At 28.7% G+C, this 57,671-nt stretch carries 55 protein-coding genes (1 of these 55 running past the window's edge); 12 read left to right on the forward strand and 43 right to left on the reverse strand.

From position 1 onward, the window contains the following. The 3 genes from HMPREF9709_RS10095 to HMPREF9709_RS09995 form a co-directional block, all read right to left on the reverse strand. The coding region (locus HMPREF9709_RS10095) for a fibronectin type III domain-containing protein (RefSeq protein WP_005399166.1) at nucleotides 1-617 on the reverse strand (617 nt) is incomplete at its 3' end. A 562-nt stretch (nucleotides 618-1,179) separates the two neighbouring features. After that, nucleotides 1,180-1,509, reverse strand: coding sequence for an antibiotic biosynthesis monooxygenase family protein (locus tag HMPREF9709_RS09990; protein WP_005399167.1), 330 nt, complete (start codon nucleotides 1,507-1,509; stop codon nucleotides 1,180-1,182). A gap of 12 nt (nucleotides 1,510-1,521) precedes the next feature. Beyond that, on the reverse strand, nucleotides 1,522-1,836 hold the full coding sequence (locus HMPREF9709_RS09995) for a DsrE family protein (RefSeq protein WP_005399168.1): 315 nt from the start codon (nucleotides 1,834-1,836) through the stop codon (nucleotides 1,522-1,524). 168 nt (nucleotides 1,837-2,004) lie between these two features. On the opposite strand from HMPREF9709_RS09995, the gene HMPREF9709_RS08320 reads away from it, so the two are divergent. Both HMPREF9709_RS08320 and HMPREF9709_RS08325 read left to right on the forward strand, forming a co-directional pair. After that, complete coding sequence (locus HMPREF9709_RS08320) at nucleotides 2,005-2,361, forward strand: phage holin family protein (protein ID WP_005399169.1); 357 nt, start codon at nucleotides 2,005-2,007, stop codon at nucleotides 2,359-2,361. A 178-nt stretch (nucleotides 2,362-2,539) separates the two neighbouring features. Next, nucleotides 2,540-2,860, forward strand: a complete 321-nt coding sequence (locus tag HMPREF9709_RS08325) for a hypothetical protein (protein ID WP_005399170.1) — start codon at nucleotides 2,540-2,542, stop codon at nucleotides 2,858-2,860. Nucleotides 2,861-2,926: 66 nt separating this feature from the next. Here the strand turns inward: HMPREF9709_RS08325 and HMPREF9709_RS08330 are convergent, their stop codons facing one another. From HMPREF9709_RS08330 to HMPREF9709_RS08365, 8 genes are all read right to left on the reverse strand, one after another. Continuing rightward, a complete protein-coding gene (locus HMPREF9709_RS08330; protein WP_005399171.1) occupies nucleotides 2,927-6,403 on the reverse strand; it encodes an FtsX-like permease family protein in 3,477 nt (1,158 codons plus the stop codon). A gap of 37 nt (nucleotides 6,404-6,440) precedes the next feature. Then, on the reverse strand, nucleotides 6,441-7,142 hold the full coding sequence (locus tag HMPREF9709_RS08335; protein WP_005399172.1) for an ABC transporter ATP-binding protein: 702 nt from the start codon (nucleotides 7,140-7,142) through the stop codon (nucleotides 6,441-6,443). A gap of 177 nt (nucleotides 7,143-7,319) precedes the next feature. Further along, nucleotides 7,320-9,380 carry an FAD-dependent oxidoreductase gene (locus HMPREF9709_RS08340; RefSeq protein WP_005399173.1) on the reverse strand — a complete coding sequence of 687 codons (2,061 nt, stop codon included), beginning with the start codon at nucleotides 9,378-9,380 and terminating at the stop codon, nucleotides 7,320-7,322. Nucleotides 9,381-9,503: 123 nt separating this feature from the next. After that, nucleotides 9,504-10,388 (reverse strand): ABC transporter permease, encoded by an 885-nt coding sequence (locus HMPREF9709_RS08345; RefSeq protein ID WP_005399174.1) that lies wholly within the window; start codon nucleotides 10,386-10,388, stop codon nucleotides 9,504-9,506. Continuing rightward, nucleotides 10,381-11,277 (reverse strand): ABC transporter ATP-binding protein, encoded by an 897-nt coding sequence (locus tag HMPREF9709_RS08350; protein ID WP_005399175.1) that lies wholly within the window; start codon nucleotides 11,275-11,277, stop codon nucleotides 10,381-10,383. The genes HMPREF9709_RS08345 and HMPREF9709_RS08350 overlap by 8 nt, the downstream gene beginning before the upstream one ends. Nucleotides 11,278-11,419: 142 nt before the next feature. Then, nucleotides 11,420-12,223: a GNAT family N-acetyltransferase gene (locus HMPREF9709_RS08355; protein WP_005399176.1), complete on the reverse strand. Its 804-nt coding sequence runs from the start codon at nucleotides 12,221-12,223 to the stop codon at nucleotides 11,420-11,422. A gap of 15 nt (nucleotides 12,224-12,238) precedes the next feature. Further along, entirely contained in the window at nucleotides 12,239-13,129 is an 891-nt protein-coding gene (gene ctlX / locus HMPREF9709_RS08360) for a citrulline utilization hydrolase CtlX (RefSeq protein ID WP_005399177.1), read from the reverse strand. 26 nt (nucleotides 13,130-13,155) lie between these two features. Next, nucleotides 13,156-13,455, reverse strand: a complete 300-nt coding sequence (locus tag HMPREF9709_RS08365) for a DUF4298 domain-containing protein (protein ID WP_005399178.1) — start codon at nucleotides 13,453-13,455, stop codon at nucleotides 13,156-13,158. 1,799 nt (nucleotides 13,456-15,254) lie between these two features. Between HMPREF9709_RS08365 and HMPREF9709_RS08370 the strand changes: the two genes are divergently transcribed. Genes HMPREF9709_RS08370 through HMPREF9709_RS08385 form a run of 4 tightly spaced genes read left to right on the forward strand, consistent with a single transcriptional unit; the run spans nucleotide 15,255 to nucleotide 19,844 of the window. After that, a complete protein-coding gene (locus HMPREF9709_RS08370) occupies nucleotides 15,255-15,635 on the forward strand; it encodes a hypothetical protein (protein ID WP_157573259.1) in 381 nt (126 codons plus the stop codon). 47 nt (nucleotides 15,636-15,682) lie between these two features. Beyond that, nucleotides 15,683-16,828 (forward strand): hypothetical protein, encoded by a 1,146-nt coding sequence (locus tag HMPREF9709_RS08375; RefSeq protein WP_005399181.1) that lies wholly within the window; start codon nucleotides 15,683-15,685, stop codon nucleotides 16,826-16,828. After that, nucleotides 16,812-17,717, forward strand: a complete 906-nt coding sequence (locus HMPREF9709_RS08380; protein ID WP_005399182.1) for an ATP-binding cassette domain-containing protein — start codon at nucleotides 16,812-16,814, stop codon at nucleotides 17,715-17,717. Before HMPREF9709_RS08375 ends, HMPREF9709_RS08380 begins: the two co-directional genes overlap by 17 nt. Then, a complete protein-coding gene (locus HMPREF9709_RS08385; RefSeq protein ID WP_005399183.1) occupies nucleotides 17,718-19,844 on the forward strand; it encodes a hypothetical protein in 2,127 nt (708 codons plus the stop codon). Between the two features lie 163 nt (nucleotides 19,845-20,007). On the opposite strand, the gene mglC is transcribed toward HMPREF9709_RS08385, so the two are convergent. From mglC to HMPREF9709_RS08455, 14 genes are all read right to left on the reverse strand, one after another. Further along, a complete protein-coding gene (gene mglC / locus HMPREF9709_RS08390) occupies nucleotides 20,008-21,033 on the reverse strand; it encodes a galactose/methyl galactoside ABC transporter permease MglC (RefSeq protein WP_005399184.1) in 1,026 nt (341 codons plus the stop codon). 9 nt (nucleotides 21,034-21,042) lie between these two features. Further along, the gene (locus tag HMPREF9709_RS08395) at nucleotides 21,043-22,542 is read right to left on the reverse strand and encodes a sugar ABC transporter ATP-binding protein (protein ID WP_005399185.1); all 1,500 of its coding nucleotides are present in this window, start codon (nucleotides 22,540-22,542) and stop codon (nucleotides 21,043-21,045) included. A gap of 61 nt (nucleotides 22,543-22,603) precedes the next feature. Next, complete coding sequence (locus tag HMPREF9709_RS08400; RefSeq protein ID WP_005399186.1) at nucleotides 22,604-23,638, reverse strand: galactose ABC transporter substrate-binding protein; 1,035 nt, start codon at nucleotides 23,636-23,638, stop codon at nucleotides 22,604-22,606. Nucleotides 23,639-23,897: 259 nt separating this feature from the next. After that, nucleotides 23,898-25,259, reverse strand: a complete 1,362-nt coding sequence (locus tag HMPREF9709_RS08405) for an NCS2 family permease (RefSeq protein WP_005399187.1) — start codon at nucleotides 25,257-25,259, stop codon at nucleotides 23,898-23,900. Between the two features lie 139 nt (nucleotides 25,260-25,398). Further along, nucleotides 25,399-26,220 carry a pur operon repressor gene (gene purR, locus HMPREF9709_RS08410; RefSeq protein WP_005399188.1) on the reverse strand — a complete coding sequence of 274 codons (822 nt, stop codon included), beginning with the start codon at nucleotides 26,218-26,220 and terminating at the stop codon, nucleotides 25,399-25,401. Nucleotides 26,221-26,322: 102 nt separating this feature from the next. After that, nucleotides 26,323-26,517, reverse strand: coding sequence for a DUF4177 domain-containing protein (locus tag HMPREF9709_RS08415; protein WP_005399189.1), 195 nt, complete (start codon nucleotides 26,515-26,517; stop codon nucleotides 26,323-26,325). Between the two features lie 104 nt (nucleotides 26,518-26,621). Then, complete coding sequence (locus HMPREF9709_RS08420) at nucleotides 26,622-28,313, reverse strand: class I mannose-6-phosphate isomerase (RefSeq protein ID WP_005399190.1); 1,692 nt, start codon at nucleotides 28,311-28,313, stop codon at nucleotides 26,622-26,624. Nucleotides 28,314-28,324: 11 nt separating this feature from the next. Next, on the reverse strand, nucleotides 28,325-29,287 hold the full coding sequence (locus HMPREF9709_RS08425; RefSeq protein WP_005399191.1) for a Gfo/Idh/MocA family protein: 963 nt from the start codon (nucleotides 29,285-29,287) through the stop codon (nucleotides 28,325-28,327). Further along, nucleotides 29,280-30,104 (reverse strand): Cof-type HAD-IIB family hydrolase, encoded by an 825-nt coding sequence (locus tag HMPREF9709_RS08430; RefSeq protein WP_005399192.1) that lies wholly within the window; start codon nucleotides 30,102-30,104, stop codon nucleotides 29,280-29,282. The genes HMPREF9709_RS08425 and HMPREF9709_RS08430 overlap by 8 nt, the downstream gene beginning before the upstream one ends. After that, complete coding sequence (locus tag HMPREF9709_RS08435) at nucleotides 30,105-31,019, reverse strand: class I mannose-6-phosphate isomerase (protein ID WP_005399193.1); 915 nt, start codon at nucleotides 31,017-31,019, stop codon at nucleotides 30,105-30,107. Nucleotides 31,020-31,069: 50 nt separating this feature from the next. Next, the gene (locus HMPREF9709_RS08440) at nucleotides 31,070-31,909 is read right to left on the reverse strand and encodes a PTS system mannose/fructose/sorbose family transporter subunit IID (protein WP_005399194.1); all 840 of its coding nucleotides are present in this window, start codon (nucleotides 31,907-31,909) and stop codon (nucleotides 31,070-31,072) included. Between the two features lie 15 nt (nucleotides 31,910-31,924). Continuing rightward, nucleotides 31,925-32,752, reverse strand: coding sequence for a PTS mannose/fructose/sorbose/N-acetylgalactosamine transporter subunit IIC (locus tag HMPREF9709_RS08445; RefSeq protein WP_040463938.1), 828 nt, complete (start codon nucleotides 32,750-32,752; stop codon nucleotides 31,925-31,927). A 13-nt stretch (nucleotides 32,753-32,765) separates the two neighbouring features. After that, entirely contained in the window at nucleotides 32,766-33,260 is a 495-nt protein-coding gene (locus HMPREF9709_RS08450) for a PTS sugar transporter subunit IIB (RefSeq protein WP_005399196.1), read from the reverse strand. 16 nt (nucleotides 33,261-33,276) lie between these two features. Continuing rightward, nucleotides 33,277-33,699 (reverse strand): PTS sugar transporter subunit IIA, encoded by a 423-nt coding sequence (locus tag HMPREF9709_RS08455; protein ID WP_005399197.1) that lies wholly within the window; start codon nucleotides 33,697-33,699, stop codon nucleotides 33,277-33,279. 231 nt (nucleotides 33,700-33,930) lie between these two features. On the opposite strand from HMPREF9709_RS08455, the gene deoC reads away from it, so the two are divergent. Both deoC and HMPREF9709_RS08465 read left to right on the forward strand, forming a co-directional pair. After that, nucleotides 33,931-34,644 carry a deoxyribose-phosphate aldolase gene (gene deoC, locus HMPREF9709_RS08460; RefSeq protein ID WP_005399198.1) on the forward strand — a complete coding sequence of 238 codons (714 nt, stop codon included), beginning with the start codon at nucleotides 33,931-33,933 and terminating at the stop codon, nucleotides 34,642-34,644. Nucleotides 34,645-34,658: 14 nt separating this feature from the next. After that, entirely contained in the window at nucleotides 34,659-35,375 is a 717-nt protein-coding gene (locus tag HMPREF9709_RS08465) for a GntR family transcriptional regulator (protein ID WP_005399199.1), read from the forward strand. A 142-nt stretch (nucleotides 35,376-35,517) separates the two neighbouring features. Here the strand turns inward: HMPREF9709_RS08465 and HMPREF9709_RS08470 are convergent, their stop codons facing one another. Then, nucleotides 35,518-36,369, reverse strand: coding sequence for a DegV family protein (locus HMPREF9709_RS08470; RefSeq protein ID WP_005399200.1), 852 nt, complete (start codon nucleotides 36,367-36,369; stop codon nucleotides 35,518-35,520). Then, the gene (locus HMPREF9709_RS08475; protein ID WP_005399201.1) at nucleotides 36,362-36,886 is read right to left on the reverse strand and encodes a DUF1836 domain-containing protein; all 525 of its coding nucleotides are present in this window, start codon (nucleotides 36,884-36,886) and stop codon (nucleotides 36,362-36,364) included. Before HMPREF9709_RS08475 ends, HMPREF9709_RS08470 begins: the two co-directional genes overlap by 8 nt. A 345-nt stretch (nucleotides 36,887-37,231) precedes the next feature. On the opposite strand from HMPREF9709_RS08475, the gene HMPREF9709_RS08480 reads away from it, so the two are divergent. Next, complete coding sequence (locus tag HMPREF9709_RS08480; RefSeq protein ID WP_005399202.1) at nucleotides 37,232-37,828, forward strand: general stress protein; 597 nt, start codon at nucleotides 37,232-37,234, stop codon at nucleotides 37,826-37,828. A gap of 82 nt (nucleotides 37,829-37,910) precedes the next feature. Here HMPREF9709_RS08480 and HMPREF9709_RS08485 read toward each other — a convergent pair whose 3' ends face one another. From HMPREF9709_RS08485 to dnaA, 16 genes are all read right to left on the reverse strand, one after another. Next, nucleotides 37,911-39,587: a ribonucleoside-diphosphate reductase subunit alpha gene (locus HMPREF9709_RS08485; RefSeq protein WP_005399203.1), complete on the reverse strand. Its 1,677-nt coding sequence runs from the start codon at nucleotides 39,585-39,587 to the stop codon at nucleotides 37,911-37,913. 20 nt (nucleotides 39,588-39,607) lie between these two features. Continuing rightward, the gene (locus HMPREF9709_RS08490; RefSeq protein WP_005399204.1) at nucleotides 39,608-40,858 is read right to left on the reverse strand and encodes a ribonucleotide-diphosphate reductase subunit beta; all 1,251 of its coding nucleotides are present in this window, start codon (nucleotides 40,856-40,858) and stop codon (nucleotides 39,608-39,610) included. Nucleotides 40,859-40,867: 9 nt separating this feature from the next. After that, complete coding sequence (locus HMPREF9709_RS08495; RefSeq protein WP_005399205.1) at nucleotides 40,868-41,095, reverse strand: glutaredoxin family protein; 228 nt, start codon at nucleotides 41,093-41,095, stop codon at nucleotides 40,868-40,870. A gap of 387 nt (nucleotides 41,096-41,482) precedes the next feature. Next, a complete protein-coding gene (locus HMPREF9709_RS08500; protein WP_005399206.1) occupies nucleotides 41,483-42,292 on the reverse strand; it encodes a hypothetical protein in 810 nt (269 codons plus the stop codon). 679 nt (nucleotides 42,293-42,971) lie between these two features. Further along, nucleotides 42,972-45,068, reverse strand: coding sequence for a GH92 family glycosyl hydrolase (locus HMPREF9709_RS08505; protein WP_005399207.1), 2,097 nt, complete (start codon nucleotides 45,066-45,068; stop codon nucleotides 42,972-42,974). Between the two features lie 96 nt (nucleotides 45,069-45,164). Further along, the gene (locus HMPREF9709_RS08510) at nucleotides 45,165-46,097 is read right to left on the reverse strand and encodes an LPXTG cell wall anchor domain-containing protein (protein ID WP_005399208.1); all 933 of its coding nucleotides are present in this window, start codon (nucleotides 46,095-46,097) and stop codon (nucleotides 45,165-45,167) included. Beyond that, nucleotides 46,078-46,368, reverse strand: a complete 291-nt coding sequence (locus HMPREF9709_RS08515; RefSeq protein ID WP_005399209.1) for a hypothetical protein — start codon at nucleotides 46,366-46,368, stop codon at nucleotides 46,078-46,080. The genes HMPREF9709_RS08510 and HMPREF9709_RS08515 overlap by 20 nt, the downstream gene beginning before the upstream one ends. Nucleotides 46,369-46,682: 314 nt before the next feature. Next, on the reverse strand, nucleotides 46,683-47,534 hold the full coding sequence (locus HMPREF9709_RS08520; protein ID WP_005399210.1) for a SigB/SigF/SigG family RNA polymerase sigma factor: 852 nt from the start codon (nucleotides 47,532-47,534) through the stop codon (nucleotides 46,683-46,685). A 7-nt stretch (nucleotides 47,535-47,541) separates the two neighbouring features. Further along, the gene (locus HMPREF9709_RS08525) at nucleotides 47,542-47,892 is read right to left on the reverse strand and encodes a hypothetical protein (RefSeq protein ID WP_005399211.1); all 351 of its coding nucleotides are present in this window, start codon (nucleotides 47,890-47,892) and stop codon (nucleotides 47,542-47,544) included. Further along, on the reverse strand, nucleotides 47,892-48,200 hold the full coding sequence (locus HMPREF9709_RS08530; protein WP_005399212.1) for an STAS domain-containing protein: 309 nt from the start codon (nucleotides 48,198-48,200) through the stop codon (nucleotides 47,892-47,894). Before HMPREF9709_RS08530 ends, HMPREF9709_RS08525 begins: the two co-directional genes overlap by 1 nt. A gap of 15 nt (nucleotides 48,201-48,215) precedes the next feature. Beyond that, on the reverse strand, nucleotides 48,216-50,648 hold the full coding sequence (gene gyrA / locus HMPREF9709_RS08535; protein ID WP_005399213.1) for a DNA gyrase subunit A: 2,433 nt from the start codon (nucleotides 50,646-50,648) through the stop codon (nucleotides 48,216-48,218). 17 nt (nucleotides 50,649-50,665) lie between these two features. Next, nucleotides 50,666-52,579, reverse strand: coding sequence for a DNA topoisomerase (ATP-hydrolyzing) subunit B (gyrB, locus tag HMPREF9709_RS08540; protein ID WP_005399214.1), 1,914 nt, complete (start codon nucleotides 52,577-52,579; stop codon nucleotides 50,666-50,668). Beyond that, the gene (recF, locus tag HMPREF9709_RS08545) at nucleotides 52,554-53,693 is read right to left on the reverse strand and encodes a DNA replication/repair protein RecF (RefSeq protein WP_005399215.1); all 1,140 of its coding nucleotides are present in this window, start codon (nucleotides 53,691-53,693) and stop codon (nucleotides 52,554-52,556) included. The genes gyrB and recF overlap by 26 nt, the downstream gene beginning before the upstream one ends. Continuing rightward, nucleotides 53,690-53,905, reverse strand: coding sequence for a S4 domain-containing protein YaaA (yaaA, locus tag HMPREF9709_RS08550; RefSeq protein ID WP_005399216.1), 216 nt, complete (start codon nucleotides 53,903-53,905; stop codon nucleotides 53,690-53,692). Before yaaA ends, recF begins: the two co-directional genes overlap by 4 nt. Nucleotides 53,906-53,914: 9 nt before the next feature. Beyond that, on the reverse strand, nucleotides 53,915-55,009 hold the full coding sequence (dnaN, locus tag HMPREF9709_RS08555; protein WP_005399217.1) for a DNA polymerase III subunit beta: 1,095 nt from the start codon (nucleotides 55,007-55,009) through the stop codon (nucleotides 53,915-53,917). Between the two features lie 160 nt (nucleotides 55,010-55,169). Continuing rightward, on the reverse strand, nucleotides 55,170-56,618 hold the full coding sequence (gene dnaA / locus HMPREF9709_RS08560) for a chromosomal replication initiator protein DnaA (protein WP_005399218.1): 1,449 nt from the start codon (nucleotides 56,616-56,618) through the stop codon (nucleotides 55,170-55,172). A 441-nt stretch (nucleotides 56,619-57,059) separates the two neighbouring features. Here dnaA and rpmH point away from each other — a divergent pair, with 441 nt between their 5' ends. The 3 genes in view from rpmH to yidD are tightly spaced (at most 23 nt apart) and all read left to right on the forward strand, a layout consistent with a single transcriptional unit that may run on beyond the window. After that, nucleotides 57,060-57,194, forward strand: coding sequence for a 50S ribosomal protein L34 (rpmH, locus tag HMPREF9709_RS08565; RefSeq protein WP_005399219.1), 135 nt, complete (start codon nucleotides 57,060-57,062; stop codon nucleotides 57,192-57,194). A 23-nt stretch (nucleotides 57,195-57,217) separates the two neighbouring features. Beyond that, nucleotides 57,218-57,553, forward strand: a complete 336-nt coding sequence (rnpA, locus tag HMPREF9709_RS08570; protein WP_005399220.1) for a ribonuclease P protein component — start codon at nucleotides 57,218-57,220, stop codon at nucleotides 57,551-57,553. Further along, nucleotides 57,550-57,671, forward strand: the 5' portion of a protein-coding gene (yidD, locus tag HMPREF9709_RS08575) for a membrane protein insertion efficiency factor YidD (RefSeq protein ID WP_005399221.1). The gene runs 91 nt beyond the window's last position; only the first 122 of its 213 coding nucleotides appear in the window; the start codon lies at nucleotides 57,550-57,552; its stop codon lies beyond the right edge, outside the window. Before rnpA ends, yidD begins: the two co-directional genes overlap by 4 nt.

Here is a 57,671-nt window from a genome sequence, read left to right on the forward strand (position 1 = left end):
CCTGCGATGTACAAGAAGTCAAATGGTGATTCTTTTGAGTAATCACTTAATTGCTTAAATATCGCACCTGTTGCTTCTGCTCTTGTTGCATCTGCGATTTGCGGATCTGCTAACATCGCAAATCTTACTTTTCCTTCAGTACCTTTTGGTGCTGCTGTTCTAAATTCACCTTCAACTATATTTGATAAGTTTTCAAGTGTATAAGTATATTTGCTTGATGCTTTTAATCCTTTAACTTCAGAAGTATATGTGTATACTTTTTCATTTGAAGTACCTTTTACTGTTTCTGTAAATACTTCTTTTCCATTTTCATCTTTTACAGTAACTTTTACATCTGTATTTTCAACTGTCACCCAAGATAAATTCTTTTCTGTAGCTGCATCTGCACCTACGTGTGCGTTTACTTGTTTAATGTTTTGATTTGGATCATTTGTCTTTTCTTCTGCTTTAGTACTATCTTTTTCTACTTGCTCAGTAGTTGTTTCTTTATTTTCAGAAATCGCTGTTGTTTCAACGTCTAAATTATTTGCTGAAACATTAGCAAGATTACCAAAAACCGGAAAAACTATCGAAAAAGCAAGTAATAGTGATAAAATTCTTTTTGATAAATTTTTCATCATTCCCCTCCACAAAATATTTACAGAAACATATATCTGCAATATTAATTTATCACATAGGAGACCATCAAGGTCAAGTATTTTACACACTTTTTGCATGGATTTAACATTCAGAAAAGTAAAGCGTTTTATGTAAAATATGTGTTAAATCTATGAAAAGTATTGTAAAATTTGATAATTATTTTACATATGGATTATATTTCAATAATTAAAAAATTTTAGAGCTGATTATGTGATGGTTAGAAGAAAGTGGAAATAACCTGTGAATATACATTCATAAATAACAATTAAATAACGTTAAAAATGAAACTTCCTCCTAAAAGTTGCAAAATGATGAAATATTTTTCAATTTATAGTATACTTTTCTATGAAAAATATAGAAATTTTTCATTATTCTCTTATAAATGTAAAAGGAGCTGTGCTAAGTAGCTCCTTTTAATTTATTTAAATTCAAATAAAATCGCCTAAGTATCTTATCACTCAGGCGCTTATTTTTCTTAATATTTAATTTATCAATTTTACCCTGTCAAACTTCGGCTAATTTTTAACATTTATTTATACATTATTCTCTGATGTACTCCCTATCTTTTTCAGGTATTTCGTCATCTGTGATATATCTCTCAACATGCATTCTTAAGTCATATTTTTCTCTTAGCTCTAAAATTTTTACCATCATAGGAGAATTATGGTGTTTATCAATAGCTTTTTGATTTTCCCAACTATCCACTAGAAGCACAGTATCAGATTTATCTATAGGTACAAAATAATCGTATCTGATATTTCCCTTTTGTGCTTTTATATCCTTAACCACTCCAGAGCTAATCATCTCCTTAGCAAAATTAATCGCATTATCGCCTTCGCCTCTATAATATATATTTACTGTGATAGCCATGTCTCCTCCAATTTATGGTCTAATATATGCATAACCTTCTGATTGTTTTTCAGCTAATTCAACAACACCCGCAGGTACAACTTTTATTTTTTCAATTAAATCTTCTTTTTTAATATCATTTCCCTTAAGCGCATTGCCACAAGCAACAAAATTTGCATTTAACTCTTCAATCTTTTTAATATTTTCTTCATCAAGATAACCCTTTACCGCTTCAGCATTTGCTAAAATCTCAATTGTTGCACCAGTTTTTTCATTTAAGAAATTTTTTACATTTTTCAATGTCAAATCCCATTTACTCATCTCATCAATGTGAAATATAACTTTCATATGTCCTCCCTTAAATTCTCCTTTTACATTTTCTAAAACAATGTTTCATATTTACAATACATATACCCATAATGATTAAACTTACAAAAAATGGTTATAAATGAATATATCAATAACAATGATCTAGATTAAAATTTAATAGTTATTGAACACAAAAAAGGAGATAAAATGAATAATACAAATAATAAGATTAATATTGGAGGCTTAATTGCAAGACTATTGGTATCAATGATAGTAGTTGGATTAACTAACTTTCTAGTACCAGGAATGTCAAACAAAGGTGGATTAGGAAACCTTGCATTAATCGCAATTGCAATTGCCGTAATAGAACATTTATTAGCAACCTTCCTAGGACTTTCAAAAGCAGGAAGAGGAGCTTCCGGATTTTTAGTAATGGCATTAATTTTATATCTATCCGGTCAAATTATTGGTGGTTACAAAGTAACTATTATAGGTGCTTTAATCGGTGGTATCGTGTATGGACTTGTTTCATCAATCATACCAGGAGAAAAATTAAATTCATAAAAGAAATAATAATTAAGAGTAATGCTATAGATGGGATACTGTCTATAGCATTATTTATTTTCTATTAATGATAAATAATTGACAAGATTGATGTAAAATCTTAAAATATTTATATTAGAAAATACTAATAACATTGTATTTTCCTAAATAAATTTATTGAAAATGTGAGGTATTAATTTTGTTAAAAAGATATTATTCACTTATAACATTTATTCTATCTTTTATTTGCTTGTATTTAGCAAATTTTTACGATGTATTTGTTCTAAATGCTATATTTATCCTTGTATTCATTTTTGCTCAAAGATACATTGGTGAACAAAAATATGAAATGGATTTTATGAAGCAATATGAAAAATTTTATCTTCCTATTGCTATCTTTTGTTTAATAGTATTTTTATTACTTAAACTAGTATTTAAGGCAGATAAGATATATACTGATCTATTTTTTAGCTTAGTATTAACTTTAGCAATATTGAAGGGAAGTATGGTAGAAAAATAAAAATAGGATTGAGAAGTATTAAGATATACTTTTCAATCCTTTTTTAATTTGCAATGGCTATAACCTCTATTCTACTGATTTCAAGGATTCAACCATGTCTATCTTATCCATATTTCGCTTGGACAATATCATAACTATAAGTGTAAATAGTATAGTTAGAAGTGTTGCGTAGACAAAGTTTAGGACCATCATTTGCGGATCGAACTGGAATGCTCCTGGAGATAGATAGTAGACAATTATGCCATGCATAATTTTTGCTACAAAGTATCCAAAGAATATTCCAATAACCGTAAGAAGTATATTTTCCTTAAAGATATAGGAAACTACTTCATTTGGCCTAAATCCTAAAACCTTGATAGTAGATATTTCTCTAATTCTTTCTGAAATATTTATATCGGTTAAATTGTATAACACGACTAATGCTAACATAGCTGATACACCAATTACTAAAACGATAACGACATTTAATGAATCACTTAAATCATTTAAAGTGTCTCGTAAATCAATGATTGGAATGAATGCACTTGAAGCATCATAATCCGAAAGTTCCTTTCTCATTTCATTTACTGATTTATCATCCGTTTCTTTTAGTTTTAGTAAATAAGCATTAGGTTCGGCTTTTTCGTCAACTATATTTTTGTATGTTTTATCTGACATATAGGCTACGTGATTGAAGTATTGTTCTGTAATTGCTGAAATTTCAATCTTGTGTTCTATACCGTCTTTATCCTTAAATACAAGGTCATCCCCCACTTTTAACTCTTGGTTTTTGGATAGTTTTTCACTGATAATAACTTTTCCATCTTCAAGTTTGCGGTCCTTTTTACTCTTTCTATTTCTTAATGTAATAAATTCTGAAATGTCTTTATCTGAAGCCATCACAGTCAATTGTTCATTAAAACCTTCAGGAGTTTTTACTGATGCTTGTTCATAAATTAGGTTTGTATATTTATTTGTTTTTTTCTTAATGTATTTGTTGAAATCATCAAAATCATCGGCTTGGTCATTGTAAATAACCTGAGCATCATAATTATAAATTTCTCCAAATTGTTTTGGAGCGACATTTTTTATAGAAGTTTGTATACCAAAGCCCATCGCCATCAGACCAAAGCTTCCTGCGACACCGATAATTGTGATTAGCATTCTTATTTTATTTCTAAAAATATTTCTTAGAGAAACTTTATTTAAGAATGATAATTTGTTCCATATGAATGGAATACGCTCAAATATCGTTCTCTTTGCTTTCTTTGGTGGTTTTGGCCTCATAAGACTAGCAGCATTTTCTCTTAAACTCTTGTGGACTGTAAAATACACAGTTAAACCAATAAGGGATAATGTCGCTATGACAATGATTATACCTTTATCTATTTCAAATACAAAAGATGAAATTTCAAGATTTGTAAATGAAGTATATGCTCTTACAATTGGAGGCATTAAGACGTATCTACCGACAAAAATACCTAATATTGAACCAATTAAAGCCGCAGTAAGTCCGTATGATAGATATTTCAGTAGAATATTGTTTTTACTATATCCTAGAGCCTTTAATGTACCAATTTGTGATCTCTCATTTTCTACCATTCTGAGTATAGTTGTCAATGTGACTAGTATGGCAACTAGGTAGAAAAGAGTTGAGAATATATATGACATATAGTTTAAACTTGTAGCTTGATCGACAAATGTGTAAAAACCAACATGTCCATATTTACCTTGAATACCATAAGCTGGCACATCGAGTGATGCCAATCTTGTTTCTGTATCCTTAATATCTTTTTCCGCATCTTTTATCTTCTTATTTGCATCTTTTGACTTAGTTTCAAACTCTTTCTTTCCATCTTCGTATTCTTTTAATCCGTCTTGATATTTAGCTCTCGCATCTTCTAGTTCTTTTAGGCCTTTTTGGTATTCTTCTTGACCTTTTTTATAGTCAGCTAAAGATTTATTATATTTTTCTTTAGAAGAATTAAATTCCTCAAGACCACTTTGATATTTATCCAATCCATCTTGATATTCCTTTAACCCCTTGTTATAGTTGGCTTCTGCAGCATCAAGCTTAGATTTTGCCTTATCTAACTCAGCTTTACCACTAGCTTCTGTCTCTTGCAATATTTTTTTAGAAGCATTTAATTCATTTTGTTTCGCCTGAATGTCTTGTTTTGCTTTATCTAACTCTTTTTTAGCCTGATCTAATTGTGGTTTAGATTCATAAATTTTTTTCTCTTCTGAAGCTAACAGTTTCAATTTATTATCTAAATCTTCTCTTGTTTGGCTAATTTTTGTAAATCCTTGGCTTATCTCTTCTAAACCTTGATTTATCTGTTGTAATCCTTGTTCTATCTCTTTTTTCTTCGCTTCTAATTCATCTAATTTATCAAAAGCTGCAATAAGCTCTTGATTTCCTAATTTTTCAGCAAATTCGCGTGTCATACCTAATGGGATTTTTGATTTTATGGTGTCTATCCCATCATTTACACTTTGTAAGTTTTGCTCAAGACTTGCTTTTTTATTACTTAATTCTGCTTTTTTGTTATTTAAATTATTTTCTTCTGTATCTAAATTTTTTAATGTAGTATCAATCGTTTCTTTGTTTTTTGTGATTTCTGCCAAACCATTTTCTAATTCAACTTTAGAATCATCTAATTCTTTTTGACCTTTTACTATTTCTTTCTTGGCATCTTCTATCTCTTTTTTCGCATCGTCTAATTCTTTTTGACCGTCAGAAATTTCCTTTTTTCCTTTATCTAACTCTTTTCTCGCATCCGCTATTTCATCGTCTGCTTCTTTTTTTATTTCTTGCTTTACTTCTTCTGGTCTTTTATCAAAGAATTTAGTAATCTCATCTACTTTCTTAGTTTCTTTAAGCTTAAACTCATCAGAAGAATAGTCATAATTATTTTTATAGTCTATATTAATCAACGCCAAATCTGGATATTTCTTATTCATAGCTTCATTAAGAACTGTACCAAAATAGTTACCTTCAGTACCGCCCGTTCTTGTATTGTTGATATATTCTATAGAATCTACATATCCCACTATTGTGAATTCTTCAACATTTAATAGCTTTCTGCCATTTTCCTCTTCATTTTCAAATGAAATTTTACTTCCAATTTTATCGCCATATTTTTCAAAATGTTGATAATCAAGTGCTATTTCATTATCTTTCTTTGGCATTCGTCCTTTTTTAACAACATTTATATCGATATTTTGTGTTTTTGAAAATAGCATAACAGAATATTCTTCTTCTTTGACATTAAAAATATTCTTTTCAACATATTCCGCATTACTATATCCCGGAATGTTTTTTATAATCTCTTTATCTTTATCGCGTATTCCAGTATATGAAGAAACCTTGATATCATGCATTTTATGATCTTTTGCTTTATCTAAGATTACCTTTTTTAAATTAGGCACGCCAGATTGTAATCCAATAAAAATGGCCGCACTAAGCCCAGTCATAGCAATAATTGCTAAAAATCGTGATAATGAATTTTTAATTGTCTTAATGCTATCCTTCCATAAAGCGGATTTAAAAAAGTTCTTCATTATTACCAGCCATTATTTCAAAAATCTGTAACGTTGACTACCATTCTATATCTTCAATAGGAATAGGGTTTGAATTTTTTTCAATATTTAACACTTTAGCATCTCTTATCTCAATAACTTTATCTGCCATTGGTGAAATAGCAGCATTGTGCGTAATTACAATAACAGTTGTTTTAGTTTTTTTACAAGTGTCATGTAGTAGTTTTAATATTTGTTTACCCGTTTTATAGTCAAGTGCACCAGTTGGCTCATCACATAATAGAATTTTAGGATTTTTTGCCAATGCTCTCGCAATTGAAACTCTTTGTTGTTCCCCACCTGATAATTGAGAAGGGAAATTATTTAATCTATCTCCTAATCCTACCATTTCTAATGTTTCTTTTGGATCAAAAGCATCCTCTACGATTTGCGTTGCCATTTCAGCATTTTCAAGTGCAGTTAAATTTGGGATAAGATTATAGAATTGAAAAACAAAACCAATATCATATCTTCTATAATTTGTTAATTGCTTTTCGTTATATGATGAAATCAAATTGCCATCAACATATATCTCACCTTTATCACAAGTATCCAATCCACCTAAAATATTTAAGGTGGTTGATTTTCCCGCACCTGAAGGTCCAACAATGACTACAAACTCGCCTTTGTCGATATCAAAACTTACACCATTATTGGCATGTATTTCATTGTCTCCCATTTTATATATTTTATGCACATCTCTAAAACTAATATAGCTCATGACTTTCCTCTCATTAAAACTAATTACTATACCTACTATTATTATAAACTGAATAGAAAGATGTATCAATCAAAACATTGAAATTTCAAAGATTTATTTTAAATGCAAAAAACCTTGAAGAAATATCTTCAAGGAATTTCGCAGTTATTCTATTGTGTCAATGTAATAACATCAAATTTATTTGCTGTCTTTCACTAATGTGTCAGCAGCTTCTTTACCAAATACAACTGTGTCAACAACAGCGTTTCCACCTAATCTGTTTGCTCCGTGGATACCGCCTGTTACTTCACCAGCTGCATAAAGACCCTTAATCACTTCTCCTGATTCATTTAACACACGTCCATTTGGATCTATTGACAATCCACCCATTGTATGGTGCAATGACGCTTGTCTAGGTGTAGCCACCCATGGGCCTTTTTCTAATTTTGTTGAATATAAAATACGTCCAAATTCATCTTTACCAGAGTCAACACTTGCATTGAACTTATCTATTGTTTCTTGTAATGTTTTAGCATCACATCCGATTTGTTTTGCTAAATCTTCAACTGTGTCCGCAACTAAGATATATCCCTTTTCTTTTAGATAGTCAAATGTAAAACCATCTGCTGATCTCCAATTTGGATCTTTAATATCAACATAACCTTTTCCATCACCTGATTCTAACATAAAGAACATTGAATCAGTTTGAGACATTACGCCTTTGGAAATTTCATCTCTTCGTCCGTCTTCTCTTACGAATCTCTTACCTTCTTTATTTATGAAAATAATTTGATCTGTACCATTTACATCACGTGGTGGATATTTAGTAAGTTGTCCATCTTTTGTATTTCCTAGATATAACAATTGGATTTGTTCCATATCTGTTAAACCAGCTTTAGCCTTTAATCCTAACTCTATACCATCACCTTGTGAACTTGTTTCTCTATTTGTTGTTGCAACTTTTGATAAATCATCCCATTTTCCAGATGTATTGTATTTTTGTATCATTTCACCATTCGCTGCAAAACCACCTGTCGCAATAATCACACCATTTTTTGCTTTAATAGTGTATTCTTTTTGGGAATGGTTATTTTGAACTTTTACTCCAACAACCTTATCTCCATCCATTACGATGTCTTTTGCTGTAGTTTGCAAAATGATTTCAATTTTATCTTTATTTTTTTCTACTTGATCTGCATATGTGGAAATAAAGCCGGTACCCATATCCATTACAGATGTATGAGTTCTTTGCCATAATGAACCAGCCCCTTGGCTCACGCCTTTATCAAATTCCATGCCTAAGTCTTGTATCCACTTAAATCCATCAAATGCTTGATATGTAAGTGTCTTAACTAAGTCTAATTGGGCAACATTATCGCCACCATTCCAAGTTTGTAATGCATACCATTCTTTAGTATCAAATAAATTTTTTCTACCTTCAGCTTTATATTGTTCCCATTGTTTTTTAACTTCATCCATTAAAGCTTTATGCTCGTCATTTACTGGTTTTTGAGATAATGCTTTTTCTAAAGTATCCTTAACAGGAGCAGTCATCTCAACTATGCTTTGAGTTTCTGGATTTGGTGTGTTATAAATAGCACCACATACTAATGTATTTCCTCCAACTGCACCATTTTTTTCAATGATTATAACTTTTTTACCTTGTTGTGCGGCTGATATAGCACCTGCTAAACCAGATCCACCTCCACCAATGATCACAACATCAGTTTCCATATCGTCAATTTTATCTTTATATGTATTTTCTTTTTTCCAATCCTCTAGATTTGCTCCAGCTTGCTCCATAGCATCGGAAACGGCTCTTTTAATAGCCTTAGAAGAAATTGTTGCACCTGTAACATCGTCAACATCTATATTTTGTGATTCAACAATTTTTTCAGGTATGTCAACTGTTGGTACAATAACGCCAGTACGTACAATTTTGTCGCTTTTATCTTTCAATTCTCCACCTATACCTGGTGTTTCGGAGTGTTTTAAAACTTTAACTGATTTAATTTCCTTATCAGTTACTTCAACTTCTACTTCTATATCATCATTCATACCAGGTGTTTTTGCTGTATATTTACCAGCTTTTAAACTACCTGACTGTTCTTTCTGAGTATCATCTTTTGTTTCTTTTGTGGTGTTTTCTTCTGTTTCTTTGATTGATTCTTTATCAGTTTCTTTATTATTAGCATTACAAGCTGTAAACACAAGTATAAACGCTAAAAATAAAGCCAATAGACTTCGATGTTTTTTCATTTCTCCCTCCGTTATAATATTATATTTAAAGAATAACGCTTAAAAAGTATATTGTCAACAGATTAACGATAAAATTTTAACATTTAAATAAAAAACAATAGGGCTGATATACAGCCCCACTATTTAGCCTATATTTATATCTTTTTTGTTTAGAACAGTTAAATTCAATAGTAAATAAACTACAAAATATACAGCTATTAAAGGTAAAAACTCTTTAATGTAATTCATCATCTCATTGTCAGCTAATTCCATTGTAAAATTGCTAGCTTTATTTATTAATGAAATATCAACTAACTTAAATGGTAATAATTTTAATCCATCAAACATATTGAAGAATGGAATTAATATTTGTTGAACAAGTAAGATTGAAACAATTGATGTAGTTGTAATATTTCCAGAAAGATTTGCTATAAGTATTATCATAGCTGATATTGTAGTTAATGATAATAAATTTATTCCTGAGAATGTAAGCAATTTTGACCAATCAATATTTAAGTTTCCTGTAAGTATTTTTGAAGTCAATGAATATATTATTATAGTCACAATCATTAACAAAATCGCATATACTATCGCAATAAATATTTTAGCAAAAGGCATCATCTTTCTATAATCTTTTATTGTTAATAAATTTTTTATGTATCCTGAAGTGTATTCTTTTGTGGCTGTAATTGAAACAAATACGGTCAACATAATCAATATCAATGAACCACCAGTTAAATGTTTAATATTTTCCTCAAAACTAAATTGCTTATTAATAGTTTCTTTTCTTAAAGCTTCTAATTTACTTGGTGTCATATCTTTTTCAGGATCTTTAGAAATTTCTCTTTGGAAATCTTCAATAGAATTTGTCTGCATTGCTCTTAAATATGAGACATCTTCTGCACTTTGTATTGTGTAATAATTTGCAAATACAGGCAATAATGTAAATAATATAAATACTAGCATTATTATATAAGTACTCTTGCTATTAAAAGCTCTTTTTAATTCATATTTAAATAGATTAAGCATTTACCATTCCTCCTGTTAGATTTAGATAATAGTTTTCTAATGATTGATGTGTTGTAAATATCTCTTCAAGGTAAATTTGGTTTTCGGCTAGATATCTATTTATTTCTTTTGTGTCCACATCTTCTGAAATATATATTGTTTTGCCATCTGTTTGTTCAATTTTTGTTATCTTAAGTTTATTTATCAGTAAATTAACCACTTCAGAGGCATTTTCCACAACAATCTTTACTTTATCTTTATCTACTTTTGCAAGTTCTTCTGATGAAATTTCTGTTATTAAAGAACCATTATCAATAATCCCAAATCTAGTTACTGTTTTAGCTAATTCATCTAGAATGTGACTTGAAATGATAATTGTCATATCCCTTTCTTTAGATAATCTTTTTATTAAATTTCTAAAATCATTCATCCCTTGTGGATCCATACCATTTGTAGGTTCATCTAAAATCAAAATTTCAGGATCATTAATTAAAGCAATAGCAAGTCCCAATCTTTGTTTCATACCAAGAGAATATTGTTTAATCTTTTTCTTTTCTCCCCCAAGTCCAACGGTATTCATTAATTCTTCGGCATATTTTTTGTTATTTATCCCTAAAGCTGTAAGTTTTAAGTTAATATTTGTTAATCCGTCAAGTTCTTGAATCAATCCCGGACTTTCAATCAATAAACCTATTTTTGGTCTATTATTATCTGTTGTATTTATTGTAACTTCTCCTGAAGTTGGCTTAATCAAATCTGATATCATTTTTAATACAGTAGTCTTACCAGCTCCATTTCTACCAATAAGTCCATAAATATCTCCGCGATTTATTGTCAAATTAACTTTATCTGCAGCAAGTTTTTTTCCATATCGCTTTGTTAGGTTATTTGTCTTAACTATGCTTTCCATTTCATCTCCTTCTCATTTTTTATTCAGTATCTCTGTACTATTTATATAGTACACCACTATTCCATATTTGTCTAGTATTAAAAAAAAAATTAGGCATTGCTTATTAACCTTGTAGTTATAACGCTTTGCCTCATTTTACATTTTACTTATTCACTTTTCTATACTCTGTTTGAGAAAATACTTTTTTAAATCCCAAACTCTGATAAACATGATTTGAAATTGGATTTTTCTGATCTACATTTAATGTCGCAATCTTTCCTTTTTCTATTATTTCATTTTTTATGGCATTTACTACTTTTTTTGCTAATTTCTGACCTCTATACTCTGATCTTGTATATACATCAGAGATATTCATAGTATCATCTGATGTTTCCTTAAATTTAGCAAAACTAACAATCTTATTATCTTTTCTAATAATTCTATATAAGCTGATATTATCTTCTATTTTTTCTCTCTTAACTTCATCAATAATACCAACATCGATTATAAATTTTTTCATACATTCAAAAATTTCATCAACATCTGTGTCTTTAGCTTTTTCAACTTCGTCACTAGAAGATTCAGTTATTTTTCTCGCTTCCATAAAATCCATTTCTAAAGCTTTATAATATTGAAAATCATAACCGTTAGTTAATACATCTTTTATAGTATTACCTAGCGTAGATTCACTTAAATAGTTATTAATATTATATCCTTTATCACTTATATATCTAATCATTTCTCTAACACATACTTCATCGCCATAAATTAGAGTATTACGAGGTACTAATCTTAAGACAAGTAGAAACTTATCATCTTGAATGCATTTCAGAGCAAAATTGTTTTCATCTGTTTTCATCAAAGTGTTTCCATTTGTAAAAAATAAATTTGCTTGGTATCTTGCATTACTTAATGTATCTAAATTATCATTGATAAATTCCTTACCATTTTTATATTCAATTATCATATAAAATTCTCTCTTTTATCTAAATATTTCCGCCATCATGCATCTAGCAGAGCCTCCGCCCAATTGTTCAATAGTGTCTATTTCAACAGTAACAATAGGTAGTTTTGTTTCTATTTTTTCAATCTGTTCTTTTGTAAATGCATCATAAGCAGATGTTGACATTGTTAAAAATTTTCCTTCTTCTCCCTTAAGTTCCAAGACATTTCCGGAAAAATTAAGTATTTGTGCACCACTCAGTGCTATCACTTCATGAGTTTTTGAAAGCTCAGAAATTATTGTTTGTCTATATTCTTCGTCAATTAAATCTTCAGCGATAAATGCAAAATCTGAAGTTATACTCATCATAACATTTGTATGATAAATCTCTTTTCCCATTTGATGAGAAACAAATGGAAATGCCTTATATCCTAATTTATCGCACACTTCTTCAAATAAATTTCTATCTGATCTTTTGGATAATGAACAATATGCTTTTTTATTTTCTCTATCAAAAACAATCGCTCCTGTACCTTCTAAAACAATATCTTCCGTTGACTTTGAAGATAAATCAATAATATTTGAAGGTTTATATATTTCTATCAACTCATCCCTGAATTTTTTTATCTCTTCACATCTATTTTCTGTCAGCATCGGGTAAATGACTAAATCTCCATTATGCGTAGAAAACCAATTATTTGGGAAAATACTATCCGGTGTATAAGGATCAATCGTGTCTTTTACAACATCAACCTTTACCCCTTTTTCCAATAGAATATTTACAAAATTATCAAACTCATTAAGAGCTAAAATCTGGATATCATCATCATTTAATTCACTTTCATTTTGATATAAATTATCTAGTGAAGTTTGTTTATTATAATTAAAACGAATTGGTTGCACCATAAGTACTTCATTTGTTGATTGCATCTTATTCTCCTATATTTAGAATACTACTAATATTCCTTAATCATCTTTGTTGCAATCTCAAGCATTCTAATAGAAGTTTGATGAGAATCTCCCAACAAATCATATGCTAAATCTTCTGAAAGAACTCCACATGCGATATCATCATATTCATCCGTTTCATTTGAAATATCCACATCATTCATATATTCTTCGCTGATATAGTATTCTTTTAATTTATTTAAATCTTCTGTCTTTGCTTCTAATTTATCTAAAACCTCATTTAATTCATTCAATAAATCGGTTAGTTCGTTTAATCTTTTTTCATTTTCAATAACGTCTTTTTTCATATTTACCTCACTTAAACTTTTCTTAATTATATATTTAATATTCTTTTATTGCAATTAGCATAATACAATTGATCGTCTTAAAGAAGTTTATAGATTTTATTATATAAAATATGAAAAAAGAGCTGTTGCAAAATTACTTTTAGTCATTCTGTAACAGCTATTTTATTAGTATTCAATATTTTAACATTTCATTGTAATGAATAATACCTACATGTTCAAAGCATTTATACAAAAGAGGATATACATAATTGTAAAAAGTAATAATTACTATTTTCTAGAATTATTCTCCTTTTGACCCTGGCGTTTTTAATTTTTCTTAATTCGCTAGGGCTAAAATTTCACTTCTGACCCTGGTGTTTTCGCTTTTTTCCAATTCGCTAGGGCTAAAATTTCACTTCTGACCCTAGTGTTTTCGCTTTTTTCCAATTCACTAGGGCTAAAATTTCATTTTTGACCCTGGCGTTTTCGTTTTTATTTAATTCGCTAGGGTTCTAAAGCCATTTTTGACCCTGGCGTTTTCTATTTTTCTTAATTCGCTAGGGTTCTAAATCAAATTTTGACCCTAGTGTTTTTGATTTTTCTTAATACAGTAGGGTTTTGAATACATATTTTTATTTTCAATATACTTTGCTATCATAAGCAAAAATTCAAAATTTAAACTTCCCAAGTTATAAAACAATCCTTATTTTTCAACATCGTCTTTTTTCTTACTTTTTTTATTGTATATAATTGTTGATAATATCGCTATATTAGCTAATGCATTAATAACAATAATTAAAATTAAAATTCTTTCTTTCATTTTTCTACCCAATATCCATTCGAATCAAAATTATACCATTTTCCATTTTATCTATCACATAATTATAGCAAATAAAGCCTATAATTAGTGTACATATAAATTTTCAATTGATTAATCTCACATTCAACCTTACGATTATTTGTGTTTTAATTATATAATATTTTTAAATAATCGTCAACATTTTCACAAATTAGATAATATTTTACGTTGTAAAACTTAGTAACCCAACTATACTCTATAGGAAATGACATAATTTCTTTATAGATTGAGCTCAGATGATTGTTTTTTTTATAAGAGAAGAGAAAAGAAATCATAAATATAGAAGATTTTCCCGAGGAGAAGCAAAAAAAATACTATTTGAAAAAATAAGAGAATACAAAAATGTTGAAAAACAGATGATTTAATAGATTTTATGATTAAATTTAACTTATATTTACTTAGATAAAATAAGAACGATTATAAAATTATGTTCTTTTTTTGAAACTGACCAAAATGACAAATACTATTTGATATAGATAGTATTTTAATCATGATAAACTTCTAAAAATAATTTTTTTATTAAACAACAGCTATTTTTACTTAGTTTTTTCTTAAATTTATTTCTATTTCATCAATTATTCATACACATTTTGTAAGTAATATCCATCATCTATGAATACCGATAAGTGATAAACAATAGTTACTCACTCATAATATACAACATAATAAACGATATCATATATTTAAATACTTCATTTAGGGAAACAATGCCGATAAAATACTTATTTTACAAATTATAGTTTTGTTTAATTCAAAATACATATTATATTTCATGTAATCATGTAAATAGCTAAACAAGTTTAAAATATAATGTATCTTCAAATCTCCTTTCAACAATATTTCTATAATTTTTTTATTTATTTTTAAAAGTAAAGAAATCGTTTACTTATATAAATAATTTTGCTATAATTAAATAAGTATTAAAGGTGCAAATGAATATAAATATATGAAAGAAATTCAAATGAAAAGTATAAAAAACAAAATTTTCTTATGTTGTATTATTAGCTGTTTATTATTAACAAACCCTTCTGCATTTGCTTCATCAAATAAGATTGCATACAGAGAATCAGGTAAAACAAAATATTATAGAGTAACTGTTACCATTAACAATTCTAAATCTACAACACATACCATTTCGGGAGAATACCAAAGCGGTCCTTCTGGTCATGGAATGGTTTATTTTACTATAAGAGGTGAAGTACAAGAATCTGTAAAAGTTAATGGAACTGGTCAATCATCATATTGGTATGCAAGTTATAAGTTAAGTGTAGGTAATATATATAAAGCACAAACATATGTCCTTACTAAAGGATTAAATGACTACGTAACTGATTATAATTAATAATAAATTGCACCTTTAATACTAATATAAAAAAAAGGACTATTAAAATGACAATAAAAACACCCAATTTAATTAACAAGATTACTCTACTACTTTTGGTTTCTACTTTTTTATTATCATCTTGCGCTAATAAAGAAATAGAAGTAAATAAAAACGAAAACTCATCATTTTACAACTATAATCACAAAATAGCTGAAACCAACAGTGGTTACTACAATTTATATAAAGGCATACTTACATTTATAGATAAAGAAACACTTAAACCATATATCTACGGCAACGAAAGACATGATTTATATACTCTCTTAAATGATGAAGACAAATTAATGAATTCAGAAGCATATTTCGAGAATGCTTCTGAAGTATTTTATGAAGATGGACAAATATATGTTTCAGCAAATACTTACGTTAAACAAATTGATGAAAAAAATAATACTATAAAAACATATGAAAATATAGGATATTCGGATAGTAGGATTCTATATAAAGGTGCTTTTTATTATATACCATTCGAGATTGAACCAAATAAAGAGCCGGAAAATATATTAGAGAAATATGATACAAGAACTGGAAAATATGAAAAATTCTTTGATTTTGCAAAAACAATCGCTGACCTAAAAATGAATGACCTAAACATCGGAAAAATGTTTATAAAAGACGATATTCTATATTTACACTTAACCCTTAGAAATAATAATTCAGAAATTTCAGCTCTAATGTCCATTAATCTTAAAAATAAAAATGTAGAAATAAATACATTTAACGACATGAAGGATTATTCTCTTAATCGATTTTATTTCCAAAACGATAATAAAATTGAATGGTTCGGTCCAATAGATCCTGATGACGAACTAGCATGGTCAAAGAAGCCGTCTTTAATTATTGAAAATGATAAAACTAAAACTAAACTAAATCCACAATGGGCAAAAATATTCTCTAATAATAGTTCCATAGAAACCTCTTTCAGTGCCCTAAACGTATACAAATCTTATAAGATTAAAGATAATGGTTTAGAAAATAATGATTTTATTATCAAACAAAACGGTAAGGAATTAAAGTTGGATGATACGGACTTTCTATATAGGAATTCTTTTAACATTAAATTATCTGATACCAAGGATATTATCCTATCATATGAGGATGGAAACTTAAAAATAATAAGAAATGGTATAAAAAATGACATATATAAATAATACATTAGAAATAACAAATTTATATAAAAAATATAATGGAGCAACTTATTTTTCTTTGGAAAATATCAATATGAATTTTACTCCTGGAATATATGGAATTCTAGGAGCAAATGGCGCTGGAAAAAGCACATTATTTAATATCTTGTCAGGCATCATAGATCAAACATCTGGTCAAGTTTTATTTAATGGTAATGACATTTCATTGAACATAGAAAATTTTAAAGGACATATTGGATATATGCCACAAAATCAAACACTTTATCCAAACTACAGTATAAAAAGATTTTTATATTATATAGCTAGCATCAAAGGTATAAATAGAAAAGAAATTGACAAAGAAATAGATAGAGTTTTGAAAGTAACTGAACTTGTCGATATTAAAGATAGAAGAATTTCATCGCTAAGTGGCGGTATGAAGCAAAGACTATTGATATCACAGGCTCTTTTAGCAGATCCTGACATATTAATTCTCGATGAGCCTACAGCAGGTCTTGATCCTAAACAAAGAATAATAATAAGAAATTTCCTTTCAAAAATATCGAAAGAAAAAATTGTTCTGATATCTACACATGTTGTCTCTGATATTGAGCATATTTCTAAGGAAATAGTAATAATAAAAAAAGGAAAATTAATTTTAAAAGATACACCAGATAAAATATTGAGCAAATTTGAAAATATTTCTTATGAATCAGAGATAGATTCTTTGGACACTCCATACTTTTTAGAAAACTATAATGTAAGTCAAATGCAAATTAGAGCAAATGGAAATAATTATATAAAAATATGTGGTGATTTTCCTAAACCAATAGAATACAAGTCTTACAAATTTAAAAAGTCAAATACTAATTTAGAGGATGTTTATCTATATCTTTTTGAAGGTGGTGATTAGATGAAGATAAATGTTTATGAAGAATTAAAAAAACTAAAATCCCAAAAGGAATTTATTTTATTAATACTTTTATTTTTAATAGCTCTTCCTATGCTTACTTTTAATGGAGTAAATGATTTTAATGACAAATTACAAAACGAAAGAGCTCAAGATGTAAGCAAATATATATCAAATTATAAAACTGATCTTAAATCATCTATAGATAATTTAAGAGATAAAACTAATAGTCCTCAAATTAGATTTAATAAATTACTGAAATCAAGTATAAATAGACAAGCAGATGAGTATGAAAAATTATCTAATTCTCAATTATCATTAGCATTAAATAACCAAAATGGAATATTATTTTTAAACGATACTTCAGCAATAGATAATTTATTACTTGTATTTATATTCTTTATTGGATTTTTAATTTTTGATTTTGACAGAAAAAATAAAACTAATTCACTTATTTCAACTATTAAAAATGGTGGAAAAAATAAGTCCATATCGAAGCTATCACTATATTTTTTGGTATGCCTTGTAATTGCAATAATAACATATAGTCTATATGTAGTTTATATAGCACAAGTAATAGGTTTTGGAGACACTAGCTTAAATATACAATCTTTTGTGGTTTTTAGAGATGCTAATCTAAATATTAGTATCAATCAATATATAATATTGTTTGTATTACAAAAAATATTAACTATTATATTTACTTTATCTATTTTTTCGTTAATATTTTCTTTTTTCAAAGATAGTAGAGTTGAATTATTAGTTGCAATACTTTTTATATTGATTTCATATTGGTCTAAAAACTACATAGCTAATAACAGCATTTTTGAATTTATAAAAGCTTCATCTATTTATACAATGTTTGATATATTCTCAATATACGGAAAATATTCTGATGTTTATTTGTTTTTTACTTTTTTAGACACAAGAACATATATATTAATATTTTCAGCGATTACTATTATATTAACAGTATTTATATCTTATAAGCTTAACAAAAACGAAATTATAGACAGAGAATACATTCCTAATTTAAATATTATTAATAAATTGAAAATTAAATCTTTATTTTTCAATGAATTTATTAGGCTTATTTTTGATTCTAAAGGACTTATAGCCTTATTTATAATAGTTTTAGTCTCTATTTCTTTATATCCTCAAAAAGAAAGAGAACAATATGATTACTTTAGATATACATATATCATGTCTCTCAATGAATTTAAGGGGAAAATTAATCAAAATAAGCTAGATAGGCTTGAAGCAAAAAAATTATATTATGATTCATTAGCTAAAGAAGCAGAAAAAATCGAAGAATCATTTGATAAAGGTGAAATAAACTACAAAGCAAGAGATCTTAGACTTTCAAAAATAGAAGAAGAAAATGCTAAATATGAAGGATTTGAGCAAGTATACAATCAAGCATATACAGCATATGAAAAATCCAACGGAAAGGATAATTTATATTTAGTTGATAAAAAAATAAGCGAGTATAATTTTGAATACAACACATACATATTTATATTTTCCGCAATATCATATTTAATATTGATATTTGTGGTTTCTGAAGTATTCTTTAAAGATTCCTTATTGAAAATGGATCAAATAATTAAATCATGTAAAAATGGTCACATAAATGTGCTGAAAAATCGAACAATTTTATCATTTTTATATGGAATGTTAATCATTTTTATAATACAGATAATTCTATATATCTACTCTAAAGCAAATAATTTAGAAGTTAATTTACATCATTTAGCTCAATCATACACAAGCTTAATAAATTTACCTTCTATAAAACTGTTTTATATATTAATATTTTATTTAATATACTCATCATTAAATATTTTCTTTTTTATTAACTTTATTATTTTTATAAACTTAAAAATAAAGAAAAGAGCCAGCACATATATAATACTATTGGCATTGAGTATATTACCACTAGTATTATCAATGATTAGCAAAAGCATTAATATATTATCACTAAATATATTTTCAAATGCCTTTACATCAATATTTACATTAACCAAATACGGTATTTATAGTCTTGTGTTTGAATCTATACTATTAATCTTGTTATCAATTATCTTGATGAATCAAAACAAAAAATATTGGATAAGAAATAGTTTATAGATTATTCAATTAATAAAAGGAGCTATTGCAAAATTACTTTTAGTAGTTGCACAGCTCCTCTTTTAGAATTAAATCTTTTATCCAATACCCACAATCAGCATTATTCTAAACACTTTTTTACCCATAAAAATGGGACTATTAAAAAACAGTCCCATGTATTGTGTTATTTCTTTTGTATATATTTTCTTGAGTCTATTGCTACTGCGGCGATGATTAATACACCTTTGATAAGTAGTATCCAATAACTGTGGATACCGATAAATACTAAACCATAGTTTATTACTTGTAATAGTATAGTACCCAAAACGATACCGGAGATTTTACCAACCCCACCACTAAAGGATACACCACCTATTACGCAGGCGGCGATGGCATCAAGATCGTAGTTTGTACCTGTTACAATGTTTGCATTACCAATTCTTGGTGCTTCTAGGAAACCTGCTATACCGTACATAATACCAGCTATTACGAATAATATCATTATATTTCTTTCTACATTGATACCTGATACTTGTGCAGCTTCTGGGTTACCACCGATAGCATACATATTTTTACCTAATACTGTTTTATTCCATATTACCCACATAATGGCGCACGCAACAAACGCATAAATAACTAAATATGGAATCTCTATAAAGCCTAAGTTTAATCTACCCACAACAAGATTTCTATATGATTCTTTAAATCCTGAAAGTGGTTGTGCTCCCCAAGGAGAAGCTGAAATGAATGCTTGAAGTAATGAGTAAACAATTAATTGTGTACCCAATGTTGCGATAAATGCATGTATTTTTAGTTTTGCTACTCCAAATCCATTTAATAAACCAAATAATCCACCAACTATAATGGCTGCTAAAAACCCAACAATAATTGGCATTTCAGGAAGATTAGGGAAATATTTTTGACTCATGCTTGCTGATTGAAGCAATGCTGTAGATACAGCTGCAGTCATACCTAATATCCTACCGGATGATAAATCTGTACCAGCTAATATAATAAGTCCACCAACACCAAGTGACATAATCAATTTTGTAGAAGCTTGACTAAGCATATTAATTATATTAACAATTGATAAAAAACTTGGTTCTTTGATAATAATATAAGCTATAAGACACAAAATAACTATAATTAAACCATTCTCAATAAAAAATTCTTTTATATCAAATTTTTTCTTTTTATTCACATTTTCCATTAATTACCTCTATAAATATTTAGTAGCTAGAGTCATTACCTTCTCTTGATCTAATGCTCCGACATCTTCAATACCTGCTACTTTTCCATTACTCATTACCATTATACGATCACATATACCAAAAAGTTCAGGCATCTCTGATGATATTACTATTACTGATTTTCCTTCTAGTGCTAGATTTATTATTAATTGATATATTTCATATTTAGCACCTACGTCAATCCCTCTAGTAGGCTCATCAAGTAAAAGCACTTCAGGATTTGTTAGTAACCATCTTCCCATAATAACTTTTTGTTGATTTCCTCCTGAAAGACTCCTTATCTGAGTTCTAATACTTGGAGTTTTTGTTCTCATCCATTTTATCGACTCTTCCGTATCATCTTTCATGAGTTTATTGCTTAAAAACGGTCCCTTTTTATATGATTTAAGATTGGATATTACAGAATTAAATAGTATTGATTCCATTGGAAATATACCTGTTTTTCTTCTCTCCTCAGTTACAAGGGCAAAACCATTTTCAATAGCTTTTTTCGGAGTAGAGTTATCTATCTTTTTACCATTTAAATAGATTTCTCCGCTTTCAACAGTTCTATATCCAAATATTAACTCTACTAGCTCTGTCCTTCTTGATCCTACCAATCCAGAAATTCCAAATATTTCACCTTTTTTCACACTAAATGAAACATCTTCTACCGTATCTCCATACTTTCCAGTTAATCCTCTAACTTCTAATAATGTTTCTCCTGGAACATTATCTTTTGGAGGATATACATTTTCTACTTTACGCCCAACCATCTTAGCAATTATATCATTGATTTGAAGATCAGCCGCATTATCAGTTGAAATGTATTGTCCATCTCTCATAATTGTAACTTCATCAGAAATCTCTAAAATTTCACTCATTTTATGTGAAATGTATATTATACCTACACCACGATTTCTTAATGTATTGATGATATCAAATAAAATCTTTACTTCCTGATTAGTTAGAGAAGATGTAGGTTCATCTAAAACCAATATTTTCGCGTTGTATGATACGGCTCTTGCAATTTCTACAAGCTGTCTTTGTGCAACTGACAGATTCCAAGTTAATGTCCTGGGATTTATATCAATATTTAAATCACTAAAGACTTCTTCACAATAATCGTACATAGCTTTATGATTTACAAATCCATGTTTTGCTGGCACTCTTCCAAGCATCATGTTTTCCGCTACATCACGCTTCATAACCTGATTTAACTCTTGGTGCACCATGCTCACACCATTTTCCATGGCATCTTTCGGATTGTTAAAATACTTCTCTTCACCTTCGATATAAATACTTCCCGCATCTTTTTTATAGATTCCAAAAAGTACTTTCATCAATGTTGATTTACCAGCACCATTTTCGCCCATTAGCGCATGAACAGTACCCTTATGTAATGTAAAATTAACATTGTCGAGAGCTTTTACACCCGGAAAATATTTACTTATATTTTTCATTTCTAATAATACATTTTGTTCGCTCATTTTTTCTCCATTAATTTAAAAAATAGGCACACAGGCTAGTGTGCCTATTCTATAATAGAAATTATTTTGTAATTTTTTCGTAGTCCATTCTTACTGAAACTTTATCTTCATAAATCTTATAATCTGTACCATCAGTCCAGTTTTTTCCAGCAAGTTTGTTCAATATTAAATCAATTACACCTTTAGCCATTGTTTCACTATTTTGTTTTACTGTACCAGCCATTTCACCAGCTTCGATATGTGTAATAGCTTGTTCTAGAGCATCTACACCATATACAGGTATTGTTTTTGCAGGATCTCCAGAGTTAAATCCGATTTCTTTTAATGCTGATACAGCACCAAACGCCATACCATCATTGTTTGCAAAAATAACATCAATATCATCTTTACTCTTAGCTAACCATGCATCAACAGCTGTTTTTGCTTCGTCTGTATTCCAGTTAGCTACTTGCATACCAACTTCTTCAACTTGTATATTGTTATCTTTTAATACTTTAATTGATTCTTCTGTTCTTGCTACTGCTTCTGCGTTATCTAAACCACCATGTAGCATAACATATTGTAATTTTCCATCACCATTTCTATCTGCTTTATCTTTATTTTTATTCCAATAATCTAAAGCCATTTCTCCTTGATAAATTCCTGCTTGAGGAGCTACTGTACCGTAGAAAATCATTTGTTTTAAATCTTCTTCTTTAAGTGATGAAGTAATATCTCTATTCCAAAATACTGCAGGAATCTTAGAGTTTTTTACTTTTGAAATTACTTCTTCTGCAGCACCAAAGTCAACGATATTGATTAATAGTGCGTCTACATTTTTACTAATAAGTGCGTCAAGTTGTTCGTTTTGTGTTGATTGGTTTAATTGTCCGTCAACAATTTCTAACTCAAAATTATTATCTTCTTTGTCAAGTTTTTCAAAAGCTTGTCTTACTGTAGCGATATAGTTATCACCACCGTTATAAATTAAAAGTCCAAATTTCTTTGTCTTTCCGTCTTTAGATCCGCCATCACCACTCTTTTGGTTACATGCAACTAATGAAAAAATCATTACTAAAGATAAAATAAATGCCAATATTTTTTTTGTTGATTTCATATCTATCAACCCTCCTAATCATTTTATATACATATTATATTCGTTTTCATAATTTAAGTCAACCGAGATATTAAAACTATATGTAAACGTTGAATTTTAGCTATAGTTAATAATATATTACACTAAAAATCGTATTCAACTTTATTGAAATTATAATATTTTGGCATAAAAACTAATTAATTTTGCAAATAAGAAATGATAAAAAAAAGATGATGTGCAGAATAGATTTAACTAATCTGCAACATCACCTTATACTAAATTATTGAGTTATAAATCTTAATAAAATAAAGTTTAAGATAAATAAGAATGATACAATCCATAGCAATGGATGAACATCTCTTGCTTCTTTTTTAACTGTTTTTACTAAGCAATAGAAAATAAATCCTGTAGCGATACCATATGAAATGCTATATGTTAAAGCCATAAATATTCCTGAGAAAAATGCTGGAATAGCTTCTGTAATATCATCCCATTGTACTTCAGCAAATGATGCGATCATTAAGAAACCAACTAATACTAGAGCTGGCGCTGTTGCCGCTGCAGGTACTGCTGAAATGTATTTTGCAAAGAATGCACTTAATAAGAAACAAATAGCTGTAACAACTGAAGTTAGCCCTGTTTTACCACCAGCACCTATTCCGGCTGCTGATTCAACAAATGTTGTTGTGTTTGAAGTACCAAAGATAGCTCCAATTGATGTTGCTGTAGCATCTGCAAATAGAGCTTTGTCCATTTTTGATGAAAATCCTGGTTGATTTTCAAGGGCTCTTTCGTCTTCTTCTGAGAAAATACCTGTTCTTCTACCTGTACCGATAAATGTACCGATTGTGTCAAATGTATCTGACATTGAAAATGCAAATATTGTAATCAACACTAAAGGCAATTTTGAAGCATCTGTGAATAATGAAGGGATACCTTCTTTTGTAAATATTACTCCAAATGTTTGAGGCAATTGTCCAATAGCTTGTGAGAATCCCATAGTATCTGCTGTTGATGTTACTCCAAAAGGAATACCGATTATTGTAGTAGCGATGATTCCTATGAAAATACCACCTTTTACTTCCAATAAATGTAAAATGATTGTAAGTACTAAACCAATTAAAAATACATAATAAACTGGTTGATTAATTACTGATAATGCTGGGATACCTTCATTGAAATTTATCAATCCAACATTGATAAATCCTAAATAAGCAATAAATACACCAATACCTCCACCAATAGCATTTTGTAATGAATTAGGAATAGCTGTGATTATTGTTTTTCTAATCTTTGTAACGGTAATAAATATATTAATAAGTCCACAAATAAATACCATTGACAAAGCTTGTTGCCATGTAAATTTCAATTGGAAACATACAGTAAATACAAAAAATGCATTTAATCCCATACCTGGAGCTTGAGCATATGGCACATTTGCAACAAGTCCCATGACTAATGTTCCAATTATTGCAGCAATAATTGTTGCAATAAATACTGCACCCCATTCCATTCCTGTTTTTGATAAAAGACCTGGATTTACAGCTATGATATAAGCCATTGCAAAGAATGTTGTAATCCCTGCCACAATTTCTTTAGAAACGGTTGTGCCGTTTTCTTTTAGTTTAAAAAACTTTTCCATTAATTATCCTCCATTTGATAACCGATTTTGTTACATCAAAAAGTATACACTAAATACGAACATTAATCAATTATTTTTTAATATCGTTCGTTCTTTAACAAAATAAAAAACGAGCAAATTTTGCTCGCAATTTTTTATATTATTTATCAAATATTGTTCCCTTTTGAATGTCTATTTTACCGGTATCAGGGTCCATCCCTGTAATCAAAACTAATGATTTTGTATTTAATTTTTGTGTCAGTCCCTTATCGTTAAACTCGCAAATTACATAAGATGCAACAACTTTTGAGTTAAATATCTCAACGATAGATGCCATACCATTTATAGTACCGCCGCCTCTAAAGAAATCATCTACTAGCAAAATATTGGAATTTTCCTTTAAGCTTTCTCTACCAATCTCCATATTTTTTACTAAATTTGGCGCTGATTGCGACTTATATTTTACAGATACTGTAGATCCTTCAGTGATTTTACTCTCTTTTCTAGCAATTACAAATGGTATACCTAATTCCTTAGCTACAGCTTGAGCTACGCTAACTCCTTTTGTTGCAACAGTCAACACATAATCAATCTTTTCACCATAATGCTGACTAGCAATTACTTTGGCAATATTTTCCAAATATTTAGGATTTGTAATTATATCTGATAGATAGAAATATCCACCAGGCAAGATTCTTTTAGGATTATCAAGATCATTGATAAGCTCTTCAACATACATTTCTTGTATCTCTGGTTTTAACTTTGGAAAATAAATTACACCACCATTTGAACCGACTATAGTTTCAATAATACCAATATTGTTATTTTCAAAAGTTTCTTTAATAATCGCTAAATCTTCACTAATAGAAGACTTTGCTGATTCATATTTAGTTGTAAAATCTTTCAACGAGAACATCTTATTTGGATTATCTAATAAAGTGGCTGTCATATCCACTATTCTTTCACTTCTTTTTAGTTTCACTATACACCTCTTTGTCTTTTGTTAATTATAACAAAAAAATCAAAATAAATATAGTGAATGTTCGTGTTTTTTATAAAAAAGGCAAATTTTTTAAAAAAATTTTTATTTTTCTTCTTTGTATTCAAAAATTAAATCTAAAATAGTGATTTTTCCATTCGGATTAATCTTTACCGGCATATATCCTACATATCGATATCCTTCGGCAGCATTTTCATCAATTATTTCTCTATACTCTTCAAAAATATTGCTATACATTGTATATTCTTTATTAAGTGTTACGTATTTGTATTTGTACATGATAACCTCCTAAGTTACAACTACTAAACTTATTATACTTAAAATATAATATTCTTAAAGAAAAAGCAGAGAATTTAAAATTTCACTCTGCCGTTTTCAATATTTTATTTTATAAACGCTTTAATAAAAATTACTCTTTCTTCGTCTTCCCCTGGTTTAAGTACATACTCTTTAATATTTTCTGGAATGATTACAGTTTCTCCATAATAAATCAAATAATCGTCGAATTCTCCATTTAAAGATGAAATTATAGCGCTATCACCCTCAACTAAATTAAGAACATTTACACTATCATATGTTACTTGTTTATATTCTTTTGCTATGGTTATCCTTCTTGTCTCGATATCTTCGAGTTTATGAAGTCCTGTTTTTTCTTCCAGCACATACTTACCATTATTAATAATCTTAAAATCATTAATCAATTCTTCTTTTGCAAAATCATAATCTACCTTTTCATTAATTACATTCTTTCCATGCTTCAAAGAAATAGGTCGTGGCTTTCCATTTAAATCCAATCTATTCCAATCCCAAAGCTTAAATGTAAATCTATTTTGTGTTGCACTTATTTCCAACACTACAGTATTCGCTCCACTAGAATGAATAGTACCAGCAGGTATCAATATATGATCGTGTTTTTTTACTTTAAACTTATTTATATATTTTTTATCGTCAAATACATTTGATTCTTTTGCTTCCTCTAAAGCTATAAACAGTTGATCTTTAGTTATTCCATTTTTCATTCCCAAATATACACTTGAATCTTCATCTGCGTGAAAAACATAATAACTCTCATTTTGAGTATATTTTAGGCCAAAACTTCTATAAGCATAATCTAATGTAGGGTGAACTTGTAAACTTAAATTCTGACCTTTAAATGTATCTAGCAAATTAAATCTAATAGGAAAATCAGCTCCATATCTTCCAAAAACTTTTTCTCCTAATAGTTCAACAGGAAACATAAATAACAAGTTATTCCCAGGAATTTCAATTTCGTGTTCTTCTTTTTTCGCCAATATACTATTTTCTTCTAAAACTCCATCGAATATCCATGCCAAATTAACCTCATTATATTGTAATTCAAATTTGTTTTTTAAATATTGACCTCCCCAAACTCCTGGAGCAAAAAAGGGAACTAATCTAAATGGTGTATTTACAAATTCTTCTAAAATTGTTTTTAAATCATTTAGACTGATCATTTTAGACTCTCTTCCTACATCATCAGATATATAATAATCAAACTTATTTAAATTATTTATTTTAATTTGATCAGCAGCTGGCCATTCAAAAAAATATGCTCTTTTTAACTTTTGGTTACTATTCATTTCCTTAGTAACTTTCCAATTGTTTAAGCCATTTATATAATTTTTTTGTATATTTTGTCTAGTTATGTCTACATAAAATTTTAAGTCTGATTTAAACAATAACCCCGCAAGTATACCTATAAATATGGTTTTTCTTTTGTATTCATAACTTTTTATTTTTTCATTATCGACAAAATCAGAAAAGGAACTTCGAGATATTCGCCCAAATTGAGGATCATCTGTTAAATCTAAATTTATAATATTATTTATTTCTTTAGTATCAATAAAAAATTCATCAGTGTTTACAATATTCCAATGTGGAAAATTTTCTTCTAATTCCTTTATCCAAATCTGTTTGTTTATTCCAGGATAAGTTTCAAAAGCAATAAACTCTAAATCATTAATTGTAGAATTTATGAATGAGAATATTTGTTTATATCCACACAAAATTTCAATATCCGATTTTATTTTTAAAAAAGGTCTTTGTCTATACATTTTGTCTCCTATTATATATCTTCGTTGTACTCAAGTCCCCAAAGTTTTCTTACATTATCCATTACATCTAAAACATCAATTGTATATTGCAAAAATTCATTTTTTTCTGACTTTTCTAATTTTTCAGATATTGTTTCCATTTCATACTTAAATCGGTAATTATGATTTCCAATTTTTAATACTTCTTTTTCACCACCTATTTTATATAATGCCGCTTCATCAGCTTGAGGATAATCATTAATCTCAATATATCCTTCTTCATAAGCAATGACCACCCTTTTAGGCATTTTAGCTCTAAAGGTTAAAGATATAGTCGCTAATTCATCTTCTTTATTTTTCAAAATTATAGCAGATGATTCGTCAACACCAGTATCATGAATATTAACTGTAGTTTTAATTTCTATAGGCTTACTTATGAAAAAATACCTCACTAAATTAAGAGCATATACTCCTATATCAAATAAAGCTCCTCCTGCTAATTCTTTTTTGAAAAAGTATCTTTCATTAAAATTTTTATAACTTCCAAAATTAGCTTGAATCATTTTTAAGGGACCTAACTTTTTCTTAGATATCCATTCTTTTATTTCCTTATATAAAGGCATATAATGTATTGTCATACCTTCAGCTAAAAATAGATTTTTTGATTTTGCTAGTTCCACACAAATTTTTAATTGTTCCGAATTTAATACAATTACTTTCTCAGCTAGAACATTTTTTCCAGATTCCAAAGCTAACTTTATATACCTATAGTGTGTATTGTGAGGGGTTGCAATATATATGATATCTATCTCTTCATCTAAAACAAATTTAGAGTAATCATCGTATACATTTTTTATAGAATGTTTTTTTGCAAATTCTTTTCCTTTTTCTAAACTTCTAGAACATACCCCATATAAATTCGCTTTTTCTCTATTAAATTGTGTACAAAACATATTTGCGACACCGCCTGTACCAACAACCGCCCAATTAATCATTACTTTTCTCCATTTCAATTAATTTTGATATTATTTTTGCCACTCCACTTTCATTATTACTCGGTCCTACATAATTAGCTTGAGCTTTTATTTTTTTTGAAGCGTCTAACATAGCATAACTTGTTCCAGCTATCTTGAACATCCCAATATCATTTTGTTGATCCCCTATTGCTACAACTTCTTCTTTGTTTAAATTCATACTTTCTACCACTCGTCTTAAGGCATGTCCTTTATCAATATTTTTATTTAATATCTCTATATAATTATCAGAACTAACAACAATACTATATTTCTGAAAATAATTTTCAGGTATGTTTGAAATAATTCTTTCAATTTCATTTTCTTCCGCGGTAATTAACGCTTTTGTTATTCTCTTATTATTAATAATCATATCTTTAGTTTGAAAATATATTTTTAAAAATGAAATATAAGCATCCTCAATAGTATATTTCCCAATAGGATTCTTATAGGTATAAATCTTGTCATCACCTACAAAATGTATATCAAATTCATCCAAAGTTTCTTCTAGATCTATAATCTCTCTAATTTGATTTTCTGTTAAAAAATCATCCACTAAAATCTGTTTAGTTATAAGATTATAAACTGTAGCTCCGTTGTTACAAATTAAATACTCTACCACTCCATTTTTAAACTTATCTATATATGGTTTTGAAGCTTCATAACTTCTTCCTGTAGCAATAACAATTTCTACTCCTCTATCAAATAACATTTCTAACGAATTTATATTATCTTCACTCAAATTTTTATTATCATCTAAAAGAGTACCATCCATATCTATTGCAATTAATTTTAACATCTACTTCTCCACAAAATATAGCTTCGGAGTCGCAATCACAACTTCTTCGGCATTTTCTTCTATATTAATCGTTTCATTAGGTAAGACCAAAATACTCATACCTCTATTAATTTCATAACCTTCTATTCTCATTGTTCCTTTTGTAACTGTTATAGCTTGAGCTATAGCTTCAGAATTTGTATATTCTTTTTTTAATTTTGTTCTTTTCAGAGAATATGGTTTTGATTCAATATTAATATCTTTATTAAATTTCTCAATTTTTACTTTATTATTCGTATTCAAAGTTTCAATCGCATCATTAAGATGTAGTTCCCTTTTTTTGCCTAATTTATCAACTCGATTATAATCAAAAAATCTATAAGTTATATCTGTAGATTGTTGTATTTCATAAACTAATGAACCTTTTGTAAGCGCATGTAAAGTACCAGATTCTATATAAACAATATCTCCTTGATTTACATCTACTTTATCCACAACCTCTTCATATTTTCCTTCTAGTATCTTTTCTTTTATAATATTTTTATCTTTTAATTTTGATTGAGCATATATCCATCCTTTTTCTGGTTTTTCAATAAAGTACCAAGATTCACTTTTTCCAATATCTTTATTTTCTTTTGCTTTTGCATATTGATCAGTTGGATGAACTTGTATACTTAAATCACTATCTCCTGCTGTAAAGGATATAATAACCGGATAGTCAACCCCTTCCGGTAACCCAAATTTTTTTGGATTCTTTTTTACCGCTGTATACAAATCATCATTTTCATCACCATAAATTATTTTAGTTTTTATTTCTTCAATCCCACTTACACTATAAACTGATCCTATAGTTTTTATATTTTTATCTCCTGAATAAGCATATAATCTGTTTGTTCCCCATATTTTATTATTAGAAGTTGTACTCAGTATAATCATGTTTCCTCCTTAAGGAAAAAAGCATCTAAAATAGATGCTTTAATTTTTTTTTAAAATATTCCTATTACTACTCCAATTGCAATTATTGCAACTAAGGCTAAAATAACTTTTGTTGCTGACATTCTCTTTTTATTAATCATCCAATATGAGAATAATACGGATGCTAATGGAAGTAATTTTGGAAATATTCCATCCATTACTTCTTGTAAAGCTTTAGTTTCCTCACCCATTGGTATTGAGATTGCAGTAGTTAAGTTAATATTAGAAGCTGCTAAGGCTCCAACAACCATAACCCCAACAACATTAAACGCTGTAGTTATTCTTTGAGCATTTTCTCCAACCAAAGTATCTATTGAATTTATTCCTAGTTTATAACCATACTCAAATGATAAATAACTTATCAATGGTCCAATTATTCCATATGCAAATATATAAAACAAAGGTCCTAAAGCGCTGCCTCCAACCGCAAGCCCCATTCCTATTGATAATAATGTTGGAACTATAATTCCTTGTATAATTGAATCTCCGATACCAGCTAAAGGCCCCATTAATGTAGTTTTAATATTTACAGGCATTTCTTCAGGTATGTCTTCTCCTAATGCTATTTGTTCTTCCAAGGACGTTACAATACCATTAACTAGTTGACCAGTTTGAGGTTCTGTATTATAAAACATTGAATGTCTTATCATCAATCTTCTTGCAGCTTCATCATCATCCTTATAATATTTTTTAGCGAAGGGAATAAATGCATGTGCCCAAGCATGAGCTTGTAATTTTTCATAACTCATTGAAGCTAAATGCGTAAATCCCCATCGTCTCCAAATTTGTTTTCTTTCTTTTTTTGTTAGTCCTGTTTTTACATTATCATTCTTATTAATTAATTCGCTCATTTTCCACCTCACATATTAAAACAGATCATCATCTTCATAATAACTAGTTTCTTCAGTTGTTCTATTAGATGTTGTAACCAATTGTCTTCCTGTTGCTAAATATACGATATATGCCACTAACATAGAAATTAATACCACTGGAATCATTGGTAATCCAGCAAATGTAGTCAATGCAAAACCAACCATAAAATAAATAAAATGAATTTTTTCCTTAATAACAATATTCATTAACATAGCAATACCAACAGCAGGTAAAACCCCTCCTAAAATTGATATTATTTTAGTAATTACTTCTGGAGTATTATTAAGTAACCAATCTACCAATGGTTGACCAAAATAAACAGCTAAAAATACTGGAACTGCTCTAAATAAAAATGTAGTTATTGAAGGTCCATAGATATGATTAAAAGTTATACCTTTATAATCTAAATTTTCTGCAGCTTTTTGAGCTCTATTATTCCAAAATGAATATGCTGCCATTCTAGTATTATAAAATATTAACCCAAAAGTTTGACCAATCAATATAGATAGAGTAACAGCAATTGCCGGATTACCTCCCGTAGCCATCGCCAAACCTATTCCGCCGTAAGAAGCATATGTAATTTCACTATTAGTAGCACCTCCTGTTGAAAGATTAGCAATAAATACACCTTGTACAGCAACTCCACATAATACCCCTGCAGTTACATCCCCAAATGCTAATCCCATTATTAAACCAGCTACTAAAGGTCTACCAAGTATATAAAAACTTCCTGTTATACCAAACGCCCAAGGAGTTTCTATCGCTCCAAGATAACAAAATATACCAGCAATTATTGCAGGTATTAATAAATTCATTTCCATAATTCCCCCTTTTTCACTTCATTGAGTCATATATTTTTTTCATGGTTGGCCAATCCCTAATAGGATCAGAAGGTAATAATTGGAATTGTATGTTAATTCCATTATTATACATGTAGTCTAAAGCTTCATAATCTTTCTCATCAATAGCTACTGTTCTACCTAAAACCTTGGTTCCTGGTCTCGTATTCATACAACCTATATTTAATACTTTTCCAAAATCCCCACCATTTTTCATTATATTTGCAAAATTTTGAGGAGAGTCTGAAATAACAAAATAACTTTTTTTAGAATCTCTTGCCTGTGTTATTTTTGAGATTCCAATCTCTTCGTCATAAATTCCAATCCTATAATTGTCAGCAGCTACTTTTAATACTCTTTTTCTTAATGTATCACCTGCTACTTTATCACTCACCACAATAAAACCAAATAAATCTCGAGCCTTAGACCATCTTGTTGTAGTTTGACCATGAATTATACGATCATCAACTCTAACTAATGTTATTGACATTTTTTCCCCCTAAAAATTATATTTCAAAATCATCATCAATATTTTCATCAGGTATATCACTTCTAAATATACCTGATTTTCCTATCTCTACCGCTTCAATAGAAAGCTTATTCAAGTTTTCTTCTGAAGATATTTGCATGCCGATTTCTAATACCATAGGCAAATTCATCCCCGCTACCAATTCTACTTTATTAGAGTGTTCTAATTGATATTTTAAAGCAACATTGAATGGAGTACCCCCTTTCATATCTGTGAATACCAACACTCTATTATCCTTTGTTAACTCATCTAATAAGCTTTCCACCTTCTCTGTGAAAATTCCTATACCTTCGTCTGTTAAACTAATAGTTAAAATATTACTATCATCTCCAGCTATCATTCTATAACTTTCTTTTATCCCTTCTCCAAAACTTCCATGGGATAACAATAAAAGTTTCATGTGCATCTCCTTTTTAACTTAAAACATAATTATTTACATTCAACTTTTATGTAAATACATTCTATATTAGATTACGATTTCATTTTATATTACATCCCGTAAATTGTCAATATATTTATATATTTTTTATTACTTAGTTAATTAATCCTTGACTATACCAACATTTAGTAGTATTATTTATTTGTGAATCATATGTTATTACATATAAAAATAAAAATAAAGGCGGATAATATGAAGAAAAGATATACAATTGATGATTTAAGTAGAATGATTGACCATACAAATTTAAAAACTGATGCAACAAAAGAAGACATGAAAAAACTTTGTGAAGAAGCAAAAACTTATCATTTTAAGATGGTTGCAATTAACCAAGTGCAAACAAAAATCTGTAATAAATATCTAAAAGATACAGATATACACGTGGGGGCGGCTATTGCCTTTCCTTTAGGCCAAACTACAATCGAATCAAAAGTTTTTGAAACTAAAGACGCCATAAACAATGGCGCTACTGAAATTGATTATGTTATTAATTTATCCGAAGTAAAAGAAAAAAATTGGGATTACATTAAAGATGAAATGCAAAAAATAGTTTCTATATGCAGAGACTCACATGTAATTTCTAAAGTTATTTTTGAAAATGCTTATTTAAATAATGACGAAATAATCAAACTTTCCGAAATCGCTAAAGAGATAAAACCAGATTATATAAAAACTTCTACAGGCATGGCAAAATCAGGTGCAAAAATAGAAGATGTAAAATTGATGAAAAAAATTGTTGGAGATAATGTTAAAGTAAAAGCCGCTGGAGGCATTAGAGATGTAGAAACATTCTTAGATATGATTAGAAATGGCGCTGAAAGAATAGGTTGTAGTCAAGGAATTCCAATAATTGAAGAACTAAAGAAAAAATTTGAAAGAGAAGAGATTGACTTTATTGAAATATAGTATATTATATAGATATGAATAATTATAAGACATTACACGAAAAAATCTCGGCAGATTTACGAAAAAAAATATTAGATAAAGTATATAAAGTTGATGAAATGATTCCAAAAGAAATTGATTTAGCTGATCAATATGGAGTTAGTAGACCAACAATAAGACAAGCTATTCAAACTTTAGTTGATGAAGGATATCTTGAAAGAATAAAGGGAACAGGGACATTTGTAAGGAAGAAAAAAATAAATCAAGATTTCATACATAATATAAAAAGTTATGAAGACCAGATGAGATCTAAAGGATTCACACCTGTCACAAAAGTAATAAATTTTTCAATTGAAAAAGCAAATGAAGAAATAGCTGACAAACTAAACTTAAATGTTGGAGATTCTATCTATTCATTAACAAGATTAAGATACGCAAACGATGAACCAGCTGTGTTTGTTATAACATATATTCCACTACATTTATATAAAGATTTAATAAATGTTGATTTTTCAAAAGTAAGTCTTTATGCTACTTTCGAAAAATACAATAGACCTATTTACGCTGTTGAACGTGAATTAAATGTAATAAAATCTAATTATATGTCTAGCGCAATGCTAAATATACCAGTTGGTGATCCTCTGTTTTATTTCAAAACCATAGGCTATTCTAAAGATAAGGAAGCTATTGAATATTCTATCTCATGGTATAGAGGAGACTATAATAGTTTTGAAGTAAGAATTAATATGTGATGAGATATAAAATAAACATTAAGATTGATAACTCTATGGATATGTTCTAGGAGGAATAATATCCATAGAGTTGTTGTTTATTAGTTTATAGTTAAACTTTTTTGATAAACTATCAATCATAATAATCTGTAAACTATATCTCTTAATCAAATTTCAACACTGAAACACCCACCGACTTAGGTCCAGCATGGACACCAAGCACTGGTGTTAACTGTGTCCTTATCACAAGTTTTGCTTTATCAAATTGCGCTTTCAACTTTTCCTCTATTTCTCTAGCTTCTTCATCATTATCGCCTGAAAACAGCGCAATCCAATAATTTTCTGAATTACCAATACATTCTTTTATACTATTTACTAGAGCCATCTGGCTGTTATTTTTACCTCTTTTTTTATCAATAACTACTATTTCTCCATCAACTGATTTTAACAATGGATGGATATTTAGAATGTTTCCCAATAAACCAGCATATTTGTTAAATCTTCCACCTTTTACTACATATTTTAACGTCCTAAATAGAGCGAAGATATCAGCATTTTTCATATCTTTTTCAATATCTTTAATTATCTCTTCAACTGATTTATCTCTATTTCTATTAATTGCAGCATGAATGGTTATAAATCCTGCACTTGATCCAATCTGAAGCGTATCGATTATATGAAAATTAATCCCTTTATAATACGACTTAATCGAATTATAAAGATTAAACATTCCTGTAAGTTTAGATGAACTAGTTATCATGATAGCATCAGTATATCCCTTATCCTTCAATCTATCCAACTGTTTGGTTACACTTTGCGGAGAAGGTACACCAGTTGTCAAAATATCATATTTTTCCATCGTCTTATAAAAAGACCTCGAGTCAATATCTACCTGATCAGTATATTCATTGTCTCCCATTTGAATCTGATAAGGAATGATTTCTATACCAAATTCTCCTCCTAATTCAAACGTTAAATCCTGTGTTGTATCACCAAATATTGCTATTTTAGCCATTATCTTTACCTCTTATATTTTCTATACCATTTTTTCTTATTATTAAATTGCCTAATAACTTCATGCTATACGCATAGGCAATTGAAGCAACGCCTACTTCTTTACTTGATATTTCTTTATTTTCAATTGTAAAATTTCCATCTTGGTCCATTGATTTATAAAGTGACTGAATATTTTCAGTTAAAATCTTTGAGAAACTATTAAAAGATTTTTCTACAGTCATTTGTTTGAATGCTAAGTTAAATCCTTTATTTATATTTTCAATAGAAATAACTTGCTTATAGATAGAAATAACAATCAATTTTGCAATATCTTCTCTATAATAAAGTCTTCCTTCACTTCTATCTAATAAACCCCATCTTCTGTAATTTTGAATCATTGTATTAGTAATAATTGGTTCCTCAATGTAAATATCTTTAAGACATGATTCTATATATTTTATTGTTCCACTACTTCTTAGCCCCTCATTAGGTAGATCTTCCCATTTTGGGCATTGGAAATTTATTAAATTTTTCAATTTTTACCTCACAATTCTTCTTAATTATCTTGTTATCATAACAAGATAATAGAAATGATATCAATAAATTCCTTTTATGTCAATATATATTTTAAATACTTTTTTATTATATTTTAAATATTTTTATACTTTTGTCACTTTTTTGAAATACGTTTTTTTACAGATTTTATCTTATTTTTTACATACATTAACTTATTTCTTATCATTTTTATGAAAATTATTATTTACACTTGTTTCATCTAAAAACTCTATGGGTAGCAATACAGTATCAACAGGCAGTTCATTAGTTGATTGAAAATAGCACATATAACTCATATAAACTCAGAATTTAGGGGGGAGTAAAAAATGAGAAACTATGAAGTATTCAATACAGAACAAGAATTGTTAGATAGAATCCAGCAATTACAAGAAACTGGATACCAATATTCAGAATTTGAGGTTTATACTTCAAATGAATTGAGCGAAGATAGCGAATATTACTATGATGTTAATAAACATGATGGTGAGGCATCTTTTGTAGATAAAGTCGCAGCATTCTTTACAGGTGAAGATCCTGAAGAAAGAGTATTTAGTAAGTATGAATGGGATGAAGATTCAAAAGAGCAAGCAAAAAGAGCCATTGACAATGGATTATACGTTTTAGTAGTTGATAGAGAAGGTTATTACGAAAATGAAGAAAACTTCAGATATTTAGATAATCCAGAAAACAGAGAAAATGATTATATAAATAATCCTGAATATACAGGTGATGGTTATGTAAACAATCCTGAATACAACAGAGATGATGTAATTGCAGATAAGGAAATAGGTAATGAAAGTCCTACAAAAAAAAATAGAAGAGAGTTAACTGACGAAGATGAATTATCTGTTGAAAATTACACATTATATAATGAAGATGATGAAGAATTAGATTATGATGAAGAAGAAGACGATTTATTATAATCTTTAATTACAAAATGTAAAAGGCTGTAAATTTTTACAGCCCTTTTATTTTGCATATTTTAAAAGTCAAATTAAATAATTCCTACGCTTCACAAGCTAAACAAACTGAAGTTTGATAGAATTTTTGTGCAGCATTTGTACTATGTTGATAATATAATGTCTTTATACCATTTTCCCAAGCGTAAAGATGTAAATCGTTTAATTCTTTAGCTGAGGTTTTTGGATTAACCATGATATTTAAGGATTGTCCTTGATCAATATATTTCTGTCTAACACTTGCTTGATTTAACACTTCATATTGATTTATTTCTGAGAATGTCTTAAATACATCTTTTTCATGTTCTGTCAAATAGTCCAAATGTTGAACTGATCCATCATGATTTCTAATATCAATCCAAGTTTCTCTTGTATCCTTACCATATTTTGCTAAAACTTCTCTTAAATATGGATTTTGAACAGTAACTTTTGCTTTAGCAACATCTTTAACATAGTTGTTTGACCACAATGGTTCAATAGATTGAGAAGTTTGTCCTAAAATGAACGCTGAAGAAGTAGTTGGTGCAACAGCCATTAATGTTGAATTTCTTCTGCCAGTACCTTTCATAAATACTGGTTCACCAAAGATTTTTGCTAATTTTTTAGTTGCTTCTTCTGCTTGTTCTCTTATAGTCTTAAAGATATTTTCATTTAAAAGACTTGCTTCAACAGATTCAAATGGAATCATCTTAGATTGTAATAATGAATGCCATCCTAAAACCCCAAGTCCTAAAGCTCTATTTTCCAATGCAAATTTGTACGCTCTTCTCATAAAGTGGAATGCATCATTGTATTCCCTATTTTCTGAATCCCTCAATTTTTCAAGCTTTTCAATAAAATCTGTCATCACGGCATCTAAGAAGAATATCATAGTTTCAACTGCATCTGTATCTTTCCATTCGTCAAAATGTAAAGCATTCATACTGGAAAGATTACATACGAATGACCATTCTTCATTGTCTGGTAATGCAATTTCTGAACACAAATTAGAATGTGTGATTGGCTTATCTTTGTACCATTCTGGCTTATTGTTATTTACTGTATCAGTAAAGAATACATATGGGTATCCCATTTCAACACGGCGTTGCAATAATTTTGCCCATGTTTTACGTTTATCTTTGTCACCGCCAATCATTCCTAATAACCATTCATCCGTAACAGTTACACCATGATTTAAGTTTTGGATTTCATTTCCTTCAACACCAATTTCTAAAAATTCATCTATATCTGGATGACCAATTGGCAAATATGGAGCAAATCTACCACGTCTAGCGGATCCTTGACTTACAGTATCTGTCATTTGTTCAAATAACTTCATGAAATGCACGGCTCCAGAAGACACCCCATTATTTGTAATGGCTGCCCCTCTTCCTCTTACATCTCCGAAGAATCCTGAAGTACCTCCGCCATATTTTGACATCATACCAACTTCACTTGATGAGTATAAAATACCTCCCATATCGTCAGAAATATATGAACCAAAACATGAAATTGGTAGGCCACGGCTATTACCAAAATTTGTCCAAACAGGTGTAGATAATGAATAATATCCCTTACCTAAATATCCATAAAATTTATCTGCAAATCCTTCAATTCCTAAGTTTTTTTCTGCAGTTTCTGCAATTTCTCTTAATCTTTCTTTTGCAGTTTGCTCTTCACCTAAATATCCACGACTAAGGAATAGTTGACTATTCTCTGTTAGCCAGTAAAAATCTTCTCTCATTATTGTCTCCCTAAATAATTTTAAAACAAATCATCAGCTGTAATGCTTCTTGATCTCTTTGTGTAGTTTACAGATCTCTTTTCGAAGAAGTCTACATGTTTTGTAGCTACTACTTCATCATCAAACCAGTCAGTTTTTTCAACTTCTTTTTCATCAACATCAAAAATTCTTTCAAGCCCAATTGCTTCTAAAGAATTATTTAATCTATTTTTAATAAACTCTTGAACTGTATATCTTGGCATAAATGTTAATTCACCATCTTCAAAAATCCAATCTAACACTTCATGTTCTGATTCGTACGCTTCATGTACCAATGCGTAAATATCTTCCGCCATTTCATCATCGAACCATTTTGGTTTTTCTTCTCTAATTGTATTAATCAAATCAACACCAAATTCTCCGTGTAATTGTTCTTCTTTTGAAGTAGCTTCAATAACATTAGAAATACCACTAAATAGATTACTATATTTATTAAATGACATAATAATTAAAAATTGACTAAATAGAGAAATGTGTTCAATAAACGCTGAGAATAACAATACTGCTATTGCAAAATCTCTATCATTTCCTGTTCTAGAATATTCATTGTGTTTTTTCAAATAATTAACACGTTTACTCAATGCAGGTATTTCATCGATCTTTTCAAATTCACTATTTAATCCCAATAATTCCAACAAATGCGCATAAGCATCACTATGTCTAACTTCTGATTCTGCGAAAGTATGTCCAACATTTGCTAACTCAGGTTTAGGTAATCTCTTATATAAATCACCCCAAAACTCTTTAACATCCACTTCAACTTGAGCAATAGCAAGCATTGAATTCTTTATAGCAGTTCTTTCATGAGGTTGTACATTTACTTTATAATCTTGAATATCAGAAGTAAAATTATATTCTGTATGCAACCAGTAAGAATGTTGAATAGCTTCTTTGTACGCTTCTAACTCTGGGTATTCATAAGGTTTTAAATTTTTTCTTGGTTTAAAAATATCTCTTCTACGTTCTTTTTTTCTCTCTTCACGATATAAAATATATTTCTTAGCAGTACGAGTATGCTTGTTTAACATCAAAACTTCTTCAACCTTATCTTGAATAGTTTCCACGTCAACACTTACTGTATTAAATGAATCCACAACTTGACTTGCAGCATCCAGAATATCTTGAGTTGTCATCTCTTCAGTTTCATGATTAGCCTTAGTAATCGCAATAATAATCTTTTCTTTATTGAAATCTACAACTTCACCATTTCTTTTTATTACAGTTTTAATCATTCCCATCTCCTAAACATACTTTAAAATATCATTATATTCTTCAAATTCTATAATTTCGCCATCAATTTCTATTTGAGGTAATTGTCTATATCCCTTTGCTAAAAGATTTTGACGAGCTTCTTCATTTTCACTAATATTTAATTCTTCATATGGAATTTGCTTCATAGCCATCCATTTTTTTAACATAGCACATTTACTACAACCAGTATTACTATATAATTTAATTTGCTTTTCCATAATTCTCTCCCCTAAAATTGTTTCGCTATGTATTATATTACACTAAAAACATACCCTACTTCAAAAATTTTCTTGGATAAAAATATTAATACTCCACTCATCCTCTCAAACGTTGAAATTTCACCATCTAAACTATATATCGCGTTTTATTTTTCTAAATACACTATATATAGTCTTATATTTATACTTTTAATAAATTTCATTAAAGCTTTACTTTCCTCAATTCTACAAATCTTTAAACAATATTTTTATCTTTGCTAATCAACTCATTAAATATCTATACACCAAAATATTTTAAAAAAATAAAAACTCTAAACCTATATTTTACAAATTTGTTATAGTTTAAAGTTTCACACAAATATTTACAATAAATCATCTCTAAAAGAACTAAATAAGGAACTTTTTTATAATCCTCTCCACATTTTTTATATCGAATGTCATATTTGAACTTTCAAAACTAAAAAATAAATTTTCACCATAATAAATTCCATTCCTAGCATAAAGCTCAATCTTTTTAATGAAATTATTTACATACTCAGGTTTATCCATCATACCAAAATGTTCCCAATAAACTACCTTATCAGAATTCTTAGGCATAATAGTAAAATCAACATATATTACCTCACCATTCTCCAAATATAGAGGCTTCTCATATATATACTCCACCCCATAATCCGTAAAAATATCTCCTAATATTTTCTCCGACTTCGATCTTACCCTCTCTCCCTTTTTAGTATAAATCTCTATACTTTCAAAAGGAAATTTAGAAACCTGATATTCCTCATTCCTCCACTTTTCAAACCTCTGATCCCAAGTCGGAACAATCATATTTATCAATTCCCTTCTCTCTGGAATCAAACTATAATAAAAATCTTCTATATTTTTGTTTTCATAACTATCAATCAAACCATTAAGTAAACTTAATCGTTCCTCAATAATCTTACTTACTTTATTATAAAAAGATTTATTAGCAAGCTCCTGCGCAATAGAAAGATCTTTTTTAGGAATATAGACTCTCTCAAGTTCTTTAGTTTGGGGATTAATCAAGCATTTGTAGTATTGGGTGTATTTGTTGTTATTCTTAACAGCTAAATATTCGTTATCTTTTATGTTAATGTTTTTCATTAAGTTCTTTATTTTTTTATCTAAATCGGAATATTTTTTAACTTCTTTTTTCAATGTTTCTAATAATTTCATTTTATACCTCGTAATATTATATTTATAATACTATTATGATATATTTTTGTAATTTATTGAATGTCATTATTATTAACTACTTGTAACATTTTAAATTTTCCTGATTATTTTGTGTTTTTTATTTTTATCAGGAAAGTTTTTCTTCCATTTTTCCTGATTATTTCTGATTTTCCATTTTAATCAGGAACACTTTTTTTAGTTTTCCTGATTATTTTCAATTTTCCGTTTTAGTCAGGAAAAATTTTTGTCCATTTTTCCTGATTATTTTTAATTTTCCGTTTTAGTCAGGAAAAATTTTTCTCTGTTTTTCCTGATTATTTTTAGTTTTTCGATTTAATCAGGAAATTTATCCTTTTTCTTTTCCTGATTATTTTGAGTTTCTTGATTTAGTCAGGAAATTGAAGCTCCATCTTTTCCTGATTATTTTGAGTTTCTTGATTTAGTCAGGAAATTTATCCATTTTCCTTTCCTGATTATTTTCAGTTTCTTGATTTAATCAGGAAATTTACCCATTTTCTTTTCCTGTTTTTTTTCAATTTTCTATTTTAATCAGGAAACTCTAGAATTATCCATTTTACACATGTAAACCCCAAAATTCCCTCTACTATCCATTCCCGCTACATAAAAAAAACATCAATATCCGTCGGAGATTGTCCTAACAGATATTGATGAACATTTATTATACTATTCCTAAAGTAAATTCTAGATCTATTCCATCTTTTATTTGATCCCATGTTAATTTTGTGGCTTCAAATTTTTCGCCATTGATTTTCTTATCAATGATGAATTTTTTATGATGGTAATTTTCGTTTACTTTAATATTTATTTTATTTCCATTAAATAATGTGATAGTTGCTTTGTTCCAGAATGGTATACCTAGTTGGTATTCATTTGAACCTGGACAGAATGGATAAAATCCTAGGCTGGAGAAAATGTACCATGCTGATGTGGATCCATTGTCTTCATCTCCTGGGAATCCTTTGAAGTCATATCTAAAGTAGTTAAGTAATAGCTCTTTTAGAATTATTTGTGCTTTTTTTGGTTTATCTACAAAATTATATAGATATGGCATGTGGAATGATGGTTGGTTTGAAATAGCATGGTGTCCAAAGTTTGCCATTCCAAATTCTCGCATTTCGTGTATTTCATAGCCATAAGCCCCAAATTTATATTCTGATTTTGAATTGGAGATTTCATCAAGTTTTTTTTCAAACTCTTCTTTTCCTCCAAATTCTCCTATTAGTCCTTCTACATCATGATAAACATTATAAGAGTTTTGATAAGCGGATCCTTCGGTATAAGGAGAACCCCAATTTAGTGGATCAAAGTCTTTGTCAAATTGTCCATCTTTACTTTTAGCTCTCATAAATCCAGTTTCTTTATCAAATATATTTTTATAATTTTGTGTGTAGGAATAATATTTTTCTGCTATATCTTTTTTTCCTAGATTTTCAGCAACTTTAGCTATGGACCAATCGGATAAACAGTTATCTAGGGTTTGATTTACGGATTCATGTATATCAGAAGTTACATAACCATGTTTTCTATAAGCTTCTGTGCCAGCTCTACCATAGGTGTTTTTACCGGATGGAATTTCTGCACCTTTTATCATAGCTTCTAGTAATTCTTCCATGTATTTTTCACCAATATTTTTTGATGAAGCTTCAGCAATTACATTATCAACTAATGTGCCAGGCATCAAGCCTCTTTCATCAGGTGATAGCCATTTTGGCAAATATCCTGAATTTCTAAACTGGTTTACATAACCTTCTAAAATGTCTTCAAATATTTCTTGATCAATTAATGAAAATAGTGGGAATAATGTTTTGTGTAAATCCCACATTCCCATATTTGTGAACATTTTTCCTTCTTTTACAGATTTTGATAAAGTGTCATAATATACATCTTTACCATTTTCATCAATTTCATAAAATCTCATTGGGAATAAAAATGCTCTATAAACCGCATGATAAAACATTCTCTCTTGCTCTAATCTATCATATGGCTCATATTGATCATATTCACTAGCAGGATTAACATTTTCTACATCAAATTTATCAAAATATTTTTGCCATTTTGATGCAGAATCTTGCAATGTTTCTTCAAAATCTTTATTCATTCTGCTATGGTTTAATTTAGCTTGTTCTAATGAAATAAATGAAGTCGAAACATAAAGTTCCTTTGAACCTTCTATCACATATCTATCTTTTTCTAATTTTTTTAGTGAATGTTTCTCACTGGAAATTACAATATACATTGTAAAATTTTCATCTTCAGATCCAGAAAAATTAACCACTTTTCCAGAAATCAAGCCATCTTCTGTATCTAGATGTAGCTGTTTACCTTCTAAAATATATTTAGGTTTGTCTACTTCATATTTAACTACCACTGAATCAACTGATGCTGTGACAAGTGCAATTTCTCCATCTTCAAAATATATTTCATTATAATGTGGTAAGAATTTTGAATCGACAGAATTGTATTTTCTTTCTTTTGTTGATTCATCTTTTGAAGGTAAAATTGTGAATGAGCTATAGTCTCCCATCCATGGACTTGGTTGATGTGTTATTCTAAATCCCTCAAATTTTAAATGATTTGGATTAAACCACCAAGATCCACCTTCTTTATTAGTTTGAACTGCTACATAGTTCATTCCGAATGGTACACCTGTCATAGGTAATGTATTTCCGTTTGAAAATTCATAAATACTATCTGTACCTATTCTTGTATCTGTAAATTTATATTTTCTAAATTGCTCTAAAAATTTGTTATTCATATCATTCCTTCTTAATTTAAAGTGGTATCAATAATTTACTTGCATTTAAATATACAGAATAAAGAATAGGCAGATTTTCATAAATAGAATTATTTATTAAATAATTTCTTCTTTGTTATTTTTCTTTTTTAAAAATCCTACAGCTAATAAACTTAAGCCAGCAATAGCTACAATTGAACTATATAAGACAATATCATTATTATCTCCAGTTTTTGGATTTTTCATTGATTTATCTTTATTTGCTTTTGCATTTAGATTTTTATTTGGCATATCTTTTTTGGATTTTCCAGATTCTTTCATCTGCATATTCTTTTGAGCTTCTGGTTTATTTTCTTTTTGTTTATTAGAAATATTTTGATCGTTTTGTTTTGGTACTACCATATCTTTGTGATCATTTTGTTTTGGTTTTTCTGGTAATACTTGATCTTCTTCTTTTGGTTTTTCTTCTTTTGGATCTAGTTTATTTATAATATCAAGTTTTATTGGAGAATGGAATTTAGCTTTGATTCTATCTCCTACACTATGATAATCTTTTTCAAAATCTTCTTTATTTTTAAATTCCACAAGTCTAACATGATTTTTTCTAGTGAAATCTTCTAAATCTTTTCTAATCTTAATTTCTCTTTGTTTTGCAGCTTCATTTGTAGCTTCATCATATTCCTTATAATCAAATAGAGTGAAACCTTCTAAAGTTACTTCTTTTGATTCACCTGCAATATATCCAGAAGGAGCTTTAGTTTCTTTTATTTTGAATGTTTCTATATTTACATTAAAGAAATTAACTTCTAAATATTTATCTTTTATAGTTATATTGAATCTAATTTCTGCTAGTTTACTAGGTAATAATCCTACTAAAACTTGTTTTTTATCTGAAGTGATTTTGTCTGTTGCATCTTCGTTATTTAACATGCTTAAAAGACCTTCATTAAATATTTCTTCAAAATTTGGATCAAAATAATCGCCATGAGCTAAATGTCCATTTAATGGAAATCTTGAATGATATTCAATCTTAAATGGGGAATGATGCATATAATTTAGCGGAACCTTTACCTATTCTTCCAAGAGTTTCATTGTTAAAAGTTTTAAATTGAAGCTTTTCACCACTTTCATTGTAGACTTCAAATTCAGCATTCTCTAATTTTGTACTTTTTTCATCAATTTTATTAAGTTCAAACAGCTTGTAGCCAAATGTGTCTATACCACTTTGTTCTTGCGCATTAACTTTTGTACTTAAAGTTGTAGATGATAATAACATAGATACTAATAATATAAAAACAAATAATTTTTTTGTTTGTCTCATTTTTACCTCCTTGTCTAATACCCTGTTTTATTATTTCTTTATGTGTTCTTACCTAATAATTTTGGAATTATATTAAGTATTATTCGTTATATAAATATTTAACGCTAAACACAGTAGTTTAATTATAATCTTGACATTATAATTTATCAATAAAATATTATATGATTTTTATATAATAATATTGATTTAATTGAACGACACAGGATATTCGTCTATTTTTCGGAGATTTTTTTCAGACAAATATTAGTATAAATGTAAATTTTTTGTCACATTTTTGTTAATTATTAGTATCTATTATATGAATAATAACTCAACTATTTATTATTCACCTTTATCCCTAGTTCTTCTCTAAATTTTTTAATTACTTTCTTTTCAAGTCTTGAAACAGTCATCTGACTGACATCAAGCTTCTCAGCTATGGCTACTTGAGTCATTTTCTCAAAATATCTATAAACTACAATTTTCTTTTCGATATCAGTAAAATTATCCATCGCACCACGAATAAATGACATATCATCAACTAATTGATAATTTTTATCTTCTTCACCTAGTAAATCTGCAAAACTAACTTCCCTATCTTCAGAGGAAGTATCTAAGTTTTTGTCAATAGATTGTGGTGAATAAACTTGTGATGCATCCATTGCTTCAATAATCTCTTCTGATGAAACTTCCAATAATTCTGCAATCTCATCAATACTAGGATTTTTCTTAAGTCTTTGAGTTAACTCAGCTTTAGCATTATTTACCCTCTTTGAAAGCTCTTGAATTCTTCTTGGTACTCTAATTACCCAACCCTTATCTCTGAAATATCTCTTGATTTCTCCAGTTATAGTAGGTGTAGCATAAGAAGAAAATTCAAAACCTCTATCGACATTAAATCTGTCAACAGCTAAAATTAACCCAAGTGAAGCTATTTGATATAAATCGTCATATTCAATACCTTTATTTGCATATTTTTTTGCTAAAATTTCTGCAATATAAAGATTTTTTTCAATTAGAGAATCACGGATAATTTTAATTTTTCTTTTCACCTTATCAAGTTCTTTTTTATTTTTTTCATTTAGATCTGATTTCTCAAGCTTTTTTTCTTCTTCTCGAAGCGTCTGTAACCTCTTAAAATCATCATAATCTCTAATTTTATTATCCGAGTTTTTGTTTTCTTTCATATCATGCCTATTCTTTGTTTATAATTACAGTTATCTTCTCATCTTCCAATTGTAAATCGTCTGAAAGGTATAAAAGTATTTGCTTTTTGATTTCAAAATTAGCATCATTTAAACCTTCCTCTTTTTCAATCTTGTTTCTAACAAAACATATACTTAATCCCTTTTCTGATAAATCGAAATTAACTAATATTCTATCATTATCAGGCAATAGATAAGTAAAAATTTCAGAAACAACAACTTTTACATCTTCAACTTTATCAATATCAAATCCTACTTTATTAGCTATTGAAGCTGTTGATAATCTTAACATTTGTAAATATTGAGGATTTGATGGTAAGTCAATTTTTATATTATCCATTATTCCTCCATGTTGAAAATTTTATCTAATTCTGTAATCTTAAATAGTTTAGCAATATTTCTGTTAGCATTTTTTACAGTCAAACTTCTATCTTTTTTCTTAACATCATTATAAACAGTCATAATAGCACCAATTCCAGTAGAATCAATGTATTCTAAATCTTTTAAATCGATAATCACATCTTTATCTATATTTTCATATTTTTCTAAAATATCATCCTTAAAAGTTTCTACAGAATTAATGTCTAAATCTCCTGAAAGAAATACATTTAAATTTTCTTCCTCTTTGTAATCTATATTAAAAGCCATAATTTCCCCCTATTATTATTCAGCTTCTTCAATATACTTTGCACATGCTACGATATTTTCTTCATCTGACCTTACTTTTTTCAATCTTACACCTTGAGTCGCTCTTCCCATTGTTGAAATATCTTTAACATTCAGACGGATAACTTCGCTATTTGCTGATACAAGCAATACTTGATCTTCCATATTCACAAGCTTAGTTGAAACAATCTTACCAGTCTTATTTGTTAATTTATAAGTCTTAACACCTTTTCCAGATCTCTTTTGAGCTTTATAGTGTTTGATAAGTGTCTTTTTACCATATCCTTTTTCAGTAACAATAAAGATATATTCATTATCGTCAATTATTGCAGCATCCACAACTTTATCACCTTTTGATAATGAAATTCCTTTAACACCTTGGGCTGTTCTACCCATTGGTCTAACATCATCCATTTCAAATATGATTGATTGACCATTTTCAGTTACCATCAATATCTTAGAATCATCTTGTACTTCACGCGCCGCAATTAACTCGTCACCTTCAGTTAATGTAATCGCAATGATACCTGTTGTTCTAATATTTAAGAATTCACTTGAGCTCATTCTCTTGATCTTACCATTTCTTGTAGCAAGAACGATATATTTATCTTCATCAAATTCATCAATCGCAATAACAGCTGAAATACTTTCATCAATATCTAATTGAAGAATGTTAATAATCGCTTGTCCTTTGGATTGTCTCTTACCTTCTTTAATCTCGAATGCTCTCTTCTTATAGACTTTACCTTTATTTGTAAAGAATAGAATTGTGGAATGTGTACTTGTTACAATAAGATTTTGAACGAAATCATCATCCTTAGTGGTCATACCTGTAACTCCACGTCCACCTCTATTTTGAACTTTATAAGTATCAGCAGGTAATCTCTTGATGTAACCTTGATTTGTAAGAGTAATGATAACTTCTTCTTCTTCAATTAAATCTTCTTCTTCAACATCACCCACTGCAGATTTTATTCTAGTCAATCTTCCATCAGCAAATTTTTCCTTAATTTCAAGAAGTTCTTCTTTAATTAAATCCATTAACTTAGATTCATTTGCTAAGATTTCTTTTAAGTCTTTAATTAAAACTTGTAATTGAGCATATTCTTCTTCAATTTTTTCAACATTTAGTCCAGACAGTCTCTTCAATTGCATGTCCAAAATGGCTTGCCCTTGAATGTCTGTTAAACCAAATCTCTTAGTGAATTCTGCTTTAATATCATCATCGTCGTAATTTGATCTAATTATTTTAATGATTTCATCAATATTATCATAAGCTATTCTCAAACCTTCTAAAATGTGAGCTCTAGCTTCTGCCTTATCTAAATCAAATTTTGTTCTTCTTGTAACAACTTCTTTTTGATGTTCAATATAATAATGAATTAGTTCTTTTAAGGATAAAACTTTTGGTACACCATCAACAAGTGCTAAGTTGATAATACCAAATGTTGTACTCATTTGTGTTTGTTTATATAAATTGTTTAATACTACATTTGGATTTGCATCTCTCTTAGTTTCAATGACAATCCTTGTACCCATTCTATTAGATTCATCTCTTAAATCAGAAATACCTTCAATCTTTTTATCCTTAACTAAATCAGCAATACTCATTACTAATTTAGATCTGTTAACTTCATAAGGAATCTCTGTAACTACTATAACATGCTTACTTTTATATTCTTCAATATGAGCTTCCGCTCTTAACTTAACTTTTCCCCTACCTGTCTTGTATGCATCTATAATTGGTTTTTTACCCATAATATTTGCACCAGTTGGGAAATCAGGCCCCTTAATATGTTTCATAAGACCTTCAACTGTGATGTCATTGTCATCGATATAGGCAATACATCCATCAATAACTTCACCTAAATTATGTGGCGCCATATTTGTAGCCATACCAACAGCGATACCTGATGAACCATTTACCAATAGATTTGGAAATCTTGCTGGCAATACTTTTGGTTCTACCTCTTCTTCATCAAAGTTAGGTTGGAAATCAACAGTATCTTTATTGATATCTTTCAACATTTCAAGAGTTAGTTTTGTCATCCTAACTTCTGTATAACGTTGAGCAGCAGCCCCATCACCATCCATTGAACCAAAGTTACCTTGACCATCAGCTAATGGATAACGTGTACTAAAATCTTGTGCAAGTCTTACAACAGCTTGATAAATAGCAGAGTCACCATGAGGGTGAAATCTACCCATTACTTCCCCTACAAGTCTTGCAGATTTTCTGTGTGGTTTATTTGGTAAAAGTCCTAATTGATTCATACCATATAATATTCTTCTGTGAACTGGTTTTAACCCATCTCTTACATCTGGTAATGCTCTTGCAACAATAACAGACATAGAATAATCAAGATAGGCTTGTTTCATTTTTTGCTCAATATCTTGAGGTATAATATTCACATGATTAAATTCTGACATTAAGTCCTCCTATCTTTCTATGCATCAATATTTGTTGCAAATTTAGCATTTTCTTCTATAAATTCTCTTCTTGGCTCAACTTTATCACCCATTAAAGTATTGAAAGTATCATCAAGAGTAATTGACTCATTGTCAATTTTCACTTGAATCAACACCCTATGTTCTGGATGCATAGTTGTTTCCCAAAGTTGCTCAGCATTCATTTCACCAAGCCCTTTATATCTATTAATCTTATAATTTTCACCTTTAATGTTTTCGATGATTGATTTTAATTCTTTTTCATCATAAACATATCTTTCTTTTTTACCTTGAGTAACCTTAAATAATGGTGGTTGAGCAATAAATACATTTCCATTTTCTATCAATGGTCTCATATATCTATATAAGAATGTAAGTAATAATGTATCAATGTGTGCCCCATCAACGTCGGCATCAGTCATCAATATGATTTTTCCGTATCTAAGATTTTTTATATCAAAATCTTCTCCAATACCAGTACCAAACGCTGTTATTAATGCTTTTATTTCTTCTGAACTTAAAACTTTTGCTATTCTAGCTTTTTCAACATTTAAAATTTTACCTCTAATTGGTAAAATTGCTTGATATTTATTATCTCTTCCCAATTTAGCGGATCCACCAGCGGAATCCCCTTCGACTATAAACAATTCATTTTCAGTTATATCTGTCGATTGACATTCAGCCAATTTACCTGGCAATGTTGTGCTAGATAAAAGTGAATTTTTATTTCTGGATAAATCACGAGCCTTTTTAGATGCTACTCTCGCTCTTCTTGCGCTTTCACATTTATCCATAATCTTTTTAGCGATTTTTGGATTTTCTTCTAAATACTCAGACAATTTTTCAGAAACAAAAGTATCAACGATACCTCTCATTTCAGAAGAACCAAGCTTTCCTTTAGTTTGCCCTTCGAATTGAGGATTTGATAATTTTACAGCTATTATAGCAGTGATACCTTCTCTAATATCTTCCCCAGAGTAATTTTCATCTTTTTCTTTCAAGAAATCATACTCTCTAGCATAATTGTTGATAGTTTTTGTTAAACCAGATCTAAAACCAGTAAGATGAGTACCACCTTCCCCAGTTAGCACTGTATTCGCAAATGATAAAACATTTTCTGAATATGAATCTGTATATTGCATTGCAAAATCAACTTCAGAACCATCAACCATTCCTTTGTAATGGATAACATCATCATGTAGAGCTGTTCTCTTTTTATTTAAGAATTTAACGAAAGTTGATAAACCACCTTCAGCGATAAAATCTTCCTCAAATTTAGGATCTTCCCTATAATCTATTAAAGTAATTTTTAGACCTTCATTTAAGAATGTCATTTCTTCAAATCTTTTTTCAAGTGTCGCTCTATTAAAATCTAAAGTTTCAAAAACTTCTCCATCAGGCCAAAATCTAATAGAAGTACCTGTTTCATCAGTTTCTTCGTGCTTTTGTAATTTTGTTTTTGGTTTACCTTGAGAAAATTCTTGAGTATATCTATAACCATCTCTTCTAATTTCAGCTACTAATTTTGTTGATAAAGCATTAACTACAGAAACCCCTACACCGTGTAAACCGCCTGAAAATGCATAAGCCTCAGAGTCAAATTTACCACCCGCGTGTAAGATTGTTAATACTGTTTCAAGTGTGGATTTTCCTGTTGTTGCATGCTTTTTAACTGGTATACCTGAACCATTATCAGTTACCTCACATGATCCATCTTGGTGAAGTTCAACAACTATAGAATCAGCTCTTCCTGCTAGCGCCTCGTCAACAGAGTTGTCAACTACTTCATAAACTAAATGATGCAGCCCTCTTTCATCTGTAGAACCGATATACATCCCCGGTCTAACACGAACAGCCTCAAGTCCTTCAAGGACCCTAATATTACTTTCACCATATTGTGTATTCTTTGCCATTCTTTTTCCTTTCATTCTTAACTTTTCCATTATTTATTGTATAAATGTTTCCGTTCATATTTGTCAAATCTATATTGATTAATGAATTTGTTGTAATAATATTTTGATAATTCTTCGATTTTTCAACCAATAAACTAGCTCTCGTATTATCAAGCTCTGAAAATACATCATCCCATAATAAAATTGGTTTTGTATTTGTAATAGTTTCAATTAATCTTGCCTCACCCAATTTTAATGATAACATCACCGTTCTTTGCTGTCCTTGCGATCCAAATGTCTTAGCCTCTTTTCCGTTAATATTTAATAATATATCATCTTTATGTGGTCCATAAATACTTACAAATCTCTGAATCTCTTTTTCTCTATTTTCCTCTAAAATTTTAGCATAATCATCTCTTATACTTTCCAAATTTGTGAAATCACTAGCAAAATTATTTTCATACTCTATCTCTAATTTTTCATTATTTGAACTTAATTCATAATGAAATTCACTAGCAAATTTTTTTAAAATTTCTAAGTATTTATATCTATATATCGCAATTGTAGAACCATACTCAACCATTTTTTGATTATAAGTATTTAAAATTTGATCAAAATATTTAACATTACTTCCTTTTTTTAAAAGCTCATTTTTTTGACTTCTTATCTTATTATAATTGTTTAAATAAACTTTATATGAAATATCATTATTTGAAATAATGTCATCAATAAATCTTCTCCTCATTTGAGGTGTCTCTTTAACTATTAAAACTTCTTCCGGAGAAAATATCACAACACCAAATTGACTCTTTAATTCTGACAAATTCTTCACTTCAACTTCATTTATTCTAATTTTCTTCTTATCATTTTTAGATAAAACTATTTCAACTACTTTCTTTCTATTATTATTTAATATATCAGCTTTAAGATATAATCGATTTTCGTCAAATTTTATTAGCTCATCTTCCTTAAGATTTTTAAAACTATACCCCCTTGCACAAATATATATGGCCTCAAGCAAATTAGTTTTTCCTTGAGCATTTTTACCAACTAAAATATTTGTGTTGTCATGAAAAATAATATCTTCATTTTCATAATTTCTATGGTTTATAAGTTTTAATTCCTTAATAATCATGCTTCCTCTATTTCAACAACTTGATCAAATAATTCGACCACATCTCCATTTCTGATTTTTTTTCCTCTTTGTGTGCAAACTTCTCCATTTACTTTAACTTCACCGTCTGCAATAAGCATTTTAGCTTCACCACCAGTTTGCACTAAAGATGCAAATTTTAATAATTGATCCAATTTAATAAATTCTGTTTTAATTTCAACTTTTTCTCTCATTTTTTACCTCTATTGTGAAAGTCTAACTGGTAATACTAAATATAGATAATTATCTGTATCATGAATTGGATAAATAGACATTGGAGACAATGGAGTATTTAAGTGTAACAACACTTCATCATCCTCAATCACCTTTAATCCATCAAGTAAATATCTTGTATTAAACGCAATTTGGATATTGTCGCCCTCTTGTTTTCCATATAATTTTTCATCGAGTCTACCAAATTCTGAATTTGAATTGATACTTATCTCACCATCTTCAAATGTCAATTTTGTTAAACTTGCTGATGCGCCAGTTGTTAATAATAACGCTCTATCTAATGAATTTATCAAATCATTTCTATTAACTCTAACAGAAGTTTTATACTCTCCATTTATTATCTTACTATAATCGATATATTTTTTATCGATCAATCTTGAGTACATTTTTGTACTTCCATTAATAAATGCAATATGACCTTTAATAAGAATAATTTCTGTAGTTTTTTCATCAAGAATTTTTATCAGTTCATTAAAAGCTCTTTTTGGCACAATCACAGATGTTTCTTCATTTGAATGGTAATTATATTTTTTAATTGCAAGTCTATAACCATCCAATCCAACAAAACTAATATTATCATTATTAAACTCAAATAATATACCAGTTAAAGCAAGTCTAGTTTCATCATTTGATGTAGCAAAAATTGTCTCTCTTACCGCTAAATTCAAATCTTCATTTTCTATAGTAAGAATGGGTTCATCTTCAACATCTGGTAATGGTGGATAATCCATCGCTGATTGACAAGCTATATCAAAAACTGAATTTTGACTTTGGATATTAACCATTTCATCATTAGCTGTCATTGTAATAATATCATTTGGCATTTTCTTTACAATATTTCCAATGATACTGGATTTTATTACAATAGAACCTTCTTCTAAAACTTCACAATCCACTTGCGTTTCAATAGATAGTTCTAAATCTGTAGAAGATAATTTTAGCTTATTGTCATAAGCTGTAAAAACAATCCCTTCAAGTATTTGAATTGAAGATTTATTTGATATTGCTTTTTGAGCGATAGAAATATGCTTATCTAAATCACTTTTATTAATCTTAATTTTCATATTTTCTCCTATATATATATTTTAAACTTAGTAATAATAGTAATAGGGGCTGTCAATAAGTTCATATTGTCCATTATGTTGATAATATTAACAAAAATTAGGTCAATATCTCTTGGATAACTTGTTGATAACTTTTACTATTATTAGTAATTCTCCACAACTATTTTTTTAATATAGCAATGATATTTTCTACATCTTTTCTAAGACTCTCATCTTCCTTCATTAAAGTTTTGACTTTATCATCACCGTAAATAACTGTCGCGTGATCTCTCTCAAATGAATCTGCAATTTTTACTAAAGATAAATTTGTAAGTTGTCTTGATAAATGCATTGCAATTTGTCTTGGATCGGAGATTGATTTTTGTCTATTTTGTTTAACTAAATCCTGAGGTTCTAAATTGTAGTATTTAGCAACCACTTCTTTGATTCTTGTTAAAGTAATAGGTTTTTGTTTAACCTCTTTAATTGCAAGTGCATTTTTAGCTATTTCCAGAAATTCTTCATCAGAAATCTGTGCATTTGAATTTTTTTTCTTTAAATTATAAAATGCCATAACTTTCAAAATAGCACCTTCTAAATTTCTGATATTAGAAGTTACATTTTCAGCAATAAACTCAATTACATTGTTAGGTACATCATATCTATCCATATTAATCTTATGTTTTAATATGGAAACTCTTGTTTCAAAATCTGGCTTTTGAATATCAGCTATCATACCACCACTAAACCTTGTAACTAACCTATCTTCTAAACCTTTTATCTCTTCAGGTCGCACATCTGATGTAAATACTATTTGTTTTTTTGCTTGTTGTAAAGAATTAAAAGTATGAAAGATTTCTTCCTGTGTACTTTCCTTACCTGAAATAAATTGAATGTCATCAATCATTAATACATCGCAATTCCTATACTTATCTCTAAAAATTTGTGAATTGACTACTGAATTTTTATTGTCAGTAATTGTAGCGATAAACTCATTCATAAAACCTTCACTAGTTATATAAATAACTTTTTTTTCTGGATTATCTTCAAGTATCTTATGTCCTATAGCCTGCATAAGATGAGTTTTACCCAAACCAGAGCTACCATAAATGAAAAATGGATTATAAACTTTACCAGGATTTTCTGCAACACTGATTGCAATCGCCAAAGCTAAATCATTAGATTTTCCTCTAACAAAATTATCAAAAGTATTTTTTTTATTTAATGTACCTTTGTAACGATAATTATCAGGAGTTTCAGTGTTTACCCTCTTATCAAGCTCTTCTAATGGACCTGATAAATCAAATGTGATTTGCGTAGGATTTTTATCCTCTTGAGGCAAATCTTCATCTTTTTCATTTATCAATTGTGTAAACAATTCATCTTTTGGATCTAAAATAACTAAATCAATGTCTTCATTTAAGATAGCTCTCAAATTACTTTCAAGAGTATCTTTATATTTATCATTTACTATCTTTTTTATAAAGCCGATAGTAGAGTAAATATAAACATTAGATCCTTTCTTTTTTAGAGGTATAAGTGGTTTTATCCACGTATTATAATGAACATCAATCATGTCAGTAATAAGTCTTTTTTGAACTTTTTCCCATACTTGATCTAAATTACTCATTATTCCTCCATCTTATCCACAAAGTTATCAACTTATCAATAGTGTTAGAAATAGGCAGTTGCCAAATCTAACAAATAAACATTAAGTTATCCACATTTTATGGTAAAATTTAATAAACAATAAATGTGGATAAAAAAATAGCTTAATTCTAAGCTTTTTTAAAGAATTTCATAAAGTTTATCAACAATGAATCCACAATTGTTAATAACTCATGAAAAATTATGGATAACTCGTGTATTTTATGAACTAATTATATCAGTAAAGTCGAAAAAATACAAAAAAATAAAAGTTATCCACAAATGTGGATTTCTTCTTTTTTTAAAAGCTAACTTGCTTGACAATGAGGATAAAAGTAAATATAATAGAAGTTAGCATTTTATCGTAAATAGTTATGTAAAATCATAAAATATAGAAAATAAGTTAAAAATTAGGAGGAAAATTATGAAAAGAACTTATCAACCAAATAGAAGAAGAAAATCTAAAAAACACGGATTTAGATCTAGAATGTCTACTCCAGGAGGAAAAAGAGTATTACAAGCTAGAAGACGTAAAGGAAGAAAACAACTTTCAGCTTAGTCTAATTTGAAATTAGGAAAATTATGGAAAAAAAATATAGGATTAAAAAAAATTTAGAATTTAAGAGATTATATGAAAGGTCTAAGAGATTTTATAATAGAGATTTTAAGATATTAGTTTCAGATAATATCTTTGATTATCCTAGATTTGGATTTACATTAACAAGAAAGTTTGGAAAAGCAAATAAGAGAAATAGAGTAAGAAGACTTTTAAAAGAAATTATAAGATTAAATATAGATAAATTTGAAAATGGAAAAGATTATATAATTTCACCAAAGTCTCATACAATTGAATATGAGTATAAAGATTTAGAGAATTCTTTGATGCATATAATCAATATTTCAAAGAGGAATAAATGAAAAAACTAATGATAGCTTTAATTAACTTATATAGAAAGTATATTTCTCCTATGATGGGACAAGGTAAATGTAGATATACACCAACATGCTCGCAATACGCAATCGATGCATATAATAA

Source organism: Helcococcus kunzii ATCC 51366 (genome assembly GCF_000245755.1).
Classification (GTDB): domain Bacteria; phylum Bacillota; class Clostridia; order Tissierellales; family Peptoniphilaceae; genus Helcococcus; species Helcococcus kunzii.

Excerpts from the sequence above, each read along its gene's own strand:
- HMPREF9709_RS09990 (WP_005399167.1), bottom strand. The coding sequence starts at position 1,509 with ATGGCTATCACAGTAAATATATATTATAGAGGCGAAGGCGATAATGCG.
- HMPREF9709_RS09995 (WP_005399168.1), bottom strand. The coding sequence starts at position 1,836 with ATGAAAGTTATATTTCACATTGATGAGATGAGTAAATGGGATTTGACA.
- HMPREF9709_RS08320 (WP_005399169.1), top strand. The coding sequence starts at position 2,005 with ATGAATAATACAAATAATAAGATTAATATTGGAGGCTTAATTGCAAGA.
- HMPREF9709_RS08330 (WP_005399171.1), bottom strand. The coding sequence starts at position 6,403 with ATGAAGAACTTTTTTAAATCCGCTTTATGGAAGGATAGCATTAAGACA.
- HMPREF9709_RS08335 (WP_005399172.1), bottom strand. The coding sequence starts at position 7,142 with ATGAGCTATATTAGTTTTAGAGATGTGCATAAAATATATAAAATGGGA.
- HMPREF9709_RS08340 (WP_005399173.1), bottom strand. The coding sequence starts at position 9,380 with ATGAAAAAACATCGAAGTCTATTGGCTTTATTTTTAGCGTTTATACTT.
- HMPREF9709_RS08345 (WP_005399174.1), bottom strand. The coding sequence starts at position 10,388 with ATGCTTAATCTATTTAAATATGAATTAAAAAGAGCTTTTAATAGCAAG.
- HMPREF9709_RS08350 (WP_005399175.1), bottom strand. The coding sequence starts at position 11,277 with ATGGAAAGCATAGTTAAGACAAATAACCTAACAAAGCGATATGGAAAA.
- HMPREF9709_RS08355 (WP_005399176.1), bottom strand. The coding sequence starts at position 12,223 with ATGATAATTGAATATAAAAATGGTAAGGAATTTATCAATGATAATTTA.
- ctlX (WP_005399177.1), bottom strand. The coding sequence starts at position 13,129 with ATGCAATCAACAAATGAAGTACTTATGGTGCAACCAATTCGTTTTAAT.
- HMPREF9709_RS08365 (WP_005399178.1), bottom strand. The coding sequence starts at position 13,455 with ATGAAAAAAGACGTTATTGAAAATGAAAAAAGATTAAACGAACTAACC.
- HMPREF9709_RS08370 (WP_157573259.1), top strand. The coding sequence starts at position 15,255 with ATGAAAAGTATAAAAAACAAAATTTTCTTATGTTGTATTATTAGCTGT.
- HMPREF9709_RS08375 (WP_005399181.1), top strand. The coding sequence starts at position 15,683 with ATGACAATAAAAACACCCAATTTAATTAACAAGATTACTCTACTACTT.
- HMPREF9709_RS08380 (WP_005399182.1), top strand. The coding sequence starts at position 16,812 with ATGACATATATAAATAATACATTAGAAATAACAAATTTATATAAAAAA.
- HMPREF9709_RS08385 (WP_005399183.1), top strand. The coding sequence starts at position 17,718 with ATGAAGATAAATGTTTATGAAGAATTAAAAAAACTAAAATCCCAAAAG.
- mglC (WP_005399184.1), bottom strand. The coding sequence starts at position 21,033 with ATGGAAAATGTGAATAAAAAGAAAAAATTTGATATAAAAGAATTTTTT.
- HMPREF9709_RS08395 (WP_005399185.1), bottom strand. The coding sequence starts at position 22,542 with ATGAGCGAACAAAATGTATTATTAGAAATGAAAAATATAAGTAAATAT.
- HMPREF9709_RS08400 (WP_005399186.1), bottom strand. The coding sequence starts at position 23,638 with ATGAAATCAACAAAAAAAATATTGGCATTTATTTTATCTTTAGTAATG.
- HMPREF9709_RS08405 (WP_005399187.1), bottom strand. The coding sequence starts at position 25,259 with ATGGAAAAGTTTTTTAAACTAAAAGAAAACGGCACAACCGTTTCTAAA.
- HMPREF9709_RS08415 (WP_005399189.1), bottom strand. The coding sequence starts at position 26,517 with ATGTACAAATACAAATACGTAACACTTAATAAAGAATATACAATGTAT.
- HMPREF9709_RS08420 (WP_005399190.1), bottom strand. The coding sequence starts at position 28,313 with ATGTATAGACAAAGACCTTTTTTAAAAATAAAATCGGATATTGAAATT.
- HMPREF9709_RS08425 (WP_005399191.1), bottom strand. The coding sequence starts at position 29,287 with ATGATTAATTGGGCGGTTGTTGGTACAGGCGGTGTCGCAAATATGTTT.
- HMPREF9709_RS08430 (WP_005399192.1), bottom strand. The coding sequence starts at position 30,104 with ATGTTAAAATTAATTGCAATAGATATGGATGGTACTCTTTTAGATGAT.
- HMPREF9709_RS08435 (WP_005399193.1), bottom strand. The coding sequence starts at position 31,019 with ATGATTATACTGAGTACAACTTCTAATAATAAAATATGGGGAACAAAC.
- HMPREF9709_RS08440 (WP_005399194.1), bottom strand. The coding sequence starts at position 31,909 with ATGAGCGAATTAATTAATAAGAATGATAATGTAAAAACAGGACTAACA.
- HMPREF9709_RS08445 (WP_040463938.1), bottom strand. The coding sequence starts at position 32,752 with ATGGAAATGAATTTATTAATACCTGCAATAATTGCTGGTATATTTTGT.
- HMPREF9709_RS08450 (WP_005399196.1), bottom strand. The coding sequence starts at position 33,260 with ATGTCAATAACATTAGTTAGAGTTGATGATCGTATAATTCATGGTCAA.
- HMPREF9709_RS08455 (WP_005399197.1), bottom strand. The coding sequence starts at position 33,699 with ATGAAACTTTTATTGTTATCCCATGGAAGTTTTGGAGAAGGGATAAAA.
- deoC (WP_005399198.1), top strand. The coding sequence starts at position 33,931 with ATGAAGAAAAGATATACAATTGATGATTTAAGTAGAATGATTGACCAT.
- HMPREF9709_RS08465 (WP_005399199.1), top strand. The coding sequence starts at position 34,659 with ATGAATAATTATAAGACATTACACGAAAAAATCTCGGCAGATTTACGA.
- HMPREF9709_RS08470 (WP_005399200.1), bottom strand. The coding sequence starts at position 36,369 with ATGGCTAAAATAGCAATATTTGGTGATACAACACAGGATTTAACGTTT.
- HMPREF9709_RS08480 (WP_005399202.1), top strand. The coding sequence starts at position 37,232 with ATGAGAAACTATGAAGTATTCAATACAGAACAAGAATTGTTAGATAGA.
- HMPREF9709_RS08485 (WP_005399203.1), bottom strand. The coding sequence starts at position 39,587 with ATGAGAGAAGATTTTTACTGGCTAACAGAGAATAGTCAACTATTCCTT.
- HMPREF9709_RS08490 (WP_005399204.1), bottom strand. The coding sequence starts at position 40,858 with ATGATTAAAACTGTAATAAAAAGAAATGGTGAAGTTGTAGATTTCAAT.
- HMPREF9709_RS08495 (WP_005399205.1), bottom strand. The coding sequence starts at position 41,095 with ATGGAAAAGCAAATTAAATTATATAGTAATACTGGTTGTAGTAAATGT.
- HMPREF9709_RS08500 (WP_005399206.1), bottom strand. The coding sequence starts at position 42,292 with ATGAAATTATTAGAAACATTGAAAAAAGAAGTTAAAAAATATTCCGAT.
- HMPREF9709_RS08505 (WP_005399207.1), bottom strand. The coding sequence starts at position 45,068 with ATGAATAACAAATTTTTAGAGCAATTTAGAAAATATAAATTTACAGAT.
- HMPREF9709_RS08510 (WP_005399208.1), bottom strand. The coding sequence starts at position 46,097 with ATGCATCATTCCCCATTTAAGATTGAATATCATTCAAGATTTCCATTA.
- HMPREF9709_RS08515 (WP_005399209.1), bottom strand. The coding sequence starts at position 46,368 with ATGAGACAAACAAAAAAATTATTTGTTTTTATATTATTAGTATCTATG.
- HMPREF9709_RS08520 (WP_005399210.1), bottom strand. The coding sequence starts at position 47,534 with ATGAAAGAAAACAAAAACTCGGATAATAAAATTAGAGATTATGATGAT.
- HMPREF9709_RS08525 (WP_005399211.1), bottom strand. The coding sequence starts at position 47,892 with ATGGATAATATAAAAATTGACTTACCATCAAATCCTCAATATTTACAA.
- HMPREF9709_RS08530 (WP_005399212.1), bottom strand. The coding sequence starts at position 48,200 with ATGGCTTTTAATATAGATTACAAAGAGGAAGAAAATTTAAATGTATTT.
- gyrA (WP_005399213.1), bottom strand. The coding sequence starts at position 50,648 with ATGTCAGAATTTAATCATGTGAATATTATACCTCAAGATATTGAGCAA.
- gyrB (WP_005399214.1), bottom strand. The coding sequence starts at position 52,579 with ATGGCAAAGAATACACAATATGGTGAAAGTAATATTAGGGTCCTTGAA.
- recF (WP_005399215.1), bottom strand. The coding sequence starts at position 53,693 with ATGATTATTAAGGAATTAAAACTTATAAACCATAGAAATTATGAAAAT.
- yaaA (WP_005399216.1), bottom strand. The coding sequence starts at position 53,905 with ATGAGAGAAAAAGTTGAAATTAAAACAGAATTTATTAAATTGGATCAA.
- dnaN (WP_005399217.1), bottom strand. The coding sequence starts at position 55,009 with ATGAAAATTAAGATTAATAAAAGTGATTTAGATAAGCATATTTCTATC.
- dnaA (WP_005399218.1), bottom strand. The coding sequence starts at position 56,618 with ATGAGTAATTTAGATCAAGTATGGGAAAAAGTTCAAAAAAGACTTATT.
- rpmH (WP_005399219.1), top strand. The coding sequence starts at position 57,060 with ATGAAAAGAACTTATCAACCAAATAGAAGAAGAAAATCTAAAAAACAC.
- rnpA (WP_005399220.1), top strand. The coding sequence starts at position 57,218 with ATGGAAAAAAAATATAGGATTAAAAAAAATTTAGAATTTAAGAGATTA.